Consider the following 55,227-nt stretch of genomic DNA (forward strand, 5'->3'; position numbering starts at 1 on the left):
GCCGATGGTACTGCAGGGGGGACCCTGTGGGAGAGTAGGACGCCGCCGAACAATCATTGGAGAAGAGCCCCGTACCAGGGAACTGGTACGGGGCTTTTCTGCGTTTACAGGCATGTGTGGGGTGGAAACTCAGGTGAGGGCTGGTTGCCGGCTCGTTAGGATCCCGGGGTATGAACGAGTTCCTGATACGTCCTGTACGGGCTGATGAGTGGGCCGAGGTGAAGGAGCTGCGGCTCGCGGCCCTGCGGGATCCGGCCGCGCCGGTCGCCTTCCTGGAAACCCTTGAGCAGGGCGAGGGGAGGAGCGACGAGCACTGGCAGGAGCGGGCTGCGGGGGCCGCTGCGGGGCGGAAGGTTCGGCAGTTCATCGCCGAGGGGCCCGATGGGGAGTGGGTCGGGTCGGTGAGCGTGCTCGTCGAGGCGGCCGGCACGACGGACATCTTCGACGGGGAGATCGAGCAGGCCCAGGCGCACTTCGTGGGTGTGTTCGTCCGGCCGGCTCAGCGGGGGATCGGCCTGACCGAGGCGCTGTTCGGTGCCGCGCTGGAGTGGGCCTGGGGGCTGGAGGAGCCGGTGCTGGACCGCGTACGGCTCTTCGTGCACGAGGAGAACGCGCGGGCCGGGGCGTTCTACCGGCGGTTCGGGTTCGTGCCCAGCGGGAAGGTCGTGCCGATGCCGACCGACCCGTCCGCGAAGGAGCTGGAGTACGTGTTCCCGCGGCCCGCTTAGCGGGCGGCTACGGGGAGGTCCGCTTCCGGCCAGCGGGAGCGGGCCTGCTCGCGGCTGCGGCACAGGGCGAGGAGCGGGAGCGTCGTGTCCTGGAGGAGCTGCGGCAGTTGGGGGATCGGGGCCACGGCGGCGACGTCCTCGAAGACCAGGGTCAGTGGTGGGTCGAGCCGACCGTCGGATGACCGTGCGGCCATGCGGCGGCCGTGCTCGACCACGCTGGAGGCGAGTGCGGTCAGCAGCGGCATCGCACCCGGGTGGGCCCGGGGGTCTTCCAGGGGTTCGCCCACCACGTAGAGGGTGCCCCCTTCGGAGACGAACGATGCGAGGGCGAGGGAATCGGTTCGGTTCGGGGTGCAGGATTCCCGGATGTGGATCGAGGACAGGGCCGTCAGGGCGCGGGCCGTGAGGTGCTGGGCCTGCTCGCGGCGGTCCGGGTGTGCGGTGAGGGCGCTCTCGAGCTCGCCGGCCGCGCCGGGGGCGGCGGTTGCCGCCTGGGGATGGGTGCGCAGGATGCGGACCGGTTCCTGGGCGTTGGTGCCCTGGGCCCAGCGGTGCAGCTGCTTGAAGGGGCGGTTGTCGAGGGCGGCGGCCTGGAGCCAGCTGCGCAGGAGCGTTTCGGCGGTGTCCGCGATGGCCGAGTCCATACGGGCCTGGGGGCGGACCGGAGCGAGCAGCGCGATGGCGCGGTCGGCGGCGGTGGCGCGGTCCGCGCAGCCCTCCGTGGGGCTCCAGTGGACGCGGGCCGGGGTGTCGCAGAGGTGGGAGGGGTCGTAGAGGAGGACGGGGCCCAGCTTGGAGCGGGCGTCCTTCGTTTCCGACCAGAGGGTGGGGGAGGACGTGATCACGAGGATCGCGCCCGGGGCGGTCGCGATGGCCTCTGCGGCTGCGGCGGTGCGAGCTTCGGGTGGGGCGTAGGCCAGGCGGTGGCCTTGGGGCGGGATTCCGGCCGGGGCGGGTGCCGGTGCGGGTGCGGGTGCCGGGGCGTAGCCGAAGCCGTAGCGGTACGCCTCGTCGGTGGGTGCGGCGCCGTTGCCGGGGGCTCTGCCCCCGGGGCCCTGCGCCTCAAATGCCGGGGAGGCTGGGATCGGCGAGGCCGCCGGGTGGGACTTGGTGGGGATGGGGACTGTGGACGGGTGCGGGGCCGTTGCCGGGGGCCAGCCCCCGGACCCCCGCTCCTCAAACGCCGGAGGGGCTGGATTTGGCGTAGAGGCTGAGTAGGCCGGCGACGCCGGTGGGGATGGTGGGGGCTGTGCCGATGAAGAGGCTGGGATGGGGTAACTCTGCGGGGGAGTTGGGGCTTGCTGGCTCGGCTGGCTCGGCTGGCTCGGCTGGCCCGGCTGGCCCGGCTGGCCCGCCGCTTGACGCGCCAGGCGGCGGCGGGATTTTGTGCGGGCGACGATGCCCAGGGTGAAGATGGCCAGGACCAGGAGGATCAGGAGCTGACTGATGAACAGGCCCCAGAAGAGGCCCCAGTTGGAGAGGGCCTCGGGGGGTGTGTCCGGCCAGGCGGCCGGGATGTTCTGGGGTTGAGCTATCAGCGAGCGGACCGCGGTCGGAGTGCGGGTGAAGGTGACCTTGTCCGGCCAGGCGCCCTTCGTGAAGAGGGCTGCCAGGCCGGTGGACGTCCAGGTGAGGACGGCCAGGCCCAGGAGGAAGGCCAGGAGGCCCACCAGGAGGCCGTCCGGGATGCCGCCCTGGGGGCGGGGGGCCGGGTGGTCCGTGCGGTCGGGCATGTCAGGCCACCGTGGTGGCCGAGCCGCCGGCGTTGCGGTGGCGTTCCATCAGGAGGGCCCGCTCCTCTGTCTCGAGTTCGGCGGCGAGGAGGTCGTCGGGCAGGCGGTGCTGTACCGAGGATTCGGTCATGGCGCGGTCGGTGAAGACCAGGGGGCGTTCGGCTTCGGTGATCAGGTGTTTGACGACCTGGACGTTGCCGTTCACGTCCCAGACCGCGATGCCGGGGGTCAGGGTCGGGATGATTTCCACCGCCCAGCGGGGGAGGCCCAGGACACGGCCCGTGGCGCGGGCCTCGTCCGCCTTCTGGGCGTAGATGGTGCGGGTCGAGGCCATTTTGAGGATGGCTGCCGCTTCTCGGGCCGCCGCGCCGTCCACCACGTCCGAGAGGTGGTGGACGACGGCCACGAAGGACAGGCCGAGGCGCCGGCCGAACTTCAGGAGGCGCTGGAAGAGCTGGGCGACGAAGGGGCTGTTGATGATGTGCCAGGCCTCTTCGACCAGGAAGATGCGCTTCTTGCGGTCCGGGCGGATCCAGGTGTGTTCCAGCCATACGCCGACGATCGCCATCAGGATCGGCATGGCGATGGAGTTGCGGTCGATGTGGGAGAGGTCGAAGACGATGAGGGGGGCGTCGAGGTCGATGCCCACCGTGGTCGGGCCGTCGAACATGCCGCGGAGGTCGCCGTCGACCAGGCGGTCGATGACGAGCGCCACGTCCAGGCCCCAGGCGCGGACGTCGTCTATGGCCACGTTCATGGACTGGGCCGATTCGGGTTCCGGGTGGCGGAGCTGTTCGACGATGTCCATCAGGACCGGCTGGCGGTCCGTGATGGTTTCCACCACGTAGGCGTGCGCGACCTTGAGGGCGAAGCCGGAGCGTTCGTCCAGGCCGTGGCCCATGGCGACTTCGATGATGGTGCGGAGCAGCGCGAGCTGACCCGTCGCGGTGATCGCCGGGTCGAGGGGGTTGAGGCGGATCCCGTCGTCGTTCGCGGCGATGGGGTCCAGGCGGATGGGGGTTATTCCCAGCTGCTGGGCGATGAGGTTCCACTCGCCGACGCCGTCCTCGCCCTGGGCGTCCAGGACGACGACCTGGCGGTCCCGGAAGCGGAGCTGGCGTAGGACGTAGGTCTTTTCGAGGGCGGATTTGCCGTTGCCGGATTCGCCCAGGACCAGCCAGTGGGGCGCCGGGAGTTGCTGGCCGTACAGCTGGAAGGGGTCGTAGATGTAGCCCTTGCCGCTGTAGACCTCACGGCCGATGATGACGCCGGAGTCGCCGAGTCCGGGCGCGGCGGTGGGGAGGTAGACCGCTTGTGCCTGGCCCGTGGACGTGCGGACGGGCAGGCGCGTGGTTTCTACCTTGCCGAACAGGAAGCTGGTGAAGGCGTCCGTCAGGGCGGACATGGGATCTCGCATGGGCGGCCATTCCCTCCAGCTAGCGTCGGATGCCGGTGGCGAACGGCAGGGTGTTGACGAAGGCGCGGTGGTGCTCGCGGTCACACCATTCGAGCTTCAGGTAGGACTTGCCCGCCGAGGCGCGGATGGTGCGCTTGTCGCGGGCGAGGGCTTCGGGGGAGCGGGAGGACACCGTGATGTACCCGACCAGGTTGACACCGGCGGCGCCGCTCGCGAGGTCTTCGCCGCGCTGGTCGAGCCGGCCGTGGGCGGCGATGTCGCGGGGGTCGACGGTGCGGTTCATCTTGGCGGCGCGGCTGGCGTCGGCCTCGTCGTTCGTCTTCTCCGTGAGCATGCGCTCGATGGCGATCTCGGTGGGTTCCAGGTCCATGGTGACGGCGACCGTGCGGATGACGTCGGGGGTGTGGACGAGGAGCGGGGCGAGGAAGTTCACGCCGACCGGGGTCATCGGCCATTCCTTCACCCAGGCCGTGGCGTGGCACCAGGGGGCGCGGGTGGAGGACTCGCGGGTCTTGGCCTGGAGGTAGGTCGGTTCGACGGCGTCCAGTTCGGCGGGCCAGGCGTTGCGCTTGGTCATGGCCTGGATGTGGTCGATGGGGTGGTCCGGGTCGTACATGGAGTGCACGAGGGAGGAGAGGCGGCCCTGGCCCAGCGGCTGGCGGACGCGGATGTCCGCCTCGGCGAGGCGGGCGCAGATGTCGGTGAGCTCGCGGGCCATGACGATGGCGAGGCCGGCGTCGCGGTCGACCTTGCGGCCCTTGTGGGGGGTCGCGGCGCGGGCGATGGTGTGGGCCTCGGCGGCGAGCTCGCGGGTGAAGTGGATGCAGGCGACGAGGTACGCGCGGTGCTGCTCCGAGGAGGTCGACACCATCGACTGGAGCTGGTCGTACGAATCGCGCAGCCAGACGGGGGCGTGGGTGTCGCCGCGGGCGGCGACGTCCTTGTCGTGGGCCTCCGGGTCGGCGGGCAGGGTGCGTACGAGCATCTGGAGGCGGGTGACGAAGCCGTCGCCGTTGGCCACGTGCTTGAGGAGGGTGCCGAAGCGGTCCACGAGGGCCTCTTGGTCCTCGCTGTCGCGCAGGCCCACGCCGGGGCCCTCGATCTCGATGGCCGCGGTGACGGTTCTGCGGTCCGCGTGGAGCAGGACGGCGATCTCGTCGGGGCCGAAGGGGGCGGCGAGCCAGTTGATGCGGCCGATGCCGGGGGGCGGGCCGACCTCGACCTCGCGGCCGTCGCCGGCGCGGATGCCGGCTTCCATGGCGCCGGAGCGGAACGTCGTGCCGCGGCGCAGGGTGCGCTTGAAGCTGCGGTTGATCTCGAACCAGCGGTAGAAGGTGCGGCCGCGGTAGGGGACGTAGACGGCGGCGAGGGCGAGCATCGGGAAGCCGGCGAGGGACACGATGCGCAGGGTGAGGGAGGGGACGAGCAGTCCGCTCATCATGCCGAGGAACGCGCCGGCGATGATCAGGGCGATCTCGCCGGTCTCGCGGTTCTTGCCGACGATCGCGTTCGGCCGGGCCCGGCCGATGAGATACGTGCGGCGGGGCGTGACCGGGTGGAGCTGGTGGGACTGGGTCGTCACCGCCCGTCACCTCCTGTGTTCCTCGTGCTGGAGCCCGTACGGGGCGGGGGCGTGGCGGACGGGCCGCCGCTGTTCCCGCCGCCGGAGCGTCGGCTGCTGTGTGCGGCCATGCCTCCGGAGATCTGGTTGTCGCCGCCGGCGCGGTGGGCGCCGCCGCCGCTGTTTCCGCCTCCGCTGCCGCCGCCGCGGCTGCTGTGGGTCTTGATGCCCTGGGAGACGAGGGAGGCCGGGGAGCTGATGACGGCGGCCGCCTGGGCGCCGTCGGTGGCCTTGCTGCGGTTGGTGCGGGCGGAGGCGATCTCGTCGCCGAAGCCGGGGACGAAGCGGTAGATCATCGCGGAGGCGAAGATCGCCAGGAGGATGATCGCGAGGCCCGAGACGACGGCGGAGAAGGCGTTCGGGCCCTTGTCGCCCGCCAGGGCGCCGGCGAGGCCGAGGACGATGACGATGACCGGCTTCACGAGGATGACGGCGATCATGATGCCCGCCCAGCGGCGGACGTGGCCCCAGAGGTTGCGGTCGACGAGGCCGGCGTAGACGACGGTGCCGAGCAGGGCGCCGACGTAGAGGAGCGCGGCGCGGATCACGAGCTCCAGGCAGAGGATGCCGGCGGCGAGGACGGTGACGAGGGCGACGACGATCAGCATGATCGGGCCGCCGCCGATGTCGTCGCCCTTCTTGAGGGCTTCGGCGAAGGAGCCGAAGAAGACGTCGGTCTGGCCGCCGGTCGCGGAGGCGATGACCTCGGTGACGCCGTCGGTGGCGGAGACGACGGTGTAGAGGATGAGGGGGGTGAAGGCGGAGGCGAGGACGGTGAGCCAGAGGAAGCCGATGGCTTCGGACATGGCGGTGGTGAAGGGGACGCCGCGGATGGCTCGTTTGGCGACGGCGAAGAGCCAGAGGATGAGCGTGAGGATGGTGGAGGCGGCGAAGACGATGGCGTACTGCTTGAGGAAGGCGCCGTTGGTGAAGTCGACGTTGGCGGTGCCGTTGACCGCCTTGCTGAGTTCGCCGACGATCCAGGCTGCGGCGTCGGCGCAGCCCTTTGCCAGGGAGGAGAGCGGGTTGAGGGCGTCTGCCGGATCGCTGGGTGCGAGGCCTGTGCCGGGGCCGTTGGGGGCGGTGCCTTCGCGGTTGCAGTACTGCTTCGCAGGTCCGATCAGCAGGTCGCAGGGGTCATCGCTGGGTAGCCGAGACGGGGTTGGTGTGGGGCTCGGGGCGGCGTAGGCACGGGTCGCCAGGCCTGCGATGGCCAACTGGGCGCCGGTGACCATGCCGACCCGGAGCCGGAGGCTAGCGGGCATAGGTGAAGCCTCCGAACTCCTTGACGGCCTTGCTGATGTCCTCGGAAGGTGACGCGACCGCATCGCCGGGAACCGGTGCGGGGCCGTCCTGCTGGGAGTCGGAGAGGACCTTCCAGTCTCCGCCCGTCCAGACCAGTTCGAACGTCCAGGTCTTCCACGTCGTGCGTACCGGGTCGGTGGACTTCGCTCCGGACATGCCGATGAGGCCCGTGTACCAGACGGAGACCTTCGCGTTCGTCGGTGTGTAGCTGTCGGTTCGGGTGCCGACGGGGACGGCGCGGGTGACGAACGTGCTGCCCTGCGGAGGGTTGCCGTTCGCGTCGAGTCCGAGTTTGGCGAGGAATGCGGCCGAGTACGCCTCGTCCTGAGGGCCTCTCAGTTTGGCAGCGGCGTCCGGTGTGTAGATCCCGTCTACGAGCGTGTGCCGGGTGTTCTTTCTGAACATGCCGTCAGAGCCCAGTGCCACCGCGTAGTTCGCCGCTGCCGACTGGGCGCCCTGTTCGGTCTGGGCGAAGCCCTTGGGGATGCCCGCGGACTTGCCGTCCACCGGGGCGATGCCCGTGGCTGCCGTTGGGTTGGTTGCCGTGGGGGCCTTGTCCGTCGGCGGGGGGGTTTCGGGGGTGCGGGACTGGTTGGCGAAGGCGATGGCTGCGATGAGGAGGACCACCACGCCGACGACGGTGATCAGGCCTCGGGGGGTGCGGCGGGGTGGGGCGTACGGGTCCGAGGGCTCCGGGAAGCGGGTACGGGTCTGGCCGGTGCCGCCGACCTCGCCGCCACCGTATTGGTCGTCGGTGCTCATTCGGTGTTCGCCCCCTCCGCGTCGTACGACGGTAGCGCTGGTATCCGCGCAGGCGCGGTGTGGTGAGTCCTCATCAGGGCTCGGGCTAGACGGCCATTCCGTAGACGATCGTGAAGAGGGTGCCCAGTGAGCCGATGATGAAGACGCCCGTCAGGCCGGCCACGATGAGGCCCTTGCCCTGTTCCGCGCTGAAGGTGTCGCGCAGTGCGGTCGCGCCGATGCGTTGCTTGGCAGCGCCCCAGATGGCGATGCCCAGGCAGAGCAGGATCGCCACGGCCATGACCACCTCGATCATGATCTTCGCTTCGTTGCCGAGACTGCCGAACGGCCCCCAGTTCGGAGCGATTCCGCCGATGATGGTGGTGATGTCGCCCTTTTCGGCTGCCAGGATCATGTAACTCACCGCCCCAGTATGGGTAGTTCCGGTAGCCCGTGCCCGGACGGCAAGGGTCACGCCCTATCTTCCCTGATGAAACCGCCGTCGGATGTCGACTTGACTGCTCTCTTTACCCGATCTGTCGCCCCGGGTGTCGGCCGTATGTCCTGACCTGGGGTCGGGCGGCGTGTGGGGGAAAGAACGTATGGTCACTCTGTGTATCACGAGGTGTGACTGCGGGCAATGATTGCCGTCTCGGTGCGGTGGTGGCTCGGATCGGGCCGCGCCGTTTGGCGCAACGGGGGCCGCGCCCGGGGGGTGGGCCGGGCGTGGCGCCGGTGGGGTGTGTGGGCGTGTGGGGGGTTTGGGCTACGGGGCGAGGATGTTCGAGGTGAACGGGGCGTAGCGGGTTTCGCCGGAGTGGATGACGCCGATGACCTCGCCGGTGCACCAGCGGCCGCTGGTGATGAAGACGGGGCTGTCGGTGTGGTTCGTGACCGCGGCGGGGCCGTCGTGCAGGACGCAGCCCGACGGGTCGTGGATCGGGTGGCCGTTGATGACCAGTTCGCCCGAGGACGCGTGCGCGGAGCCGCCGAGGCCGAGGGTGAGGAGGGTGGCGGCCGTGAGGGTGCCGAGCGTACGGAGGGTGCCGAGCGTGCGGGGGGTGTCGAGGGTGCGGGGGGTGCTGGGGGTGTCGAGGGGCGTGGTTGGGCTTCGCATGGGGGGAGCCTTCGGTGGGGTGGGGGCGGAGTCGGCTCGGATGGGCTTCTTCCGGTTGTGTGGCTCACCGTAGGGGGTTCGTTTCGGGGGGTGGCGTCCGTGGAGGGGCGTGTGGATGCGCCGGGGGCGCACGGGTGGGTGGTGTGCGCCGCCGTCCCTGTCGGGGTGGGCCCGGACCAGCGCCTACGGGAGCCAGTGCGCGGGGCGGGTGAGGGAGGGCGGGATGCGGGTCGCGGGGTTGCCCCGGGCCGCGTTCAGCTGGGGCTGGGTGAGGAAGAGGGCGCCGGTGAGGTCGGCGTCGCGCAGGTCGGTGTCGCGGAAGTCCGCGCCGATCAGGTCGGCCGTGCGCAGGTCGGCGCCCTTGAGGTCGGCGGCGATCAGGTAGGCGCCGCGGAGGTTGGCGCCGCGCAGGTTCGCGCCGGGGAGGCGGGCGCCCATCAGGTCGGCGCCGCGGTGGTTCTTCTTGCGGCCCGCCACCCCGGCCCGTACGAGCTCGCTGGTCTGGAGGAGGAGGGTGTTCGCCTCCTGGCGCAGCGGGGCGATGTCGAACTCCGCGAGGGTCTGCGGGGTGGCCCCGGTCCACCGGGTGGTGTCGGCCAGGGCGGTGCGCAGCTGCGCGGGGAGGGGGTGCGCGGCGGGGAGGGGGAGGGCCTCGGTGCGGGTGAGGGCCTCGGCGAGGTAGAAGAGGAGCTCGTGCAGGTTCCGCATCACCGGGAAGACCGTGAACATCGTGGCCGCGGTGCCGGGGCGGGAGCGCCAGTCCCGGCCGCCGAAGGTGACCTGGGAGACCTGCTGGCCGGCACCGAAGCAGTCGAAGACGGTGCAGCCCGGGAAGCCCTTGTCGCGCAGCCCGGTGTGGATGCCGCAGCCGAAGTCCTGCCGGAGGTTCTCGCAGGGGGTGCCGGCGGGCTTGTTCACGGCGAAGTCGGTGGACTTGGAGAAGGGCAGGGCCACGCAGCAGAGCGCGAAGCAGTCGGCGCAGTCCGCTCGCAGGAGGGGGAGCGGGGCGGGGAGCGGGGCGGGGAGCGCGGCGGGCGCGCCGGGGCGGGCGGGGCCGGAGGGCTGGGGCTTGGGCACGTCCCCATTGTCTCCCCGTGGGGGAGTTGGGTGGTGCTCGCGTGGGTGGGGGAAGGCGGAAAGGCCTTGATCGTCGTGGGTGGGTCCGGCGAGCATCGCCGTATGACCGAAGTGATCGCAGTAGCCGTCATCACCTTCCTCGCCGTCATCAGTCCCGGCGCCGATTTCGCCATGGTCGTCCGCAACAGCTACCTCTACGGGCGCCCCACCGGCCTGTTCGCGGCCGCGGGGGTCGCGGCCGGGGTGCTGGTCCACGTCTCCTACACGATGCTCGGGGTCGGTCTGCTGATCGCCTCCTCCGCCGAACTGTTCACGGTGATCAAGCTCGCGGGCGCCGCGTACCTGGTGTGGATCGGGATACGGACCTTCCGGGCGCGGACCGAGGTGGCCGTGGACCTGGAGGAGAAGGGCGGGCTGACGCCGTTCGGGGCGCTCCGGAGCGGCTTCCTGACCAACGTGCTCAATCCGAAGACCACGCTGTTCGTCGTGTCCACCTTCACGCAGGTGGTCGGGCCGGGGACCCCGGTGTGGCAGCAGGCCGGGTACGGGCTGTTCATGTCGGCGGCGCACCTGGGCTGGTTCGGCGCGGTCGCGCTGTTCTTCTCCGACTCCCGGCTGCGCGACCGGATGCTGAAGGCGCAGAAGGCGCTGAACCGGGCCATCGGCTCGGTCCTGGTGGGGCTCGGGGTGGGGCTGGGCTTCGCCCGCTGAGTCGGGGTATCGGGCCCCTGCGAGGCCGGGAGGGAATCCGCGATATCCCCAAACGGCGGACTGTTGCCCACATGGTTGGATACGCTCCCTTTCGTGGGTGCGAGAACCAAGCGCGCACGGTGTGCTGATCGAGAACCAAGACAGCACAAGCGGTACAAGCCTTGCCGTACCAAACCGGGCTGGTTCCAACCCGGCTGGTGTTGATCGTGGAAGACCTGTCGGGTCGCTGACCTACAGGCGGCGTGAGCCAGGAATCTCCCTGCGCAAGCTGGGAGAGGGTTCAACTACGAGATCCTGCGCCACAGGCCGATCGGCCCGTTGGAGCTATCCACTAGCTGCTGCGGGCCGGCCGGGGCACCGAGGTGGTCGAGGCCGCGCTCGCGCCCGCCGGGGCCGCGCCCGTGATGCTGGCGCGGGCGCTGCGGATCCGGGTGGCGGAGGACTCCGTACCGTCCGTGGTGCCCGCGCCGGAGCTGCCGCCGCCCGGCGAGGTGGGGCCGGCGCCGTTCTTTCCGGTGCCGTGGGAGAAGGGCTACCACTCGGCGATGGAGACCCGCTTCGCGCGGGGCGCGTTCGTCGAACCGGGTCCCGGGACCTGCTGGATGCGGATGGGGGTGCCGCTCGTCGCCGGGGAGGAGCCGCGGCCCCTGGACCGGGTGCTGGTCGCGGCGGACTCCGGCAGCGGCATCAGTGCCGTCGTGGACTTCGGCCGGTACCTCTTCGTCAACGGCGACCTCACCGTGCACCTGCACCGCCATCCGGCCGGTGAATGGGTGTGCGTGGAGGCCCGTACGAGCGTGGACGCGGCGGGCATCGGGCTGGCGGACGCGCGGCTGTACGACGAGAAGGGCCCGATCGGGCGGAGCGCGCAGAGCCTGTTCGTCGCCCCGAGGGGGTAGGGAGGGGGAGCGGGGCCGAATACTTCGTATCGTCCTATGAGTTCACCCGTCCGCCGGGGTGTGTGCTCCAAGTGCCCCGGTTGCGTTGGTTCCTGTGCCGCATCCTCGGCGGGATGATTCGACACGGGGTGGCGGGAGCGCCGGGAAAAGCCGTTCGATGGGGGAAGGTTGGCGGGTGCGCAGACTCTGGGTGGTCGGTGGAATCAGCTTCGGGGCGTGCCTGTGCTTTCTCGCCCTGCTCGTGATCGGTACGTACTCGGCGGCCGCGGGCATCGCGACCGGCGCCGGCGGGCGGGCTTCCGGGCTCGCGAAGGGGGCCGTGCCGGGGAAGTACCAGTCCCTCGTGCAGAAGTGGGGCAACCTCTGCCCGACGCTCACCCCGGCCCTGCTGGCCGCCCAGCTCTACTCGGAGAGCGGCTGGAACCCGGGCGCCGTGAGCCCGGCCGACGCGCGGGGCATCGCGCAGTTCATCCCGGGCACGTGGGCGACGCACGGCGTCGACGGCGACGGCGACGGGGACCGTGACATCTGGGACCCGAACGACGCGATCCCGTCGGCGGCTTCGTACGACTGCGAGCTGGCGCGGTACGTGTCCAAGGTGCCCGGGGACGCGGTGAAGAACATGCTGGCCGCCTACAACGCGGGTCCCGGCGCGGTGAAGCAGTACGGGGGCGTCCCGCCGTACCGGGAGACCCAGGGGTACGTGAAGACGATCACGACCCTCGCCAAGAGCTTCGAGGCCCCCGTCGGGCGGGTCGCGCCCTCGCAGCAGGCCGCCGGGGCGATCTACTTCGCGCAGAAGCAGCTGGGGACCCCGTACTTGTGGGGCGGGAACGGGACGCCCGAGCAGGGCGGGCGGTTCGACTGCTCGGGTCTGACCAAGGCCGCGTACGAGTCGGTGGGGGTCGATCTGCCGCGTGTGGCGAACGACCAGTACAACGCCGGTCCGCATCCCTCGCGCGCGGAACTGCTGCCGGGGGACCTGGTGTTCTTCTCCGATGATCTGACGAACTCCCGGGAGATCCGGCACGTCGGGCTCTACGTGGGCGGCGGGTACATGATCAACGCCCCGTTCACCGGAGCCGTGATCCGCTTCGACAAGATCGACACGCCCGACTACTTCGGCGCGACGCGGGTGACGAAGGACGGGGCGGAGGCCCTGCCCCGGCGCGAGGGCGTCGGCAACACAGTGTGAAGCAAAGGCCCTGAGCTGCAACGATGAGTCACTCTTCGATAACGTTGGGGTGATCATTCGGTGGAGAGCGGAACGTAGCCGCCAGAACGGGCGTTCCATGGTCACTGGGGGCAGGACGAGTGCAAGGGCCGGGTTGATCACCGGGGGGCGAAGGGCCGCACACAGGCGTGCGGCCGTACGGGTACCAAGGCAAGGGCAAGGGGCCGCATCACCATGGCTGGACTCACAACAGGTGGGCCGAACGTGGATGTAAGCCTGCTGTACGAGATCAACGGACTCGCGCGCCACGCCCCCGGCCGGCTGGACCGGACGGTCGCGGTCCTCGGGGAGTACGGGATCCTGCTGGCCCTCGTGCTCCTGGTGCTGTGGTGCTGGCGCGGAGCGCGCCGGCAGGACGAGCCCGCCGCCGTCGAGACCTTCACCGCGCTCGTGTGGGCCCCGCTCGCCGCCTCGGCAGCGCTGCTCCTCAACATCCCGCTGCGCGAGTTCGTGGGACGGCCGCGGCCGGCCGCGCAGCACGGCGGTGTCGAGGTGCTGGAATCCGGCGCCGGGATCGGCCACAGCGCCTTCTCGTTCGTCAGCGACCACGCGACGCTCGCGATGGCCCTCGCCGTCGGCCTGTTCGTCGCCCACCGCAAGCTCGGCTTCATCGGGATCGGGCTGGCCCTGCTGGAGGGCTTCACCCGGGTCTACACGGGCCAGCACTATCCGACCGACGTCATCGGCGGGCTCGCCCTGGGCACCGCGGTGGTGCTGCTGCTCGCGCCGCTCGCGATGGCGCTGCTGACCCCGGTGGTACGCGCCGTGGCCCGGTCCCCGCGCCTGGGCGTACTGGTCCGGGCACGCGAGCGGGTGGTGCCCCGCCCGGTGGACCTCGCGGCGACCGAGCCCGCGGGGCGCGGGCACGAGAGCGACCTCGCCGCCTGACGCGGTGCGGGTGCCCGGGCGGCGCTCGGGCGGCGCCCGGGGCGTCAGCCGATGCGGTACGAGTCCCAGACGCTCAGCACCACGGCCGCCAGCAGGCACAGCGCCGCCGCCCCGAAGCAGACGCGGACCGCGGCCGGGCGGGAGCGCGGGGGCGGGGTCACCGATCGCCGCCGTGGTCCGTAGCGTCCGCCTCCGCGTCGGAACGCCGGTAGCGGGAGCGCAGCCACAGGCCGGTGCCGGTGGCCGCGGCGGTGGTGACGCCGATGGCCAGGGCGACGTCGCCCGGCCCGTCGGCCGTGCCCACGGGGCTGGCCCGGGCCGGTGCGGCGGGGGCGAACGCGATCATCAGGGCCCACAGGAGGGCGGCGAGTCGGGGCGCGGGTCCGGGCATGAGTCAAGGGCAACCGCTCCCGGGCGCGTCGGCCATCCGGGCCGTCCGATCGGGCGACCCGCTACTCCGGGGCGTGGGCGGCGGCGTCCTTGCGGGCCAGGTCGCGGGAGCGGCGGGCCGGGCCGCGCCAGCCGCACGTACAGGCGGCCAGGCTGAACGAGCCCCGCTCGGAGGTGCTCGTGGCGTGAGCGGCGTGGTCGGCGTGATCGGTGGAGGGTGCCGGCGCCGGGCCCGAGGGGTCGCGGGTCAGCGGCACTGCGGCAAGCGGAGGGACGAGAGTCGCTTCGGTGTGCGGTTCCACTCCACCAAGGTACCGGGCCGGGGGCGGGTGGGGCACCGGCCCGGGGCGGGGAGGCCGCAGCCGTGACGGGAGGCCCGGGACCTCGTTAAGCGGAGCGGGTGGGGCCTCGGGCAAAAAGCGGTCACGCGTTGGGGGTTGGCAGGCGATGGTGGTGCACCAGCACAGGCGAGGGCGCGCGGGCAGGGCTGCGGTCGCGGTCGGCCTGGCCCTGACGGTGGCGGCGTTGAGCGGGTGCGGCGGCGATGCCGTCGCGGGCGACGACGGCCGGCCGGCGGCCGATGACGGCCGGGCCTCCGGCGATCCGGGGGCTACGGTCCGCGCGGCCGCCGACGCGCTGGCCAGGACCGGGAGCGCGCAGGCCCGTACGGCCATGGAGATGGCCACGGGCGGCACCCGGGTCACGATCCGGGGCGAGGGCGGGGTCGACTTCAAGAACCGGATGGGGCAGCTGCTCGTCATGCTCCCCGACGACGCCAAGGGACAGGCCGAGCACCGGCCGATCACCGAGCTGCTGGTGCCCGGCGCGCTCTACATGAAGAACCGGGGCGCGGGCGTCCCCGCCGACAAGTGGGTCCGCATCGACACGACGGCCCTGGCCGACGGGAACCTCGTCACCGGCGGGGCCACCGACCCGATGGCCGCCGCGGAGCTGCTGCGCGGGGCGCAGGAGGTGACGTACGTGGGCGAGACCGAGGTGGGCGGGACCAAGGTGCGGCACTACCGGGGTACGACCGACATCGCGCGGGCCGCGGCGCAGGCCTCACCGGCGGTGAAGGGGGCGCTGGAGGCGGCGGCGAAAGGGTTCGGCAAGGACGCGGTGCCGTTCGACGCCTACCTCGACGCCGAGGGACTGCTGCGGAAGGTCCGCCACCGCTTCACCTACGTCAACGCCGGCGTGATCGATGTGTCTTCCACCACGCTGCTCTACGGCTTCGGGACCCCGGTCACCGTCGTATTGCCGGCCGAAGGGGACATTTACGCCGGGAAGATCGCCGATTAGCCGGCCGGAGCCCCCGGGGGCGGCGCGATCGGGCCATGGCCGGGTAGCCGGAAATGGTCCATCCGTGTCATGCGCGCCGCGCCGCGCGCTCCCTACGCTGAGAAGCCGAGCGCCGGCGACCGGACGACGGCAGATTGAGGTGACACGCGTGACTCCCGCAGGCGGTTCGACGGTGCAGGACCTCGTGGCTCTCGCCGAGATCGAGCTGTGCGGAGAGTTGATCATCGCGGCGTCGGCGGTGGCCGAGGAGAGGCTCAGCCAGGACCGGATCGACGAGGTGCTGATGGGCGTGTGGTCCGGCTGACCCCCGTTCCCCGGGCCGGGGCCGTCCCTCCGGCGCACCGGTCAGGTGCGCAGCAGCCGGGCGATCGCCTTCGTCGCTTCCTCGACCTTGGCGTCGATCTCTCCTCCGCCCTTGAGGGCCGCGTCGGCGACGCAGTGCCGCAGGTGCTCCTCCAGTAGCTGGAGCGCGAAGGACTGGAGCGCCTTCGTGCTCGCCGAGACCTGGGTGAGTATGTCGATGCAGTAGACGTCCTCGTCGACGAGGCGCTGGAGCCCGCGGATCTGGCCCTCGATCCGGCGCAGGCGCTTGAGGTGCTCGTCCTTCTGGTGGTGGTAGCCGTGCACCGGGACGGCCGCCGTCTCGGCAGCCGTGTCCGTGGTGGCTCCGGAGCCCTCCGCCTGGATGGCAGTCATGCGTCCTCCCGTGTCCGGAATGGGGGACCTATACCCCTCATGGGTATAGGGTACCGGCCCCCGGCCGCAGGGGCAGGGGCCCGTCGTCCTCACTCTGCCTGATGGAGGACACTGGGGAACTGCCGGTTAGCCGTGGCCGGGGGATGCGCCTAGCATCAGCCTGACCGAATCCAATGCACCCCGAGGACCTCACGTGCGATTTCGTCTGACCCCCAGGGAGACGAGCTTCTACGACATGTTCGCCGCATCCGCGGACAACATCGTCACGGGCTCGAAGCTCCTGATGGAACTGCTCGGAGCGGACATGTCCGCCCGAGCCGAGATCGCGGAGCGGATGCGGGCAGCGGAGCACGCGGGAGACGACGCGACCCACGCGATCTTCCACCAGCTCAACTCCTCCTTCATTACGCCGTTCGACCGCGAGGACATCTACAACCTGGCGTCCTGCCTCGACGACATCATGGACTTCATGGAAGAGGCGGTCGACCTGGTCGTCCTCTACAACGTGGAGGAGCTCCCCAAGGGCGTCGAGCAGCAGATCGAGGTACTGGCGCGCGCGGCCGAGCTGACCGCCGAGGCCATGCCCCACCTGCGCACGATGGAGAACCTGACCGAGTACTGGATCGAGGTCAACCGTCTGGAGAACCAGGCCGACCAGATCCACCGCAAGTTGCTCGCCCAGCTCTTCAACGGCAAGTACGACGCCATCGAGGTGCTGAAGCTCAAGCAGATCGTCGACGTGCTCGAAGAGGCGGCCGACGCGTTCGAGCACGTCGCGAACACGGTGGAGACCATCGCGGTCAAGGAGTCCTGAACCTCGTGGACACCTTCGCTCTGGTCGTGACCATCGGTGTCGCGCTCGGCTTTACGTATACGAATGGTTTTCACGACTCCGCGAACGCGATCGCGACCTCGGTCTCGACCCGTGCGCTGACCCCGCGCGCCGCGCTGGCGATGGCCGCGGTCATGAACCTCGCCGGTGCCTTCCTCGGCAGCGGGGTCGCCAAGACGGTGAGCGAGGGCCTGATCGAGACGCCCCACGGCAACCGGGGCATGTGGATCCTCTTCGCGGCGCTCGTCGGCGCGATCGTGTGGAACCTGATCACCTGGTACTTCGGCCTGCCCTCGTCCTCCTCGCACGCGCTGTTCGGCGGCATGGTGGGCGCGGCGCTGGCGGGCGGTACGGAGGTGCTCTGGTCGGGAGTGGTCGACAAGGTCGTCATCCCGATGTTCATCTCGCCGGTCGTCGGCCTCGTGGTCGGCTACCTGGTGATGGTCGCCATCATGTGGATGTTCCGCCGCGCCAACCCGCACAAGGCCAAGCGCGGTTTCCGCATCGCGCAGACGGTCTCTGCGGCCGGCATGGCCCTCGGCCACGGTCTGCAGGACGCGCAGAAGACCATGGGCATCGTGATGATGGCCCTGGTCATCGCCGACGTGCAGAACGCGGGCGACTCGATCCCGGTCTGGGTCAAGATCGCCTGTGCCGTGATGCTCTCGCTGGGTACGTACGCGGGCGGCTGGCGCATCATGCGCACCCTCGGCCGCAAGATCATCGAGCTGGACCCGCCGCAGGGCTTCGCGGCGGAGACCACCGGTGCCTCGATCATGTTCGGCTCGGCGTTCCTCTTCCACGCGCCGATCTCCACCACCCACGTGATCACCTCGGCGATCATGGGTGTGGGTGCGACCAAGCGGGTGAACGCGGTCCGCTGGGGCGTCGCCAAGAACATCATCCTGGGCTGGTTCATCACCATGCCGGCCGCGGCGCTGGTCGCGGCGCTCAGCTTCTGGGTGGTCAACCTCGCCTTCGTGTGAACGAGTGCGACCGAAGCCCAGTGCGCCCCGCCGGATCGGCTGATCCGGCGGGGCGCACTGGCGTGTGGGGCGGGCGGCTCGGTCAGCCGGCGGTCAGCCAGCGGTCAGCCAGCGGTCAGCCAGCCGAAGTAGGCGCGGCGGGCGGGGCCGCCGAGGTCGGTCAGGTTGAAGCTGGTGGCGCCGGTTCCGGTGACACCGCCGGCGTCGGTCTTCAGCTTCCAGACCCGGCCCGCGTAGCCGTCCTCGCCGTAGCCGCCGACGTACACCTCGGGCTTGCCGTCCTTGTCCGTGTCGATCACGCTGAGCGCGGACCCGAAGTGGTCCTCCTTCTCGGAGGTGCTGGGGACGCCCGCCGAGTCCTGGGTGAGCGTCTTGGCGCCGGTGGTGGTGACGCCGGTCGCGCTGCCGCGCAGGACGGTGACGGCGCCGGCCCGGAACGTGGCCTCGGGGTCCGTGCCCGTCTCGCTGCTGGCGCCGATGAGGAGGTCGCCGTACCCGTCCTGGTCCGTGTCGCCGATCGCGACGGCGTTCCCGAAGAAGTCGCCCACCTCGGCCGTGCCGGGGACGCCGGCGGTGTCCTGGTTGTAGTAACGGACGGGGAGCGTGGTGCTGATGCCCGTGGAACTGCCGTACGTCACGGTGAACCCGCCGCCGTCGCCCCTGGTGTGCATCCCCGAGTCGCTGCAGGCGAAGTCCTGGTAGCCGTCCTTGTTGAGGTCGCCGAAGGCCCGGTCGTCGCAGGAGCCGAGGACGGAGCCGGCCGGGACGAGCCCGCCGGGGGTGCCCTTGAGGAGGACGCCCTTGTCGTAGCTGGAGGCGACGATGTCGGCGATGCCGTCCCCCGTCATGTCACCGACGTGCAGGTTCGAGCCGTAGATGCCGTCCAGGGTCTGCGTGTCGCGGTACAGCACCTTGGCCGGTTCGTTGGTGGCCGGGTCGAGGGGGCCCTGCAGGACGGCGATCCCCTGCTTTCCCCCGTCGTTGGACTGGGTGACGATGTCGGCGATCCCGTCGCCGGTGACGTCGCCGACCTGCGGCTTGTACGGGACGACGCTGGTCCCGCCGGACGTGTAGGCGCCGTAGCTCAGCACACCGGTGTACCGGCCGGTGATGCCGTCCTCGCTCCCGCGCAGCACCAGGATTCCGGTGCTCCGGTTCTCGGCGTCCGAGCCGCCCTCGACCAGCAGGTCGGTGTAGCCGTCGCCGTCCACGTCGCCGTGGCTGGAGGGGGTGCCGAACCGCCCGTAGGTGGCCGGGAGTCCGGGCACGCCGGGGGTGTCCTTGGTGATCACTACGGGCTTCTGCAGGCCGGTGGGCGAGCCGTACTGGATGGAGAGCGCGCCGGCCCGCTCCCGGCCCGCGACGGTGACGGCGTTGGCCGAGACGGCCAGGTCCGGGTAACCGTCGCCGTTGAAGTCGGCCGAGCCGGCCGGGGCGGCGGTGGGGGCGGCCGTGGCGGCTACCGGGGTGGTGAGGCCGATGACGGTGGCCGCGCACAGGGCGGCGAGGGTCAGGCTCTGCTTGCGCATGGGTGAGGTCTCCAGCCTCCGGTGAGGAGGGGCCCGGTGAGGGCGGGGGCCGGTCAGCCCGCGAAGCGGTAGCCGAAGTTGGAGGCTCCGGCGGTGCCGCCGAGGGTGGTCAGGCCGAAGCTGGTGGCCCCGGTGCCGGTGAGGCCGGTGCCGGGCGCGGTGGTGAGGTTCCAGACGTGGCCGGTGTAGCCGTCCTCGCCGTTGCCGCCGACGTAGACCTCGGGCCTGCCGTTCTTGTCCGAGTCGATCGTGGCGATCGCGGAACCGAAGTGGTCGTCCTTCTCGGAGGCGCTGGGGACGCCCACGGTGTTCTGGGTGACGGTCTTCGCGCCGGTGGTGGTGATGCCGGTCTTGCTGCCGCGCAGCACGGTGAGGGCGCCGGCCCCGGCGGTGGTGGCCGCGTCGTCACCGGTCTCGTACGAGGCGCCGATCAGCAGGTCCGCGAAACCGTCGCCGTCGGTGTCGGTGATGTCCAGGGTGCTGCCCCAGCGGTCGCCGATCTCGGACACGCCGGGGACGCCGGCGGAGGACTGGGAGAGGAGCAGGGCGGGCTTGGTGGTGTTGAGGCCCGTCGGGCCGCCGTAGTTCACGCTGACGGCATCCCGCACGACGTCGGTGCGCGCCGGGCTGTAGCCGAGGCCGACGGCCAGGTCCAGGTATCCGTCACCGTTGAGGTCGCCGAAGGCGGAGCCGTAGATGTTCGAGTAGTCCGCGTGCTCCTTGAAGGTGCCGCTGCCCTTGACCAGGCCGGTGCGGCTGCCCTTGAGGACGGTGCTCGCGGGCTTGTAGTCGCGGTGGCCGACGACGGTGACGTCCGCGAGTCCGTCGCCGGTGATGTCTCCGACGAAGAGGCCGTCGCCGCGCAGGCCGATGCCGTCCTCCTTCCAGATGTCGCGGACGACGGTGGACGCGGCTTTGCCCGTGGTGCGGTTGATCGGCCCGGACAGGACGGCGAAGGTGAAGCCGAGGCGGCCGCCGTGGGCGCGGATCACGATGTCGTCGGTGCCGTCGCCGTTGATGTCGCCGGCGCCGAGTCCGGCGCCGAGGAGCCCGGGGTCGGTGGACGTGGAGGTGCCCGGCGGGAGGGTGGTGGAGGCGCCCGTGATGCCGCTCTCGGAGCCCCACAGGATGATGTTCTTCGAGACCCACTGGACGTACAGGTCGTCGTAGCCGTCGCCGTCGAAGTCGCCGTGGGCCTTGACCTCGCGCCACTTGCCGTCCTCGACCGCGTCACCGCCGACGCCGGGGGTGGCCTGGCTGATGACGGCGGCCGTCTCGTACTTCAGGCCGGTGGCCGAGCCGTAGGCGATGGTGACGGCGCCGGCCCGCTTGATGCCGTTGACGGTGGCGGTGTGGGCGCCGATGGCGAGGTCGGGGTAGCCGTCGCCGTTGAAGTCGGCGGTGGGGGCCTTTGCGGGCGTGGTGGCCGCGGTGGCCGGGGTCAGGGTGGTGAGGCCGAGGACGGCGGCCGTGCAGGCGGCCGTGACGAGCAGCGTGCGGGTGCGCATGGGCTGGGTTCCCCCCGGAACTGGTGGGTGATGGGGTGGGGCCGGCCCCTCGGCAGCAGGGGCCGGCCGGAGGTGGCGCCTAGTTGCTGAACCAGGCGCCGAAGTGGGCGCCGCCGTAGCCGGCGCCCAGGTTGAAGGACGTGGCGCCGGTGCCGGTGAGGCCGGTGGCGCCGTTCTGGAGCTGCCAGACGCGGCCGACGAAGCTGTCCTCGCCGTTGCCGCCGACGTACAGCTCGGGCTTGCCGTCCTTGTTCGCGTCGAGGAGGGTGACCGACTCGCCGAAGTGGTCGGACTTCTCCGAAGTGCTGGGGACGCCCGCGGAGTTCTGGGTGAAGAGCTGGGAGCCGGTGCCGGTCAGGCCGGTCTTGGAGCCGCGCAGCACGGTGATCGCGCCGGCCACCTGGGTGGTGGCCTCCGTGCCCGACTCCCAGGAGGCGCCGACGACGAGGTCGGCGTAGCCGTCCTTGTCGATGTCGCCGAGGGTGACGTCGTTGCCCCAGCGGTCGCCCTTCTCGTTGACGCCCGGGACGCCGGTGCTGTTCTGGTCGTAGAAGCGGGAGGGCAGGGTCGTGCTGACGCCCTTGGGGCCGCCGTAGGTGACGGTGATGCTGCCGGTCAGGTTCGCGTCGTAGCCCGCGGGGTTGCTGACGAAGTCGCGGTAGCCGTCCCCGTTGATGTCCCCGAAGGAACCGCGGTAGCGCGCGTTGATCTCGCCGCCCTGGACCAGACCGGTGGGGGTGCCCTTGAGGACCTGGGCACCTGCACCACCCTGGGTGCTCGTGCCCATGGCCACGATGTCGGCGATGCCGTCGCCGGTCATGTCGCCCACGTCGACCGAGCTGGTGGAAACCCTGTCCTTGGCCTCGGTGTCGCGGAACTGGGCGGAGGCGGGCTTTCCGGTGGCGCGGGCGAAGGGGCCGAACCGCGTGGCCGTGCCCCAGACCGCGTTGGTGGTGGGCCCGACCTGGGCGGGCAGGACGAGGTCGTCCTTGCCGTCGCCGTTGACGTCCCCGATCGCCAGGGAGTTCGTCTGGATACGGGGCGACTGGGCGGTGCCGGCGCCCGCCGGGAGTTGGGTGCCGCCCGAGATGCCAGTCGGGCTGCCCCACAGGACCAGGATCTGCCCGCCGGTGATGACCGCCAGATCGTCGTAGCCGTCGGCGTTCAGGTCGCCGTGGGCGGACGAGAAGCCCCACCCGGTCTCGGTGGCGGTCGGCTCGCCCGGGATGCCGGCGGTGGCCCGGCTGACCATCTGCTGCTTGTCGAAGCGCAGGCCGGTGGGGGAGCCGTAGGCGAAGGAGACGAGGCCGGCTCCCTTGAGCCCCTCGACGGTGGCGCGCGGGGCGCCGACGGCCAGGTCCGCGTAACCGTCGCCGTTGAAGTCCGCGGCGTCCTCAGTGAGGGGCTGCGCCGGGGCCGTCACGGCGGCGGGTGCGGCGCTGGCGGGGGACAGGCCGGTGACGGCCAGGACGGCCGCGGTGCATGCGGCCGCCGTCAGGTACTTGGTACTGCGCAAAGGGTCCCCCCGGGGTCCGGTGACGGCTTCAAGGGCCGCTTCCGGTACGTAACTTGTCGCTGGCGTACGTATGACCAACGGGTCCGGGGCAGGGTTGTTGTGATCCAGGTCACGGTCCGGGGGTGCTGTGCCGGGTGCTGCGCGGGGTGGTGTGCGGGGTGGTGTGCGGGGCCGGGAAAGAGAAGCGGGCCGGCTCCCCCCACCCAGGGGGAACCGGCCCTTTTCTTTCTTTCGCCTTGCGGTGGCACCGCCATGCAGCACCGCAGGACGCTCAATCACATCTCGGTTTAGCCGAAGCGGCCCGAGATGTAGTCCTCGGTCGCCTGCACGGACGGGTTCGAGAAGATCCGGTCCGTGTCGTCGAGCTCGATCAGCTTGCCGGGCTGGCCCACCGCGGAGAGGTTGAAGAAGGCCGTGCGGTCGGAGACGCGCGCCGCCTGCTGCATGTTGTGCGTCACGATGACGATCGTGAAGCGCTCCTTGAGCTCGCCGATCAGGTCCTCGATGGCGAGGGTGGAGATCGGGTCGAGGGCCGAGCAGGGCTCGTCCATCAGGAGGACCTGGGGCTCGACCGCGATGGCGCGGGCGATGCACAGGCGCTGCTGCTGGCCGCCGGAGAGGCCGGAGCCGGGCTTGTTCAGGCGGTCCTTGACCTCGTTCCAGAGGTTGGCGCCCTGGAGGGACTTCTCCACGATGTCCGAGAGCTCGGACTTCTTGAAGGAGCCGTTGAGGCGCAGGCCCGCCGCCACGTTGTCGAAGATCGACATGGTGGGGAAGGGGTTCGGGCGCTGGAAGACCATGCCGACCGTGCGGCGGACCGCGACCGGGTCCACGCCGGGGCCGTACAGGTTCTCGTCGTCCAGCAGCACCTTGCCCTCGACGCGGCCGCCGGGGGTGACCTCGTGCATGCGGTTCAGGGTGCGCAGGAAGGTCGACTTGCCGCAGCCGGAGGGGCCGATGAAGGCCGTCACGGAGCGGGGCTCCACGGTCATCGAGATGTCGTCGATGGCCTTGTGGGTTCCGTAGAAGGCGGACAGTCCGCTGACGTCGATTCGCTTTGCCATGGTGGTCACTTCGCTTTCATTGATCGCGTCAGCGACCGGTCTTGGGGGCCTTCCAGCGGGCGATGCCGCGAGCCACCAGATTGAGGATCATGACGAAGGCGATCAGGACGAGCGCTGCGCCCCAGGCCCGGTCGTAGGAGGCTTCACTGCCGACCTTGTACTGCTCCCAGATGTACAGGGGGAGCGAGGACTGGGCACCTTCGAAGGGGTTGTTGTTGATCAGCTGGGTACCGAACACCAGCAGCATGATCGGGGCGGTCTCACCCGCGATGCGGGCCACGGCCAGCATCACGCCGGTGGCGATGCCGCCGATGGCCGTGGGGATCACGACCTTGAGGATCACGCGCCACTTCGGCACACCGAGGGCCAGGGCGGCCTCGCGCAGCTCGTTCGGGACGAGCTTGAGCATCTCCTCGGTGGAGCGGACCACGACGGGCATCATCAGGATCGACAGGGCCAGGGATCCGGCGAAGCCGGAGGGGCCGAAGCCGAGCATCAGGGTCCACGTCGTCAGGATGAACAGACCCGCGACGATGGAGGGGATGCCGGTCATGACGTCGACGAAGAAGGTGACGGCCTTGGCGAGCGAGCCCTTGCCGTACTCCACCAGGTAGATGGCGGTCAGCAGGCCGATGGGGGCCGAGATCGCGGTGGCCAGGGCGACCTGCTCGATGGTGCCGAGGAGGGCGTGGTACACGCCGCCGCCGGGCTCGAAGGAGGTCACGCCGTTCATCGAGTGGCTGAGGAAGTCCCCGTCGAGGACCTTCATGCCGCGGCTGATCGTCGTCCACAGCAGCGAGAGCAGCGGGACGAGGGCGAGGACGAAGCAGACCCAGACGACGGAGGTCGCGACCCGGTCCTTGGCCTGGCGGCGGTTCTCGACGATCGAGCTGGCCGTGTACGTGATGACCACGAAGAGGATGGCCGCGATCAGACCCCACTGGATCTTGCTGTGGAGGCCGGAGGCGGAGCCGATGCCGGAGCCGAGGGCGACCGAGGCGGCTGCGATGCCGGCCGGGGCCCAGCGGGGCAGGTGGCCCTGCTTCAGGCTGCTGGGGGCGGCGGACTTGGTGGCCCGGGAGGGGCGCTGGTCCTGGAGTGCGTGGCTCATCAGGCGTTCGCCCCCGAGAAGTCCTTGCGACGGGCGATGATCATCCGGGCGGCGCCGTTGACCAGCAGGGTGAGCAGGAAGAGCACGAGACCGGAGGCGATCAGGGCGTCGCGGCCGAACTCGTTGGCCTCGTCGAACTTCGCGGCGATGTTCTGCGCGAACGTGCCGCCGCCCGGGTCCAGGATGTGGCCGGAGATCAGGAAGCTCGGGGAGAGGACGGTCGCGACGGCCATCGTCTCGCCGAGCGCGCGGCCGAGGCCGAGCATCGAGGCGGAGATGACTCCGGAGCGGCCGAAGGGCAGCACCGACATGCGGATGACTTCCCAGCGGGTCGCGCCGAGGGCCAGTGCGGCTTCCTCGTTCATGCGCGGGACCTGCAGGAAGACCTCGCGGCTGACGCTGGTCACGATCGGCAGGATCATGATCGCGAGCAGGATGCCGACGGTGAAGAGCGAGCGGGCGACGCCGACCTGGGTCTTGTCGAAGACGTAGGTCCAGCCCATGTACTCGTCGAGCCACAGGTTCAGCCCCGCGAGCTGCGGGACGAGGAAGAGGGCGCCCCAGATGCCGTAGATGATCGACGGCACGGCGGCCAGCAGGTCGACCACGTAGGCGAGGGGGGCGGCCAGCTTGCGCGGCGCGTAGTGCGAGATGAACAGGGCGATGCCGACAGCGATCGGAACCGCGATGGCCATCGCGATGATCGAGCTGACGACGGTGCCGAAGAGCAGGACGGCGATGCCGAAGACGGGAGGGTTGGCCGACGCGTTCCAGTCGAACGTGGTGAGGAAGTTGCCCTCGTTGTCGGCCAGCGCGATGGAGGCGCGGTAGGTGAGGAAGATGGCGATCGACGCCATGATCACCAGGAGCAGGATGCCGGAGCCCTTGGAGAGGCCCGCGAAGATCTTGTCACCGGCGCGGCCGGTGGACCTTCCGCTCTTGGAGACGGGCGGAGCCGTGTCTATCTGGGTGGGTGTGGTGGAAACCATGATCTTTCCGGTCTGGATGGGGGGCAAGCCCCCTGGCGGCGGTGCACCGGATCCCCTGGGTGGAGGGGAGGGTCCCCGGGCCGGTCCGCCCCCCGGACGGGGGGAGCGGACCGGTGGTCCCGGGGGTCTGGATCAGGCGAGCTTCGCGATGACTTCGCGGACCTTGGCGTTGATCTCGGCCGGGATCGGCGCGTAGCCGTTCTCGGTCAGGACCTTCTGGCCCGCGTCGGACGCGGTGTAGTTCAGGAAGGACTTCACGGTCGGGAGAGTCTCGGCCTTGTTGCCCTTGTCGCAGACGACCTCGTAGGTCACCAGGACGATCGGGTAGGCGCCGTCGGCCTTGGTGGCGTAGTCGAGCTTAAGCGCCAGGTCGTTGCCGGTGCCGGAGATCTTGGCGGCGGCGATGGCCTTGGAGGCGTTCTCGCCGGTGGCCTTGACCGGGGCAGCGGCGCCGGTGGCGACGTCCACGGTCTTGATGCTCTGCGAGGAGGCGTACGAGAGCTCGAAGTAGCCGATCGCGCCGTCGACGGCCTTGACCTGCGAGGCGACACCGGAGGAGCCGGAGGCGGCCTGGCCACCCGGGGCCGGCCACTTCTTCGCGGCCTCGTACGTCCAGGCCTCGGGAGCGGCGGCCTTGAGGTACTTGCCGAGGTTCTCGGTGGTGCCCGAGTCCTCGGAGCGGTGGAACGCCTGGATCGCGGTGGCGGGCAGCGTGACGCCGGGGTTCAGCTTCTTGATCGCCTCGTCGTCCCACTTCTTGATCTTGTCGTTGAAGATCGCGGCGAGGGTGGGGGCGTCCAGCGTCAGCTTGTCCACGCCGGCGACGTTGAAGCCGATGGCGATGGGGCCGCCGACCATGGGCAGGTCGATGCCCTGGCCGCCGGTGCAGATCTTCTTCGACTCTTCGACGGCCTCGGGCTTCAGCGCCGAGTCCGAACCGGCGAAGCCGACGGTGCCCTGGTTGAAGGCGACGATGCCCTCACCGGAGGAGGAGGACTTGTAGTTCACCTCGACGCCGGGGCAGGCGGCCATGTACGCCTTCACCCAGAGGTCGATCGCGTTCTTCTGCGCGGAGGAGCCCGAGGCGAGGAGCTTGCCCTTGGCGCCGTCGCACTTGATGTCGCCCACGGCGGCGGAAGGCTTGCCCGAGGCGCCGGCGTCGGTCTTGGTGTTGTCGTCCGAGCCGCACGCCGTGAGGACCAGGGCGCCGGACACGACGAGCGCCCCGAGGGCGGAGGCACGAAGCATGTTCTTGCGCTGAAGCTTCACTTTCGGGTGTTTCCTTCCAGAAGCCGCCGGCCGCTTTCTGAATCGGGGCGGCGTGCGAAGAGGACTACGTCGGTTGCCCGGAGAAATCGTCCGCCTTCGCGGCGACTCGCTCCCTGCACCTCCGAAGTTAGGCAGATCAGGTGAAGCGGCCGACCGGGGTAAGTGAACGGATGGTGAACCGTGGCGGACGGGGTGGTGCGTTTGGGCGGCGCCACAGCCCGGCGTCATCTTCTGTTACCCCGCCGTTATCGCGGCGTGACCGGGGGGTGGCCGGGTCGGTCGTGGAGCCGTGGGTGCGTGCGGCGCCGTTGCCGGCGGCCGGCCCCTGGCCCCCGGCCCCCGTGCCTCAAGCGCCGGCGGGGCTGGACGTGCCCCGGCGGCGTGGGGCGTGGGGTCAGGCGGGCGCGTGGCTGGAACTGGCCGGTTGCCAGATGTGCTGGAAGGTGGCGCGGGACGCTTCGACCTCGTGTCGCTGGTCCGCGTGCAGGACGCCCAGGGCGTACGCCGTGGCCGGGGTGATGCGGGGGGTGCGGGCGGCCGTGGCCGAGGCGGCGGCCGCTTCGGCGGCGTCGCGGTGGCGGGTCAGGGCCTGGCCCGCCACCGTCAGGCGGGCCACGTCGCCGCCCAGGGCCTCCTGGGCGTAGCGGTGGACGCGCAGCAGGCGGCGCACCTCGTTCCACGCGCTGTCGTGGTCCGCGTCGTACGGGTGCGAGGGCGAGGGGTCCGGCAGGGTGTGCACTGCCGTGGACAGGCGGGAATGAGCCACCTCGGCCAGGGGTACCAGGACCTCGTCCACCCGCCCCCGGGCCGCTACGGGGTCCAGCGGGACCTCGGAGGCCAGCACCGCCACCGCGTCCGCGACCGCGTGGAAGCGGGAGGAGCCCAGCGCCTGCAGGGTCGCGGAGTGGGCCCGGGTCCGGGCCAGGGTCAGCTGGCGCTCCAGCAGGGCGCCCGCGCGGGCCGAGCCCACGGTCAGCGAGCCCGCCGTACCCCGGGGCGCCGGTACCTCGGGGCTTCCCGACAGCCGCTGCAGGGCGTCCATCAGGCGTAGCAGCCGGGCCGCGTACGCGTGCTCGTCGGCCAGCGTCGCCGAGAGCCAGACCAGCTCGGTGCGCAGCGAATCCGCCCAGGAGGAGTCGGCCACCGCCCTGAACGTGGACAGGGAGCAGGAGATCCGGCGCGCGGCCCCCCGCAGGCCGCGCGCCGCCTCACTGCCGTCGGCGCCCCCGTTCGCCGCGCCCTCCTCGTGCAGGCGCAGGCCCCGCAGGAACGCGGTGGCCTGCGCACGCAGGTACGTACCCAGTACGGTGCCTGCCGTCGTCGCGGTCAGGTCATGATTTGGCTGAGCCACGCCGGCGCCTCCGGGCGTCAATGAGCATCTCCTGAACGTGCCGCAGCGGCTGGCCCTCGCTGTCCGTGCTGTGCCGGGTCCATTCGCCGTCCGGGCCCAGGTGCCAGGAGGTGGTGGCGTCGGACATCCCGGTTTCCAGCAGCCGGTCCAGTGCCGCGCGGTGGGCCGGGTCGGCGACCCGGACCAGTGCCTCGATACGGCGGTCGAGGTTGCGGTGCATCATGTCGGCGCTGCCTATGTACACCTCGGGTTCGCCGCCGTTGCCGAAGGCGAAGACCCGGGAGTGCTCCAGGAAGCGTCCGAGGATCGAGCGGACCCGGATGTTGTCCGAGAGCCCGGGGACACCGGGGCGGATCGCGCAGATGCCGCGGACCCAGATGTCGATGGGCACGCCCGCCTGCGAGGCCCGGTAGAGGGAGTCGATCAGTGCCTCGTCGACGATCGAGTTCATCTTGAGGCGGACGTACGCGGGGCGGCCCGCCTTGTGGTGCGCCGCCTCCTTGTCGATCCGGGAGATCAGGCCGTCGCGCAGCGAGCGCGGGGCCACCAGCAGCCGGCGGTAGGTCTCGCGGCGCGAGTAGCCGGACAGCCGGTTGAACAGGTCGGAGAGGTCGGCGCCGACCTGCGGGTCCGCGGTGAGCAGGCCGAGGTCCTCGTAGAGCCGTGCCGTCTTGGGGTGGTAGTTGCCGGTGCCGACGTGGGAGTAGCGGCGCAGTGTGTCGCCCTCCTGGCGGACGACGAGCGACAGCTTGCAGTGGGTCTTGAGGCCGACGAGGCCGTAGACGACGTGGCAGCCGGACTCTTCGAGCTTGCGGGCCCACTTGATGTTGGCCTGCTCGTCGAAGCGGGCCTTGATCTCGACGAGTACGAGGACCTGCTTGCCGGCCTCGGCGGCGTCGATCAGGGCGTCCACGATCGGGGAGTCGCCGGAGGTCCGGTACAGCGTCTGCTTGATCGCGAGGACGTCCGGGTCGGCGGCCGCCTGCTCCAGGAAGGCCTGCACGGAGGTGGAGAAGGAGTCGTACGGGTGGTGGAGCAGTACGTCGCGTTCGCGCAGCGCGGCGAAGATGTCGGGCGCGGACGCGGACTCGACCTCCGCGAGGTCGCGGTGCGTGCCGGCGACGAACTTCTTGAACTTCAGCTCCGGGCGGTCCAGGGAGGCGATCCCGAAGAGGGCCGTGAGGTCGAGGGGCCCGGGGAGCGGGTACACCTCGGACGGGTTGACCTTGAGCTCCTGTACGAGCAGGTCCAGGACCCCGGGATCGATGGACTCCTCGACCTCCAGGCGCACCGGCGGGCCGAAGCGGCGCCGCATCAGTTCCTTCTCGAGGGCCTGGAGGAGGTTCTCCGCGTCGTCCTCCTCCACTTCGAGGTCCTCGTTGCGGGTCACGCGGAACATGTGGTGCGCGAGCACCTCCATGCCCGGGAACAGCTCCTCCAGGTGCGCGGCGATGACGTCCTCGAGCGGGACGTAGCGCTGCGGGGAGGCCTCCAGGAAGCGGGAGAGGAGCGGCGGGACCTTGACGCGGGCGAAGTGGCGGTGGCCGCTGACGGGATTGCGTACGACCACGGCCAGGTTCAGGGAGAGGCCGGAGATGTACGGGAACGGGTGCGCGGGGTCCACGGCCAGCGGGGTGAGCACCGGGAAGATCTGGTTGCGGAACAGGGTGAAGAGGCGCGCCTGCTCCTTCTCGGTGAGGTCGGGCCACCGGATGAGGTGGACGCCCTCCTCGGCGAGCTGGGGGGAGATGTCCTGCTGGAAGCAGGCGGCGTGGCGGGCCATGAGCTCGCGCGAGCGGGTCCAGATCTGGTCCAGCACCTCACGGGGCTGGAGGCCTGAGGCCGAACGGGTGGCGACGCCGGTCGCGATGCGGCGCTTGAGGCCGGCGACGCGGACCATGAAGAACTCGTCGAGGTTGCTCGCGAAGATCGCCAGGAAGTTCGCGCGCTCCAGGAGGGGCGTCGTGGGGTCCTCGGCGAGCTCCAGGACGCGCTCGTTGAAGGCGAGCCAGCTGCGCTCCCGGTCGAGGAAGCGGCCCGGGGGCAGCTCACCGGTGTCCTTGTCGTCGTAGGCGTCCAGGTCCGCGTCGAGATCCGGTTCCAGATCGACGTGCGGGCGGTGGGCGGCTATGGACCCCAGGCGCGCGTGGGCGCCGGTGGCCGCGCGCGCGGCGACCGCCTCGGGCGTGGCGGCCGCGGCGGCCACGGAGGCGGAGATATCGGCGGCCGACGGCGCGGACGGGGACGCGAACTTGTTCGGCGGCTGCTGGGTGGGGACCTCGGTGGGGGCTGCGCTGGGCTTCTGGCTCATGACTCCATTCTTCCGCGTACGCGGAAGGACAGGCGCGTCGGACGGGTCTGCCGTCAGTCGGAGTCGGGGTTGCATGCCGTCAGCTTCACGACCGCGCATTAATGCCCGGTTAATGGCGTATGGCTTCCAGGGTCCGGGCGGGGGTCGTCTGGTGGCGACGGGGAGCGGGGGAGCCGTGGCTGCGCCTGGGAAGCGGGGCCGCCCGCCGCCGTCCGTGCCGGGCCCGGTGGGGTTGCCGACGGGTGCGGCGGGGCCGGGCCGGGTCCACGACGCCTGGGCTGCGGCCCGCGCCGGCGCCGTGGGAGGGGCCTGCGGGTGCGTGGGGGCGGGGGGTGTTCTAGCGTCGGTAGGAGGGAGGGATGTCCGGCCGAGCCGGTCCGGTACGGGGACCGGGCCCGGGGCCGTACGCCGGCCGCGTGCGCTCGGCGCCGTTTCCGCGGGCAGGTCCATGCCCCGGCGCCCCGGCCGCGCGGTGATGCCCGAGAGCAGGTACCTCCCATGCGCACGTCGACCCGTATCACCGGTGTTCTCGCCGGTCTGACCCTCGCCCTCGGTGGCGCGTCCCTGGCGGCTCCGGCCGTGTACGCGGCTCCCGCCGACGTCTCGGCCTGCATCAACCAGGTGGAGCGGGAGCTGAAGGGCGGCGAAGCTCCCGCTTCCGTCCGTGCGTCCTGCTACATCGCGCTGAGCGGCGCCCAGGACGAGTGCGTGTCCGGTCTGACCGAGGGCGCCGGTGTGACCAAGGGGACCGCGGAGACCGCCTGCGAGCTGGGCGCCAAGTAGCCGAGTAGCCAAGTAGCCGAGTGCCCGAGTAGCCGAGTCGCGGAGCAAGGGCGCTCCCGGGCGGCACCCGGCCGCCCGGGTGCCGGTCAGCTCTCCGTGCGGTACATCAGGTCCACCTCGTGGGTGGAGAACCCGAGGCCCTCGTACACGGCCAGGGCCGCCGGGTTGTCGGCGTCCACGTAGAGCATCGCCGTGGGCAGGCCCGCCGCGGCCAGGTGGCGCAGCCCGATCGCGGTGAGGGCCTTGCCGAGGCCGCCGCCCTGCGCGCCGGGGCGTACGCCGAGGACGTAGACCTCGCCCAGCTGCTGCTCGGCGTGCACCTTCGTCCAGTGGAAGCCGATCAGTTCGCCGTCCCGTTCCGCGAGGAAGAAGCCCCGGGCGTCGAACCAGGGCTGCGCGATGCGGTCGTTGAGGTCCCGCTGCGTGAGGGAGCCCTGCTCGGGGTGGTGGGCGAAGGCCGCCGCGTTGACGGCCAGCCAGGCGGCGTCGTCGGCGCCGGGCACGAAGGTGCGAACGGTCACGCCGGCGGGCAGGACCGCCTCCGGCAGGGGGGCTGTGCCGGCGTACTCGCCGAGCGGGCGGCGGAGCTGGCGCAGTTCGCGGAACAGGGTCAGGCCGAGCACCTGCGCGAGGTGCCGGGCCGCCGACTTGCCGCCGTGCGCCCACACCCGGATCCGCTTGCCCGAGGCGGCCAGCAGGGCGGTGCCCAGCGCCCGCCCGTGCCCGCGCCCGCGGAGTGCGGGGTGGACGACGAGCTCGGCGGCGGGGGCCTCCACCGGGTCGGTGTCCTCCAGTTGCCCGTAAGCGGTGAGCCGCCCCTCGGCGGTGAGGAGGAAGTGGCGGATCCCCTCCCTGGCTCCGCCGCGCAGCTGGAGCCGGCCCTGCTCGGACACGGCGGTGGTGCCGTCGGTGCGGGCCGCGTCCTCGATCAGGGCGAGAACGGCGTCGGCCTGTTCGTCCGTCAGTTCGTCGAGGGTCTGGATCTGCCGTCCCGGCTCCAGGACCACTGCTGCGTCGTCAGTCATGGAACCGAGCCTACGACCACGCCGGGGGCTCGGCGGGGTGCGGCCCGGGCGGGTGGCGGGACTGCCGCGCTGTCTGTCCCGCGAACGGCCTGCCGACGGCTCCCCGTCGGTCGCGTGTAACCAGCTCGATACCCGGTACCCCCTGTCGCGCTACGCGCGTTGACTCTAGGCTTCGGCAGACCTCCCGAGATGTATCGCTGTCCACAAAGGGGAACAAATGTCAGCGACGCCACAACGGCACCGCCGAACCCGCCGGTTGGCCCTCACCGCCCTCGCCGTGGCCACGGCCGGCGGTGCGATGATCGCCGCCGCCCTTCCGGCCGGAGCCGCGAGTGGTGACGGATACGGCCGTGACCACGGCCGCACCGTCGACGTGCAGATGCTGTCGTTCAACGACCTCCACGGCACGCTGGAGCCCCCGCAGGGCTCCTCGGGCACCGTGACCGAGCGTCAGGCCGACGGCACCACCAAGGCCATACCCGCGGGCGGTGTCGAGTACCTCGCCACCAGCCTGCGCGAGGCCCGCAAGGGCCACCGCTACTCCGTCACCGCCGCGGCCGGCGACATGATCGGCGCCAGCCCGATGGTGTCGGGCCTCTTCCACGACGAGCCGGCGATCGAGGCGCTCAACGACCTCGACCTGGACGTGAGCGGCGTCGGGAACCACGAGTTCGACGAGGGCAAGGCCGAGCTGCGCCGCATGCAGTACGGCGGCTGCCACCCGGTCGAGGGCTGCTTCGAGTACGGCAAGGAGTTCGGCGGCGCCGACTTCAAGTACCTCGCCGCGAACGTGGTGGACGAGAAGACCAAGCGTCCGATGCTGAACCCCACCTTCATCTGGAAGAAGGGGGACGTGAAGATCGGCTTCATCGGCGTCACCCTGGAGGGCACCCCCGACATCGTGACCGCCGACGGGGTCAAGGGCCTCAAGTTCGGCGACGAGGTCGAGACGGTCAACAAGTACGCCGAGGAGCTGAACCGCCAGGGCGTGAAGTCGATCGTGGCGCTGATCCACGAGGGCGGCCTGCCCGCGAGCGGCGCGTACAACTACGACTGTGACGTGCCGGGCGCCGGCGCCGGCATCTCCGGGGCCATCGTCGACATCGCGAAGAACATCTCGCCGAAGGTCGACGCCCTGGTCACCGGCCACACGCACCAGGCGTACGCGTGCAACATCCCCGACCCGGCGGGCAACCCGCGCACGGTCACCTCGGCCGCCTCCTACGGCCGGCTGTTCACGGACACCACGCTGACGTACGACCGCGCGACCAAGGACATCGTCCGTACGCCGGTCGCCTCGCCGCTGGTGGTCCAGAAGGTCGTCAACCGGGACCAGCCCAAGGCCCCGGACCTGACCGCGCTCATCCAGCGCTGGAACGCGCTGGCCGCGCCGATCGCGAACCGTCCGATGGGCTACATCTCGGCCGACATCGCGGGCCGCGGCTCGGCGGAGTACGAGAAGCCGCTCGGTGACGTGATCGCCGACGCACAGCTCGAGGCCCTGGCCCCGGCGGCCAAGGGCGGTGCGCAGCTCGCCATCATGAACCCGGGCGGCATCCGCGCGGACCTGGCCTACAAGGCCGCCGGCGCCGAGGGCGACGGGGTGGTGACGTACGGGGAGTCGTACACGGTCCAGCCCTTCACCAACATGATGACGGTCGTCGACCTGACCGGTGCCCAGCTGATCACCGCGCTCCAGCAGCAGGTCACCGGCCCGGTCAACGGGGTGAACCCGAAGATCCTGCAGGTCTCCAAGGGCTTCTCCTACACCCTGGACACCACCAAGGCGGGCGCGGACCGCATCGTGGTGGACTCGGTGAAGCTGAACGGCGAGGCCATCGACCCCGCCCGGACCTACCGGGTCGCGATGAACGAGTTCCTCGCGGGCGGCGGTGACGGCTTCGGCGTCCTGAAGGAGCACAAGAACAAGCTGGTCGGCGCGTCCGACCTGGACGTCTTCAACGCCTACCTGAGCGCGCACTCCTCGGCGGCCGCGCCGCTGGCCCCGCCGGCGGCGGACCGGATCACGGTCATCAAGTAGCACCTGCCTCTTGAGGGGCGGTGGGCCATCGGCCCGCCGCCCCTTCGGCGTTCCCGGGCGGCTCACACCGTCTCCAGGAAGCCGCGCACGGCCTCCGCGAGGCCCTTCGGGTCCTGGAAGGGCACGAAGTGCTCGGTGTCGAGGCCGACGTACGAGGTGCCGGGGCGCCGGGCGACCATCGCGTCGGCCAGTTCCCGGGAGAGCACGTCGCTGCGCAGCCCGTGGACGATCAGCGCCGGGCAGGTGCTGGCGAGCCAGACGTCCCAGCGCGGGCCCTCGTCCCCGGCGAGGGTGGCCAGGGTCGCCGCGGGGTCGAACGGCAGCCGCCAGCCGGAGTCTCCCGGCAGCGGGCGCAGGAACGGCCCGGTCCCCTCGGCGAGCGGGCCGAGGGCTTCGAGGAGTTCCTCGCGGGTCGGCGCGGTGTACGGGAGGACGTGCAGGAAGTCCCAGAAGGACGGGCCGTCCCGGCGCGGGCTCTCCACCGGGGTGTCGACGTTGATCAGGGCGGACACCAGGTCGGGCCGGGCGGCGGCCAGCTGGTAGGCGTTGACCCCGCCGAGGGAGAAGCCGAGGACGGGCACCGGGCCGCCGGGGGCGAGGTGTTCCAGCAGGGCGGCGGCGTCGGCGGCGTAGCCCGCGCGGCCGTACTCGGAGGCGAGCTCGGAGTCGCCGTGCCCGCGCTGGTCCGGGGCGATGACCCGCCACCGCTCGCCGAGGTCGGCGGCGAGGGCGGTGAAGTGGGCGCCCTCGGAGAGCCCGCCGTGGAGGGCGAGCAGCGGGCGGCCGGGGCCGCCGAAGTCCAGGTAGGACAGGGTGCGGCCGTCGATCTTCAGCTCGTGGCGGATGGCGTTGGCCGGCGTGGCGTTGGTCGGCATGGCGTTGCTCTCCCCGTGTGTGCTGGTCGGGTGTGCTGGTCGGTGGGCCCGGGACCCGGTCTCCGCCCCGGGAGCCAGGCTGCCAGGATTTGGGCAACCGCGCAATACGGTTGTATAGCGCGCCTGCCCAAAAACCTGCCGCGGATACGATCCGGACATGGGAAATCGCGAGGACCTGCTGGCCGGAGCCCGGCGCTGCCTGGAGGAGAAGGGCTACCTCCGGACGACCGTGCGCGATATCGCTTCGGCGGCGCAGGTGAGCATGGCCGCGATCGGCTACCACTTCGGCACCCGCGAGGTGCTGCTCAACCAGGCGCTGTTCGCGGCCATGGACGAGTGGGCCGCGGGCTCGGGCCGGCTCACCGGGCAGGGCGACACCGCGCGGGAGCGCTACGCCGACACCTGGGACCGCAAGATCCGGGACTTCGGCGAGATGCGCTGGCTCTGGACCGCCTCCGTCGAGGCCTTCGCGCACGCGCAGTCCTCGCCGGAGCTCCTCGCGGTCCTGGCGGAGGGGCAGCGGCAGAACCGGCGCATGGTGGCCGCGCAGTTGCGCGGGGTCCCCGTCGAGGAGGTCGAGGAGGAGGACGTACGGAGCCTCGGATCGGTGCACATCGCGCTGCTGACCGGGGTCATGGTGCAGGTCCTGACCGACCCGGAGCACGCGCCGGACGGCCGGTCCCTCGCCCAAGGCCTGCGCCTGATGGCGGAGTTGCTCGAAAGCTGACGCTACCCGTGGGTAGTAATGCATGGCTCCGCACGCCATAATCCGGGCCACCACTGGGTCGGCAAAGGGGCGGGCATGGGCGTGGACGCGGGCGTAGGCACGGATGCGGGCGCGGGCGCGGGTGCAGGTGCAGGCACGGGTGCGGGCGCGGGCACGCCTACGGGGCTGCGCCGGCGCAGCTTCCTGGCGGGGGCCGCCGCCCTGGGCGCCGCGGGCGCCGTAGCCGGGCTCGGCGCGGCGCCGGCCGCCGCCGCCTCGGCACTCTCCACCCAGGACTGGATGAGCGGACTCGGGGACGCCACCCCCCTCCAGCGGATGACCATCCCCGGCACCCACGACTCGGGCGCCACCCGGGGCGGGCTCTACGTCGCCTGCCAGAACACCTCGATCGCCGACCAGCTCGGCTCCGGGATCCGCTTCCTCGACGTCCGCTGCCGGGTGACCGGCGGATCGTTCGCGATCCACCACGGCGCGTACTACCAGAACCTGATGTTCGGCGACGTCCTCGCCGCCTGCTGGAACTTCCTCGCGGCGCACCCCTCCGAGACCGTGCTGATGCGGCTCAAGCAGGAGTATTCCGAGGAGAGCGACGCCACCTTCCGCGCCGTCTACGACGACTACCTGAACAACCGGGGCTGGAGCCCGCTGTTCAAGGTCGCGGACTCGCTGCCCACCCTGGGCCAGATCCGCGGCAAGGTGCTGCTGCTCCCCGACAACGGAGGCCTGCCCGGCGGCCTGCGCTACGGCGACGGCAACGTCTTCGACATCCAGGACGACTACATGGCCGAGCCCTTCGCCAAGCGCGGCAAGATCGAGAACCACTTCCGCAAGGCGGTCCAGCAGCCCGGCAGGTTCTTCATGAACTACACCAGCACGGCCGCGGCCCTGCCGCCCCGCTGGAACTCCGACCGGCTCAACCCGCAGGTGCACGCCTTCGTCGACGGCTCCGAGCTCACCGGCCGGACCGGGCTCGGGATCGTCCCGATGGACTTCCCCAACACCCGCTCCGGCCTGGTCGCCTCACTGATCCGGCACAACTGACACCTGCGCCGGCGGCGGAGTCGGGGCGCCCGGGATGCTGAGGACCGCCTCCGTGCCCCGGCCGCCGTCCGCCGGGGCGCGCAGGGCGGCCGTACCGCCCGCGCGCTGCACCGTACGGGCCACGATGGACAGGCCGAGGCCGCTGCCGGGCAGGGCCCGGGCGGACGGGGAGCGCCAGAAGCGCTCGAAGACGTGCGGGAGGTCGTCGGCCGGGATGCCGGGGCCGCGGTCCCGTACGGTCAGTTCGCCGGCGCGCAGCGACACGGTGACCGTGCTGCCCGGCGGGCTGAACTTCACCGCGTTGTCCAGGACGTTGACCACCGCCCGCTCCAGGGCCGCCGCCTCGCCGCGTACGTACCAGGGCGCCAGGTCCGAGTCGAACTCCAGCTCCGGGCCGCGCAGTCGGGCCCGGGACAGCGCCGTGCCCGCGATCTCGTGCAGGGCCACCACGCCGAGCGGGCCGGGAGTGGCCGCGTCCGGACGGGACAGCTCCTGCAAGTCGCCGATAAGCGAGGCCAGTTCCGTCATCTGCGCCTTGACTGAGGCCAGCAGTTCCTTGCGGTCCTCCGGCGGGATGGCCCGGCCGGTCTCCTCGCTGCGCGCCAGCAGTTCGATGTTGGTACGGAGCGAGGTGAGCGGGGTGCGCAGCTCGTGCCCGGCGTCCGCGATCAGCTGGGCCTGGCGTTCCTGGGAGGAGGCGAGGGCGGCCGTCATCGAGTTGAAGGACCGCGACAGGCGGGCGATCTCGTCGTCGCCCTCGTCGGGGATCCGGACGGTGAGGTCCTCGGTGCGGGCGATGTGCTCGACGGCGCCGGTCAGCTCGTCGACCGGGCGCAGGCCCGTACGGGCGACCCAGAGGCCGGCGACGCCCGCGCCGAGGATGCCGACGGCGGAGACGAAGAGGAGGACCCAGGCCAGGGTGGACAGGGGTTCGGTGACGTCCGAGAGGGGCTTGGCCACCGAGATGGCGGCGATGGAGTTCTGCGCGCCCGGCCCGCCGGACAGCTCCACGGGCTGGGTGTAGACGCGTACCGGGGTGCCGTCCGTGGTCTTGCCGTCGTACAGGGTCGCGCCGCGCACCCCCTTGGCCACATCGAGGTCGTAGTCGGTGACCGGGAGGGTGTTCTTCCCGTCCACCCAGCAGCGGCCGCCCTCGGGCAGCACGATCTGGACCTGCGCGCTCAGGTTGTTCTCGAAGGGGCCGGGCACCTTGTCCTGGCAGCCGAGCCGGTTCAGCGTCTGGCTCGCCTGGGCCCGGGCGTTGGTGGACCGCAGGGAACTGTTCAGCTGGTCGTTCAGCTGCGTGCGGACCATGAACCAGCTCACGCAGGCCACCGCCGCGACGGCGAGCGCCACCGCGACGGTGACCAGCAGCGCGAGCCGGGACCGCAGCGGCAGCCCGCGGAATCTGGCGGCGGGGCTCACTCCGGACCGCCGGGGTGGTCGCCGGCCCCGGCCGCGCGCAGGACGTAGCCCACCCCGCGCACGGTGTGGACCAGGCGGGGTTCGCCCCCGGCCTCGGTCTTGCGGCGCAGGTACATCACGTACACGTCGAGGGAGTTGGAGCTGGGCTCGAAGTCGAAGCCCCATACGGTCTTGAGGATCTGCTCGCGGGTCAGGACCTGGCGCGGGTGCGCGAGGAACATCTCCAGCAGGGTGAACTCGGTACGGGTCAGCTCCACCGGGCGGCCGCCGCGGGTGACCTCGCGGGTGGCGAGGTCCATGCGCAGGTCGCCGAAGGTCAGCGCGTCTTCGGCCTCGCCGCCCCCGGGGGAGGGCGCGGCGTAGGAGCTGCGGCGCAGCAGGGCGCGGACCCGGGCGAAGAGCTCGTCCAGCTCGAACGGCTTGACCAGGTAGTCGTCGGCGCCCGCGTCGAGGCCGGTGACCCGGTCGCCGACCGTGTCGCGGGCGGTCAGCATCAGGACCGGCGTGGTGCTGCCGGCGGCGCGCAGCCGGCGGGCGGCCGTCAGCCCGTCCATCCGCGGCATCTGGATGTCCAGGATGATCAGGTCGGGGGCGTACGCGTCCACCTGGTCGAGGGCGTCGAGCCCGTCGACGGCGGTCTGCGTGCCGTACCCCTCGAAGGCCAGGCTGCGGCGCAGGGCCTCGCGTACGGCCGGTTCGTCGTCGACGACGAGGATGCGCTGCTGGTCGCCTTCGGCGCTCATACGGGGTCCCCCCAGGTGGTGGTCGGTCTCCTACCAGGCTCGCACGGGCGGGCTGGTAAGTCGGGCTAGAAGGAGGTCCCGAAACCGTTCGCGGTGGTGCCGTTGTTGTTGCCGTTGCCGTCGCTGTTGCTTCCGTCGCCGCCGGGGCCGCCCTCGCGGAGCGAGGGGAGGTCGGCCTTGATGGTGTTGACGGGGATGGCGAAGCCGAGGCCGACGCTGCCGGCGGAGCCGCTGCCGCTGGAGGGGGAGTAGATCGCGGAGGGCATGCCCACGATGTCGCCGTTCATGTTGACCAGGGCGCCGCCGGAGTTGCCCGGGTTGAGGGAGGCGTCCGTCTGGATGGCCTTGTACGAGGTGGTGTCCGTGCCGGTGTCCCCGTTGAACTGCTGCCCGCCGTAGGAGAAGGGGAAGCCGTCCTCGGGGGACCGCTGCTTCTGCTCCGACGTGGGGACGTTCACCTCGCGGTTCAGCGCGGAGACGATGCCGCTGGTGACGGTGCCGGTGAGGCGGTCGGGGGAGCCGATGGCGACGACCTCGTCGCCGACCTTGATGTTGTCGGAGTTGCCGAGGTTCGCGGGCTTGAGGCCGCTCGCGCCCTCCAGCTTGATGAGGGCGAGGTCCTTGTCCGGGTCCGTGCCGACGATCTTCGCGCTGTACTTCTTGCCGTCGCTCATCGTCACCTGGATCTGGCTCGCGCCGTCGATCACGTGGTTGTTGGTGACGATCTCGCCGTCGGCGGTGATCACGATGCCGGAGCCGGTGCCCTGGCCGGAGCCGGTGCGGGTGTCGATGCGGACGACGGAGGGGCTGACGTTCTCGGCGACGCCGGAGACGGTGCCGTTGCTCGACTGGGAGATGGTGCTGCCGTTGACGCCGGTGCCGGTGCCGTTGGTCTTGTTCAGCATCTGCTGGACGGCGGCGGCCGTTCCGCCGCCGACCACGGCGGCCGCGAGGGCCACGGCGGCGAGGAGGGCGACCGGGCGCTTGGCCCGGGCGTGGCCCTGGCCCTGGCCCTGCGGGGCGGGGGCCGCGGGGGCGGCCTCGCCCCAGGTGGCCCAGCCGCCGTCGCCGCTCCCGCCGCCCCGGGGGACGGTCTCGCCCTGGATGACCGGGGCGGCGTGCGCCTCGTGCCAGCCGGGGGCGGGGGTCGCCGGGGGGTAGGCGGGCGGAGGCGGGTAGGCGGCGTCCTGTGCGAGCCGGTCACGACCGCGCTGCCGGTCCTCGCCCCAGGGGGCGGGCTGCTCGGGGCGGTTTTCCTGGGGGTACTCGCCTTCGCGGCGGAGGTTCTCGGTCATGGGTATGACTCTGTCCGCGGATCATGAGAGCTTCCTGAGTCCCGGCTGAGAAGCCCGACAGAACCGTGTATGCCCGATATAAGGCCGGGCTCCGCCCCGGATCCCTTGGGGCTCAAACGCCGGCGAAAATCCAGCCCCTCCGGCGTTTGAGGAGCGGGGGTCCGGGGGCCTGGCCCCCGGGTACGGCGCCGCACGCGGTTACGGCGGGGAGCACGCTCCGGGGTGCCGGGTTCCCTCAGCGGCCAGCTGTTAGCGGCAGCCGCAGGAGCGGCGGATGACCAGGGCCGAGGGGAACTGCTTCAGGCGTTCGCGGCGGGAGCCCGCCACCCGCAGGGCGTCGTCCAGGACGAGGTCCACCGCCGCGCGGGCCATCGCCGGGCGGTCCGAGGCGACCGTGGTGAGGGGCGGGTCCGTCAGGGCCGCCTCCTTGACGTCGTCGAAGCCGGCCACGGCCAGCTCCCCGGGCACGTCGATGCGCAGCTCCCGCGCCGCGCGCAGGACGCCGATCGCCTGGTCGTCCGTAGCGCAGAAGATCGCCGGCGGGCGGTCCGGTCCGGCGAGGAGCTCCAGGGCCACCTTGTACGCGTCGTAGCGGTTGTACGGCGCCTGGAAGAGCCGGCCCTCCACCGAGCGGCCGGATTCGAGCATGGCCCGCCGCCAGCCCTCGACGTGGTCGGCCACCGGGTCGCCGACCTCGGGGGTGTTCTCGACGCCGCCCAGGCAGGCCACGTAGGGGTGCCCGTGTTCGAGGAGGTGCCGGGTGGCGAGCTGCGCGCCGCCGATGTCGTCCGTGACGACGGCGACGTCGTCGATGGCCTCGGGGCGCTCGTGGAGGAGGACCACGCGGGCGTCCCACGCCTCGATCTCCGAGGCGGCCTGCTCGCTCATGCCCTGGCTGACCAGGATCAGGCCGGAGACCCGCATCCCGAGGAAGGCCCGCAGATAGTGGACCTCGCGCTCGGTGCGGTAGTCGGAGTTGCCGACCAGCACCATCTTTCCGCGCTCGGCGGCGGCCTGTTCGACCGCGTGCGCCATCTCCGCGAAGAAGGGCTGGCGGGCATCGGGGACGATCATGCCTATGAGGTCGGTGCGGCGTGAGGCCATCGCCTGGGCGACCCGGTCCGGGCGGTAGCCCAGTTCCTTGATCGCGGCGAGGACACGCTCGCGCGTGGCCGGGGCAACCGGCCTGGGTCCGTTGTTGATGACGTAGCTCACGACGGCGGTAGAAGTACCCGCTAGTCGTGCCACGTCATCCCGCGTCACCTTGGCCACGCGCGGAAGTCTACGCGGGGTGACCTACCTCTGGGCAGGGCGTCCGGAGGAGGTCATTCCCACAGCTTCTTCACCCAACCCCTAGTCCATCCGGGTGAGTGCCGCCGCGGCCCGCGCGGAGGCCTCGGCCGCCGCCTTCGTGGCCGCCTGCGCGGCCGCTTCCGCCGCCGCCCGTTCCACCTTCTCCGGGGTGACGAAGCGGTACCCGACGTTGCGGACGGTGCCGATCAGCGACTCGTGCTCGGGCCCGAGTTTCGCGCGCAGGCGCCGTACGTGCACGTCGACGGTGCGGGTGCCGCCGAAGTAGTCGTAGCCCCACACCTCCTGGAGGAGCTGCGCGCGCGTGAAGACCCGGCCCGGGTGCTGGGCGAGGTACTTCAGGAGCTCGAACTCCTTGAAGGTCAGGTCCAGGACCCGGCCCTTCAGCTTCGCCGAGTACGTCGCCTCGTCGACCGACAGGTCACCGTTGCGGATCTCCATCGGGGAGTCGTCCGAGCCGAGCTGCTGGCGGCCGGTGGCGAGGCGCAGCCGCGCCTCGACCTCGGCCGGTCCGGCGGTGTCGAGGAGGACGTCGTCGATGCCCCAGTCGGCGGTGACGGCCGCGAGGCCGCCCTCGGTGACGACGAGGATCAGCGGGCAGCCGGGCCCCGTGGAGCGGAGCAGCTGGCACAGCGACCGCACCTGGGGCAGGTCGCGGCGGCCGTCGATCAGGATCACGTCGGCGCCCGGGGTGTCGACGAGGGCGGGGCCCTCGGCCGGCGCCACCCGGACGCTGTGGAGCAGCAGGCCGAGGGCCGGCAGGACCTCGGTCGAGGGCTGTAGGGCGTTGGTCAGGAGCAGGAGTGAGCTCATGCCCCACCACCTGCCCGGGTCGGGCGGAAGTACTGCTGGTGTGCGTGCGCAGGTGCGTGAGCCGGTACCTCTGCCCGCACCTGCACTTGCACGACGGTTCGCTGGTCCATCACGTCGGTTCCTCCTCGGTCCCGTCGAGGACTTTCGCGGCACTGCTTCGTACGACTTGCCGGTGTCCGCCCGGTCCCCGCGCCCTGAGGCCCGGATGGACACCACTGTTCTCGGTCCGTTCAACGTGCTGAAAGCACAAAAGGACCCGGGGGCTACGTTGCCCGGATCCTCTCGGCAGCAGAATAGCCCACCCGCACCGGCGGGGCCGAGGCTTCTGCGCCTTCCACTTCTGTGGTTCCCGCCACCCCGGAACCCGCATATGCGCCGGTTTCACCGGATCGGTGGACCGGGTGCGGGCCGCCCGGGCGCAGGCGGGGCGCGCGGAGGCACGCCGGGATCGGGGGCGCGAGGGGTCATGATGGAGGCCGACGGCAGAGCGCCGACGAGAGGAGCGTGCAGTGGCAACCGGAACCATCCGCTACTGGGCGGCGGCTAAGGCCGCGGCCAAGACGGCGGAGGAGCCGTACTCGGCGCGGACACTGGCCGAGGCGCTCGACGCCGTGCGGGAACGCCACTCCGGGGAGCTGACCCGGGTCCTGCTGCGCTGCTCCTTCCTCGTGAACGAAGAACCCGTGGGCAAGCGCCCGCACGATTCCGTCGAGCTGACCGAGGGGGGCACCGTCGAGGTGCTCCCGCCGTTCGCGGGCGGGTGAGCGGACCCCGATGACTACACCGAGCACGCCCGAGGAACATCAGCGGCAGCAGCAGCACCTGCAGCAGCAGCGCCTGCAGCAGGAACAGCAGCAGCACCTGCAACGGCAGCAGCAAGAGCAGCCCGACGCGTACGGGACCCAGACCTGGCAGTCTCCGACGTGGGACACCTCGTACCAGCCGGTCGTGGCCCCGCTGGACGGCGTACCGGCGCAGTACCCGGTCGCCCCCGAGGGCTGGTTCCGCGAGGAGCCGCAGGAGCCGCAGGGCCCGCAGGTGCAGCAGCAGCCGCAGGCCCAGGCGCCCGTCTCCGGCCAGGAGTGGGGGCAGCAGCAGGCGTACGCGGATCCGTACGCGGATTCCTACGCGGCGCCGGCCTACCCGCAGCAGCCGTGGGGGGAGACCGCCTACCCGGCGTCCTACCCCGGCCCGTCCGACCCGTTCCAGCCGGAGGCGCAGGCGCAGGCCCAGGCCCAGGCCCAGGCCCAGGCTCCCGCCCCCGCTCCGGCGTGGGCCGCGGAGCACGTCCAGAACCAGGTCGAGGCCCAGATCCAGGCCCAGGCCCCGTACCTCCCGCAGCAGGCGGCCGAGGTCCCGGGCGGGGTTCCCGCCGCGGACCCGGTGGCCGGCGGGACGACGGCCGAGGAGGAGCCCGCCTGGTCGCCGCCCACCCTCGCGGGCAACACGCTGCGCGCCGTGGACCCGGCCCAGGCCCGCGCAGAAGGCCGCTCGCCGATCATCGATCCCGGTCCGCAGGCGGCCATACTGACGGCCGCCCTCGGGCTGGTCATCGCGGGCGCCGCCGCGCTGAGCGAGTACGCGCTGCTCGCTCCGCTGATCGCCCTCCAGGGCCTCACCGCGGCGGGCTGGTTCCGCCTCAACGGCATGTGGCCGGCCCGTCAGGGCATCGCCCTGGCCTTCGCCGGGGCGGTCGTCGCCGATGCGGCCGTGCTCGCGGTGGAGGAACCGTACGGCCCCGGCGCGATCGTCGGCACCCTCGGTGCCTGGGTGGTGCTGACGCTGGTGCTCCAGCTGCGCAGCCGCGCCGAGCCGGACGAGCGGATGTACGGGCTGATGGCCTCGGTGGCCTCGGCCGCGCTGGCCATCGTCTGCGCCGGCTACCTCGCCGCCGACTCCGCCGCCGCGAGCGTGGGCGCCGCCGCCGTGGCGGTGGCCGTCTTCGCCCGGGCGCTCCCGCTGCCCACCGCGCCCTCGGTCGGCGTCTCGCTGGCCGCCGCGGCCGGTGCGGGCATCGCCGTGGGCGGGCTGACGTCCGTGGGCGCGGGCGGCGCGCTGATCGGCCTGGCGGCCGGGGCGTGCGCGCTGATCGGGCTGCGCGTGGCGGCGTACGACTACCCGTCGAAGTTCGTCCACATGACGGCCGGTGTCGCGCTGCCGCTGGCCGCGGCGGCCCCGGCGGTCTACCTGATCGGCAGGGTGGTGGGCTGACGGGGCGGAGGCCTCCGCCTCCTCCCTCCCCCCTCCACGGCGCCCGCCCCGCTCACCCGGGGCGGGCGTCGTCACACCGCGGCACGCTCCACCTCACACCCCGTCATCTCACAGCGCCCTCACGGCCGGACATGGTCCACTGGCCCGACGTACCAATCGTCTGGGGGGTGGGCACGTGCGTGTCCTGCGTGTCGTTGTGATCATCGGAGTGGTCCTCGGCGGCCTGTGCGTCGGGCTGGACCGCTGGGCGGCGGGCTACGCCGAGGACCGCATGGCGGAGCGGATCTCGGCCCGGCAGGGCCTGTCCGGGGTGGAGGTGGACATCCAGGGGTTCCCGTTCCTGACCCAGGCGCTCTCCCGCGACCTCGACCAGGTCGACCTGAAGGTGGCCGGCGCCGCCGTGGCGACCTCGGACGGCCGTACGACGCACCTGTCCCGGCTGCGGGTCGCCTTCCGCGGGGTGGAGCTGAACGGCGACTACAGCGGCGGCACCGCCCGCTCCGCCACGGGCTCGGCCCTCGTCACGTACGCCGACCTGACCGCGGCCGCCCAGCCCGGGGTGACGGTCGCCTACGGCGGGGCGCCCGGCAAGCTGAAGGTCACCGCGAGCGTGGAGTTCCTCGGCCGCACCCTCAGCCGCAGCGTGGTCTCGACGGTCTCCCTGGTCGGCGGCGGCGAGGGGAAGGACGGGAGCACCGTCCGGGTCCGCGCCGACGAGGTGCCGGGCGAGGGCCTCCCCGGCATCGAGGCCGTGGTGCGCAGGAAGACCGACTTCGACCGGCGGATCGACGGGGGTCTGCCGTCGGGGGTCCGGCTGACGACGCTGACCGCGGACGAGGCCGGTGTGGTGCTCACCCTAGGCGGTACGAATCTGGCACTGGCCGGATAGTGAGACGAGTGGGTCCGATGCGCAGATGGGAGGGCCGTACGGAGCCCCGCGCGGCCCGTTCCGGAAGATCGGGAAGGTCTCTCATCCCAGTATTCGGACGATCCTGTCTCGAAATATGACACGGCGGTGACAGGGCGGCCGATTCGTCCCTACGATCCATGGCTATGAAGCATCAGCAGGCGGATCTCACGAAGCGACGGGCAGTAGACCTGTGTCGCGTCGCCGCCATGCTCTGTCGATCCATGTGACGTGTGAGCGCATCCCGCTCCATAGCCGGACGACGGCCTTCCGCTTTCCCGTGTGACCACCTCTGCCTCCCGCCCTCCTGAAGCCTCCCCGCATCAGGACCGCTGGGCGCACCCGGACGCACGCACCCCGCACCACCAGCACCACCCCGCCGCACACTGCCCCGGAGGAGAACACCATGAGCCGCAGCGACGTCCTCGTAGACGCCGACTGGGTCGAGGCCCACCTGAACGACGCGAACGTCGTCATCGTCGAGGTGGACGAGGACACGTCCGCGTACGACAAGAACCACATCACCAACGCCGTCCGGATCGACTGGAAGAGCGACCTCCAGGACCCGGTCCGCCGTGACTTCGTGGACCAGGAGGGCTTCGAGAAGCTCCTCTCCGCCAAGGGCATCTCCAACGACGACACCGTCGTCCTCTACGGCGGCAACAACAACTGGTTCGCGTCCTACGCCTACTGGTACTTCAAGCTCTACGGCCACCAGGACGTCCGCCTGCTCGACGGCGGCCGCAAGAAGTGGGAGCTCGACTCCCGCGACCTGGTCGACGGCACCGAGGTCCCCAGCCGCCCGGCCACCGAGTACAAGGCCAAGGCCCAGGACACCTCGATCCGCGCCTTCCGTGACGACGCGGTCGCCGCGATCGGCACCAAGAACCTGGTCGACGTCCGCTCGCCCGACGAGTTCTCGGGCAAGCTGCTCGCGCCGGCGCACCTCCCGCAGGAGCAGTCGCAGCGTCCGGGTCACATCCCGAGCGCCCGCAACATCCCGTGGTCGAAGAACGCCAACGACGACGGAACCTTCAAGTCCGACGAGGAGCTCACCGCCCTCTACCAGGCCGAGCAGGTCGACCTGGCGAAGGACACCATCGCCTACTGCCGCATCGGTGAGCGCTCCGCGCTCACCTGGTTCGTGCTGCACGAGCTCCTGGGCCAGGAGAACGTCAAGAACTACGACGGTTCGTGGACCGAGTACGGCTCGCTGGTCGGCGTGCCGATCGAGCTCGGCGCCAACAAGTAGTTCCAGACACCCAGCGTTCGTTCCGGGCATGCGACGCCCGTAGTCATACCTCTCTAGGACAGGACAGAGAACATGTGTGGAGCACAGATCGGCGGGCCCGACCTCTCGACGCTCAAGCCCGGTGAGACGGCCATCCAGGGCCAGGTCACCAAGGACGGCGAGCCCATCAGCGGTTACGTCCGCCTGCTGGACTCGACCGGCGAGTTCACCGCCGAGGTTCCGACCTCGGCCACCGGCCAGTTCCGCTTCTACGCGGCCGAGGGCTCCTGGACGCTGCGCGCCCTCGTGCCCGGCGGCGCACAGGCGGACCGCGCCGTGGTCGTCGTCGAGTCCGGCGGCGTCACGGACGTGGCGATCGCGGTCTGAGCACCGCACTTGTGTGACCGCATGACCGGCCGAAGGGCCGCACCCCCGGGGGTTGGACGCCACTGGTTCGGGTGCGGCCCTTCGTGTCGTTCCGGGCCGCTCGGGCCGCTACGGGCCGGTCCGGACCGTAGCGGGCCTCCCCGGGAGCGCGGGGCGGCCCTACCCTGGAGGCATGTACGCCCGGCGCCGGCGCGCCTATTTCCTGCTCATGGGCGGATGCCTGTTCCTCTTCGTCTCCGCCTGGTCCTTCGTGCGCCTGTGGTCGGTCGAGGCCGCCGTGGCGCTGTGCGTGGTCGCCATGGTCATTCCCCCGGTCGCCGCGATGGTCGCGAACCGGCGCGGTCCGGACGACCGCTGGTGGGACGACCCCTCGGGTGACGCGAAGTCCGACGAGTGGTGGGACGAACTGGACGGAAAGCGGCGCCATGAGGATTGAAACTCGTTGAGATAAAAATGTAATAAGCATGATCGCGGCATCTCCCCACGCGAGGGTGTTTTCTGTGTACGCGGGCGAACGATCCGCGACTCCAGTCCTGTGGGGGGACCTCTTTTGGAACACGAACAGACCATCCCTGAGCAGCGGAAAGAGGGGGAGACCGTCCCGGAATCGGGCACTCCGGACGTGATTGCGGGCGCAATCACGACCTCCTCCCCCCGCCGCCGCAGCCGTACGCTCCTCCTGATCGCGGGCGCCGTCGTCCTCGGCGTCCTGGCGGGCACGGTCACCGGTTACGCGATCCAGTACGACCGCGAACCGACCCCGCTGGCCCCGCTGGCGCAGGCGGACCTGGTGCACCCGAAGGCGCTCGCGCCCGACGACGCGACCACGCACAAGACGATCAACGCGCAGCGCTGGCACAAGACGGACGACGACCTCGCGAAGCTGCTGATCGAGGCGCCGGCCGGGTCGAAGCAGGAGGGTTCGGGCTACGAGCCCATCGAGTACTTCGCGACCTTCTTCAAGGAGCCCGACGGCCAGCTGCGCTACCTCGCCGAGCAGAACATCCGGCGGATCGCGTCGGTGAGCTGGGCGGTGAACGACACGACCTTCGTCAACGTGCGGCTGATCCAGTTCAACGACCGCTCCGGGGCCGACAGCTACCAGATCAATCAGTCGAGGTACATGCCCACGAAGGAGTACGCGGGCAACGACGGCGTGGCGATCCCGGGTCTCCCCTCGGAGCTCGGGCACGTCTGGGTGGACTCCGAGGCCGAGGAGAAGGCGGGGTACCTGCCGATGCGCGACGCCCGCGCCCTCGCCCGCCGGGGCGACATCGTGCTCGACATCAACTACGTGAACAACCGCGGCAAGGTCAGCGAAAGCGATGTCGTGGACCTGGCCAAGCGACAGCTGGAGCGACTGTGACCGAGCCGCAGAACGACGTGACTCCGGCCGCGGCGGAGCTTCCGGCCGCTGCGGAGCCCGTGGCCGCGGATCCGACGTCCGGCGCGGAGCCCGGCGCGGAGCCCGGCGCGGAGCCCGGCGCGACCCAGGCCCCGCCCGCGAAGCCCGCGCGCAAGGTCAGCCGCAAGACGGTCGCCCTGATCGCCGGCGGCGTGGCCGCCGCGGTGCTCGTGGGCGGTGGCGTCTGGGCGTCCTCCGCGATCGCGGACGCCGACCGGGACGCGCCCACCGCCTACTGGATCCCCATCGGTGCGGAGCCCGCGAAGCGCGAGGCGCCCGGCTCCGTGCCGACGCACGCCCTCTCGGGCAAACTGCTGCCGCTTCCGCCCGGGTTCCTGCTGGGTCCGGACCTGGAGGAGGACGGCAACAACTTCTTCGTCTCCGGCGAGAAGGCGATCGAGGGCCTCAAGGAGACCCGCGCCGGCCTCACCAGCTCGGAGCGCAAGGACCGCGACAAGATGCTGGCCGGGCTGAAGCTCAAGGGGCTGGCCGGGCGCAGCTACGTGAACGAGCGGACCAGCTGGTACGCCGAGGTCCGCATCATGCAGGCCGACCCGAAGGCCCTGGGCGCGTTCTCGGCGGTCGGCAAGAAGTTCCTCGACTTCACGGGTGACGGCCGCAAGGCGCCGAAGGTGGACGGGTTCCCGGACGCCAAGTGCTCGCTGGAAGCGGTCGGCGAGAAGAAGAAGGAAAAGATCGACTCGATCGACTGCGTGGCCGTCGAGGGCGACGTGATGGTCACCTTCCGCGCGTACGGGCCCAAGCCCTTCGCCACCGCCAACGCCGTCGCGCTCTTCCAGAACCAGATGAACCACCTGAAGTCCCCCGGGGAGTCCGCGTGACCGAGCAGCACACCACCGGACCCGTGTCGGCGCTCCCCGAGGACGCCGCACCGCGGCCCGCCGAGGACGCCGTACCGCGGCCGGCCGTGGACGCTGTCCCGCAGCCCGCCGAGGACGCCGTCCCGCAGCCGGCCGTGGACGAGCAGGGGGCCGCCCGGGCCGCCGCGTTCGCCGCGGACCCGCTCGCGGCCAACCCCTTCGCCGCCCCGCAGGCCCCGGAGGTCCCGGCCGCGCCCAAGGACCGCCGCAAGCTGTTCGCCGCGCTGCGCTGGACCGCCGCCGTACTCGTCTTCGCAGCCGTCGGCACGGGTGTCGCGTACCAGGTCACCCAGCCCGAGCGCACGGACATCCCGGGCCTGTCCACCAAGGCCGACGGTCGCTTGGACTACCCGGCGCTGGAGAGGCCGGCGCTGCCGGCCGGCGCCGCGCTGCCGTTCGCCGAGGACAACCCGCTCGGCATCCACTACGCGGGGCTCACCCAGCTGCTCCTGCCGCCGCCCACCGGCTCCAAGCCCGACTCCACGCTGAAGCTGGAGAAGGACGAGGTGGTGACGGTCGACACCTTCCTGGCGGAGTACGTCGACACCTTCCGCGGGAAGATGAAGGCGGAGCTCGCGAACGAGGGTCTGCGCCAGATCGTCGCCCGCGGCTGGACCACCCCGGACGGCACGCGCACCCGTGTCTACCTGCTGCGCTTCCATTCGCCCGAGTTCGTGAGCGCCTTCAAGGGCTGCGAGGTCTCCATGGGCCTGAACGGAGCCCTCGTGCTGGAGGCCGACCCGGTCTGGAGGGGGGTCAGGTCCTCCCAGCGCAGCGAACTGCAGTCCCACGGGAACGGTCCGATCACGCAGGGCAGCACCAGCGCGGTCACCCTCTACCAGGAGGCCAAGCCCACGGGCGACGACCAGACCAAGCTCGCGTGCATCCAGTCCGGCGACATCCAGGCCCTCGTCCTGCAGACCCGCAAGGGCGAGGTGGCGAGCGTGCCCTTCCACCAGACGGTGATCCTCCAGCACCAGCTGCTCGGCTAGCGCACGGCCGCCGCGGGAGCCCCGTACGGGCCACCTCACACCGTGCCCCGGTCCCCAGGCCAGTAGGCTTGGGGACCGGCCCCGTAACGCCACCCTTAACACTCCGAGGAGCACCCCGTGCTTGAGGCAGTCTTCACCTCCCTGCTGGTCCTGGTCTGCGTCGGCGTCCTCGCCTTCTCCGTCCTGGCCGTGAAGAAGCTGTACCAGGGCCAGCGCTGATCCCTCCGGATCTGCAGCCGACCGCCCCGGATACCGGAACCCCTCCCACAGATCGCCTGAGCTGAGCAGCCACCCATGATCCAGATCCCGTCCGACCTGAACCCGGGTCTCGTCCCCCTCGCCTTCCTCCTCGGCAACTGGGAGGGCGCAGGCGTCTTCGACTTCCCCGGTGAGGAGAAGTGCAACTTCGGCCAGGAAGTCGTCTTCAGCCACGACGGCCGGGACTTCCTGGAGTACACCTCCCACACCTGGGTGCTCGACGCCGAGGGCAACAAGGTGCGGCCGCTGGAGTCCGAGTCGGGCTACTGGCGCATCGACAAGGACCGCAAGGTCGAGATCGTCATGGTCCGCGACCAGGGCGTCGTCGAGGTCTGGTACGGCGAGCTCGCCGACAAGAAGCCGCAGATCGACGTGGTCACCGACGCGGTCGCCCGCACCGCGGCCTCCGGCCCGTACAGCGGTGGCAAGCGGCTCTACGGCTACGTGAAGAGCGACCTGATGTGGGTCGGCGAGAAGGCCACCCCCGAGGTGGAGCTGCGCCCCTACATGTCGGCCCAGCTGAAGAAGGTCGTGACGCCCGAGGAGGTCGCGGAGATGGCGCGCAACCTTCCGGACATGCCGGACGACGGCATCGCCTTCTTCCGCTAGACCGCCGCCAGACCGCGCCAGGCCGCCGCCAGGCCGCCGCCCGCGCGAGTCGGCCGGTACGCGAGCGTTCACAGGAGCCCCGGCCGCCCCGGCCGCCGGGGGCTCCCGCATGCGCGGCGCCTCCCCGCATGCGCGGCACCTCCCCGCTCCCCCTCCCGCGGGCCCGAGGCCTACACTGGCCGGGTGGTGACCACCGACAGCACCGAAAGCACCGAGAGCCTCGCCGCCGCAGAAGGCGGCGACTGGAAGAGCGACCTGCGCCAGCGCGGATACCGCCTGACCCCGCAGCGCCAGCTCGTGCTGGAAGCGGTGGACGCCCTGGAGCACGCCACCCCGGACGAAATCCTCGCCGAGGTGCGCAAGACGGCCTCCGGGGTCAACATCTCCACGGTCTACCGCACGCTGGAGCTCCTGGAGGAGCTGAAGCTGGTCTCCCACGCCCACCTCGGGCACGGGGCTCCCACCTACCACCTCGCCGACCGGCACCACCACATCCACCTGGTCTGCCGCGACTGCACCGAGGTCATCGAGGCGGACGTGGACATCGCCGCCGAGTTCATCTCCAAGCTCCGCGACACCTTCGGCTTCGAGACCGACATGAAGCACTTCGCCATCTTCGGCCGCTGCAAGAACTGCGCCGCCAAGCACCACTAGCACCCGGCCGGGGCGTGCCCTAGGTCACCCCGGGGCAGGGTCGTAGGCTGGTGGCATGACCAGCAGCCCCTTGCTCCATCTCCCCGGCGCCGTGCAGGCCGAAGGCCGCGACGAGGGCGTCGCCGCCCACTACGGCGAGCTCTACGGAGAACAGCGCGCACTCGCCGACGGCCGCGGCTTCGTGGACCTCTCCCACCGCGGGGTGGTCACCGTCACCGGCCCGGACCGGCTGAGCTGGCTGCACCTGCTGATCACTCAGCACGTCACCGCGCTCCCGGCAGGCGAGGCCACCGAGGCGCTGATCCTCTCCGCGAACGGCCACATCGAGCACGCGCTCTACCTCGTCGACGACGGCGAGACGATGTGGATGCACGTCGAGCCCGGCACCCAGGAGGCGCTGATCGCCTACCTGGAGTCGATGATCTTCTTCTACCGCGTGGAAGTCGCCGACCGGACCGCCGAGTTCGCCGTCGTGCACCTGCCGGCCGGCTCCATCGCCGAGGTCGCCAAGGAACTTGCCGTACGGGAGACCCCGTACGGCCGCGACGTGTTCCTGCCCCGCGCCGGCCTGGAGGCCTTCGCCGCCTCGCACGGCCCGGTCGCCGGCCTGCTCGCGTACGAGGCCCTGCGCGTCGAGGCGCACCGGCCGCGGCTCGGCCTGGAGACCGACCACCGCACCATCCCGCACGAGCTCGGCTGGATCGGCACCGCCGTGCACCTGCAGAAGGGCTGCTACCGCGGCCAGGAGACGGTGGCCCGCGTCCACAACCTGGGGAAGCCGCCGCGCCGGCTGGTCTTCCTGCACCTGGACGGCTCCGAGGTGCTGCTCCCCGCGCACGGCGCGCCCGTACGGCTGGCCGCGGACGGCGAGGAGGGCCGCCAGCTGGGCTTCGTGACCACCTCGGTCCGCCACCACGAGCTCGGCCCCATCGCGCTCGCGCTGGTCAAGCGGAACGTCCCGGTGGACGCCCCGCTGCTGGTGGGCGGGACGGCCGCCGCCCAAGAGGTCGTCGTGGCGCCGTGACGGCGCCTTGACCGGCGCGCTAGATGTCGATGACGATGGTGAACGGGCCGTGGTTGGTCAGCGAGACCCGCATGTCGGCCCCGAACCGGCCCGTCTCCACCGTCGCGCCCAGCGCCCGCAGTTGCGCCACGACCTCGTCCACGAGCGGCTCGGCGAAAGCGCCGCCCGCGGCCGCGTTCCAGGTGGGGCGCCGGCCCTTGCGGGCGTCTCCGTAGAGGGTGAACTGGGAGATCACCAGCAGCGGCGCGTTCACGTCGCTGCAGGACTTCTCGGCCTCCAGGATCCGCACCGACCAGAGCTTGCGCGCCAGCAGCTCCGCCTTCTCCGGGGTGTCGTCATGGGTCACCCCCACCAGGACGCACAGCCCCTCCCCGACGATCTCCCCGACGGTCTCGCCGGCCACCACGACGCTCGCGCCGTCCACCCTCTGCACCACTGCTCGCATAACACCTGTGTACCAGGCTTGCACCCGTCCGGGGCCGATCGGGTGGAGTGGGACTGCGTCGGCACCGTGCGGAGTGGCACGATGCACGCAGGCGGTGCCCCCAGCACCGGTCGAGGGGACGGACACGAACGCATGAATACTTCTGGTACCTCCGCACCTGCATCTGCTCCTGCGCCCATCGGACCCATCGGAACCATCGGACCCATCGGACCCGTGGGATCCGGCGCGACCGTCGCACCCGCGGTGACCGCCGAGACCTCGGCGCCGCGGCCGCCCGCGCAGCGGACCGGGGCCTCGGACGCGCCGACGACGGCGACCACCGCGCTCGGACTGCCGGAGCTGCGCGGACTGCGCCGCGACGCGCAGCGCGACGAGGCCGACCTGAGCTACGTACGCCGGCTGCTCCAGGGCCGCATCGACATCCTGCGCGCCGAGCTCGCGCGGCGTACGGACCCCGAGGCGCCGGTGGTGGACCGGCTCTCGGAGATCCTCGCGGACGCCCCCTCCAGCCGCAGCGCCTCCGCCCGGCACGTCACGCTCGGCACCCCGCACGGGGAGGAATACCGGCTGCTGGCGGCCGAGATGCTCTCCGACGTGGAGCTGTCGGACCTGGGAGCGCGCACGGACGAGGAACTCCACGAGGGCATGGGCAAGTTGGTGCGCTACGAGCAGCAGGTCTCGCGGCGCCGCCAGCAGCTCCAGCGCACGGCCGACGACTGCAGCGGGGAGATCACCCGGCGCTATCGCGAGGGCGAGGCCCAGGTGGACGACCTGCTGGCCTGAGCGGGCCGGCCGGCCGCGGGTGGTGCGCGCGGGAAATCCGCGCGACGGGGGCGGGCCGGGCCGATTAGCGTGGGTGGCTATGAGCGCTGACGTCCGGCCGATCGCCGTATCCGAGCTTCCCGCGTGGCTGCGTGCCCAGCAGACCGGTTTCCTGAACGCCGCGCACCCCACGGCCGCGGACGCCGCCCAGCTGGCCGAGATCCTCGACTTCGCCCGGACGCAGGGCGGTTTCGACGCGGACACCGGACGCTGCGTGGCGACCTTCCGTTCCTTCCCGCAGGAACTGACCGTGCCCGGCGGGGGGTTCGTCCCGTCGAGCGCCGTCACCAACGTGACCGTGGCCCCCACGCACCGCAGGCAGGGCCTGCTGACCCGGATGATGGCCGCCGAGCTGTCCGCCGCCCACGCGCGCGGTGACGTGCTGTCCACGCTGATCGCCGCCGAGTACCCGATCTACGGGCGCTACGGGTACGGGCCCGCCACCTTCGCCGCGGAGTGGGAGATCGACGTACCGCGCACGGGACTCGACCCGCGCGCCGCCGTTCCCCGAGACGGCGGGCGGATCGACCTCGTGGACGAGGCCGAGGTGCGGGAGCTGGGCCCGGCCCTGCACGAGCGGCTGCGGGCGGCGACCCCGGGTGCGGTGAGCCGCGACGCCCGGTGGTGGCGGGTGATGACGGGTGCGGAAGCCATGTCGCACAACCCGTACACGCCGTCCTTCCACGCGGTGTACCGGACCGCGCGGGGCGAGGTGGCCGGCCTGGTCCGGTACACCGCCGACGACAACTGGACTGATGCCAAGGTTCCGCAGAACACCGTGCAGGTGCGGCAGTTGCTCGCCCTCACCCCCGAGGTGGAGCGGGCGCTGTGGCGGTTCCTGTGCTCCATCGACTGGGTGGTGAAGGTCCGCACCGGCTACCGCGCCCCCGACGACCTCGTCGCCGGGCTGCTGCCCGACCCGCGCGCCGCGCGGACGGTGACCTCGGCCGACTGGCTGTGGGTGCGGCTGCTGGACGTCGTACGGGCCCTCGGCGCG

Annotated in this window: 56 protein-coding genes (1 of these 56 only partly in view); 28 read left to right on the forward strand and 28 right to left on the reverse strand. The window is 71.5% G+C overall.

Annotated features, from left to right (window positions below; genetic code table 11):
• Positions 1-170 precede the first annotated feature (170 nt).
• Complete coding sequence (locus ACIQV3_RS28920; RefSeq protein WP_403716923.1) at positions 171-728, forward strand: GNAT family N-acetyltransferase; 558 nt, start codon at positions 171-173, stop codon at positions 726-728.
• Here ACIQV3_RS28920 and ACIQV3_RS28925 read toward each other — a convergent pair.
• The 8 genes from ACIQV3_RS28925 to ACIQV3_RS28960 form a co-directional block, all read right to left on the reverse strand.
• Positions 725-2,461 (reverse strand): type VI secretion protein, encoded by a 1,737-nt coding sequence (locus ACIQV3_RS28925; RefSeq protein WP_403716925.1) that lies wholly within the window; start codon positions 2,459-2,461, stop codon positions 725-727. The two genes, ACIQV3_RS28920 and ACIQV3_RS28925, sit on opposite strands and share 4 nt — an antisense overlap.
• 1 nt (position 2,462) lies before the next feature.
• A complete protein-coding gene (locus ACIQV3_RS28930) occupies positions 2,463-3,878 on the reverse strand; it encodes an ATP-binding protein (protein WP_389442885.1) in 1,416 nt (471 codons plus the stop codon).
• A gap of 19 nt (positions 3,879-3,897) precedes the next feature.
• The gene (locus tag ACIQV3_RS28935; protein WP_403716927.1) at positions 3,898-5,460 is read right to left on the reverse strand and encodes an SCO6880 family protein; all 1,563 of its coding nucleotides are present in this window, start codon (positions 5,458-5,460) and stop codon (positions 3,898-3,900) included.
• The gene (locus tag ACIQV3_RS28940; RefSeq protein ID WP_403716929.1) at positions 5,457-6,764 is read right to left on the reverse strand and encodes a hypothetical protein; all 1,308 of its coding nucleotides are present in this window, start codon (positions 6,762-6,764) and stop codon (positions 5,457-5,459) included. Before ACIQV3_RS28940 ends, ACIQV3_RS28935 begins: the two co-directional genes overlap by 4 nt.
• Complete coding sequence (locus ACIQV3_RS28945) at positions 6,754-7,566, reverse strand: hypothetical protein (protein WP_403716931.1); 813 nt, start codon at positions 7,564-7,566, stop codon at positions 6,754-6,756. The genes ACIQV3_RS28940 and ACIQV3_RS28945 overlap by 11 nt, the downstream gene beginning before the upstream one ends.
• An 85-nt stretch (positions 7,567-7,651) precedes the next feature.
• Complete coding sequence (locus tag ACIQV3_RS28950; protein ID WP_031145169.1) at positions 7,652-7,960, reverse strand: hypothetical protein; 309 nt, start codon at positions 7,958-7,960, stop codon at positions 7,652-7,654.
• Between the two features lie 351 nt (positions 7,961-8,311).
• Complete coding sequence (locus ACIQV3_RS28955; RefSeq protein WP_403716933.1) at positions 8,312-8,662, reverse strand: hypothetical protein; 351 nt, start codon at positions 8,660-8,662, stop codon at positions 8,312-8,314.
• A 183-nt stretch (positions 8,663-8,845) separates the two neighbouring features.
• The gene (locus ACIQV3_RS28960; RefSeq protein ID WP_403716935.1) at positions 8,846-9,739 is read right to left on the reverse strand and encodes a pentapeptide repeat-containing protein; all 894 of its coding nucleotides are present in this window, start codon (positions 9,737-9,739) and stop codon (positions 8,846-8,848) included.
• Positions 9,740-9,841: 102 nt separating this feature from the next.
• On the opposite strand from ACIQV3_RS28960, the gene ACIQV3_RS28965 reads away from it, so the two are divergent.
• From ACIQV3_RS28965 to ACIQV3_RS28980, 4 genes are all read left to right on the forward strand, one after another.
• On the forward strand, positions 9,842-10,450 hold the full coding sequence (locus ACIQV3_RS28965; RefSeq protein ID WP_403716937.1) for a LysE family translocator: 609 nt from the start codon (positions 9,842-9,844) through the stop codon (positions 10,448-10,450).
• Positions 10,451-10,812: 362 nt separating this feature from the next.
• On the forward strand, positions 10,813-11,349 hold the full coding sequence (locus ACIQV3_RS28970) for a thioesterase family protein (protein ID WP_403716939.1): 537 nt from the start codon (positions 10,813-10,815) through the stop codon (positions 11,347-11,349).
• Between the two features lie 175 nt (positions 11,350-11,524).
• Positions 11,525-12,544 carry an NlpC/P60 family protein gene (locus ACIQV3_RS28975; RefSeq protein ID WP_403716941.1) on the forward strand — a complete coding sequence of 340 codons (1,020 nt, stop codon included), beginning with the start codon at positions 11,525-11,527 and terminating at the stop codon, positions 12,542-12,544.
• A 213-nt stretch (positions 12,545-12,757) separates the two neighbouring features.
• A complete protein-coding gene (locus ACIQV3_RS28980; RefSeq protein WP_403716943.1) occupies positions 12,758-13,471 on the forward strand; it encodes a phosphatase PAP2 family protein in 714 nt (237 codons plus the stop codon).
• A gap of 157 nt (positions 13,472-13,628) precedes the next feature.
• Here ACIQV3_RS28980 and ACIQV3_RS28985 read toward each other — a convergent pair whose 3' ends face one another.
• Both ACIQV3_RS28985 and ACIQV3_RS28990 read right to left on the reverse strand, forming a co-directional pair.
• The gene (locus tag ACIQV3_RS28985) at positions 13,629-13,862 is read right to left on the reverse strand and encodes a hypothetical protein (RefSeq protein ID WP_403716945.1); all 234 of its coding nucleotides are present in this window, start codon (positions 13,860-13,862) and stop codon (positions 13,629-13,631) included.
• Between the two features lie 61 nt (positions 13,863-13,923).
• On the reverse strand, positions 13,924-14,163 hold the full coding sequence (locus ACIQV3_RS28990) for a hypothetical protein (RefSeq protein ID WP_403716947.1): 240 nt from the start codon (positions 14,161-14,163) through the stop codon (positions 13,924-13,926).
• 145 nt (positions 14,164-14,308) lie between these two features.
• Between ACIQV3_RS28990 and ACIQV3_RS28995 the strand changes: the two genes are divergently transcribed.
• Together ACIQV3_RS28995 and ACIQV3_RS29000 are read left to right on the forward strand one after the other, a co-directional pair.
• Positions 14,309-15,163, forward strand: coding sequence for a hypothetical protein (locus tag ACIQV3_RS28995; RefSeq protein ID WP_403716949.1), 855 nt, complete (start codon positions 14,309-14,311; stop codon positions 15,161-15,163).
• 148 nt (positions 15,164-15,311) lie between these two features.
• The gene (locus ACIQV3_RS29000; protein WP_250744641.1) at positions 15,312-15,467 is read left to right on the forward strand and encodes a hypothetical protein; all 156 of its coding nucleotides are present in this window, start codon (positions 15,312-15,314) and stop codon (positions 15,465-15,467) included.
• A gap of 41 nt (positions 15,468-15,508) precedes the next feature.
• Here ACIQV3_RS29000 and ACIQV3_RS29005 read toward each other — a convergent pair whose 3' ends face one another.
• A complete protein-coding gene (locus tag ACIQV3_RS29005; protein ID WP_403716951.1) occupies positions 15,509-15,859 on the reverse strand; it encodes a metal-sensitive transcriptional regulator in 351 nt (116 codons plus the stop codon).
• A gap of 193 nt (positions 15,860-16,052) precedes the next feature.
• Between ACIQV3_RS29005 and ACIQV3_RS29010 the strand changes: the two genes are divergently transcribed.
• Complete coding sequence (locus tag ACIQV3_RS29010) at positions 16,053-16,673, forward strand: DUF47 family protein (RefSeq protein WP_355409568.1); 621 nt, start codon at positions 16,053-16,055, stop codon at positions 16,671-16,673.
• A gap of 5 nt (positions 16,674-16,678) precedes the next feature.
• On the forward strand, positions 16,679-17,677 hold the full coding sequence (locus tag ACIQV3_RS29015; RefSeq protein WP_266907254.1) for an inorganic phosphate transporter: 999 nt from the start codon (positions 16,679-16,681) through the stop codon (positions 17,675-17,677).
• Positions 17,678-17,781: 104 nt separating this feature from the next.
• On the opposite strand, the gene ACIQV3_RS29020 is transcribed toward ACIQV3_RS29015, so the two are convergent.
• The 9 genes from ACIQV3_RS29020 to ACIQV3_RS29060 all read right to left on the reverse strand — a co-directional run bounded on the left by ACIQV3_RS29020 (position 17,782) and on the right by ACIQV3_RS29060 (position 30,325).
• Positions 17,782-19,206 carry an integrin alpha pat-2 gene (locus ACIQV3_RS29020; protein ID WP_403716954.1) on the reverse strand — a complete coding sequence of 475 codons (1,425 nt, stop codon included), beginning with the start codon at positions 19,204-19,206 and terminating at the stop codon, positions 17,782-17,784.
• 53 nt (positions 19,207-19,259) lie between these two features.
• On the reverse strand, positions 19,260-20,714 hold the full coding sequence (locus tag ACIQV3_RS29025) for an FG-GAP-like repeat-containing protein (RefSeq protein ID WP_403716956.1): 1,455 nt from the start codon (positions 20,712-20,714) through the stop codon (positions 19,260-19,262).
• Between the two features lie 79 nt (positions 20,715-20,793).
• Entirely contained in the window at positions 20,794-22,230 is a 1,437-nt protein-coding gene (locus ACIQV3_RS29030; RefSeq protein ID WP_403716958.1) for an FG-GAP-like repeat-containing protein, read from the reverse strand.
• Between the two features lie 287 nt (positions 22,231-22,517).
• Positions 22,518-23,294 carry a phosphate ABC transporter ATP-binding protein PstB gene (gene pstB, locus ACIQV3_RS29035; protein ID WP_389442853.1) on the reverse strand — a complete coding sequence of 259 codons (777 nt, stop codon included), beginning with the start codon at positions 23,292-23,294 and terminating at the stop codon, positions 22,518-22,520.
• Positions 23,295-23,322: 28 nt separating this feature from the next.
• Positions 23,323-24,405, reverse strand: a complete 1,083-nt coding sequence (gene pstA, locus ACIQV3_RS29040; RefSeq protein WP_403716960.1) for a phosphate ABC transporter permease PstA — start codon at positions 24,403-24,405, stop codon at positions 23,323-23,325.
• Positions 24,405-25,394, reverse strand: a complete 990-nt coding sequence (pstC, locus tag ACIQV3_RS29045) for a phosphate ABC transporter permease subunit PstC (RefSeq protein WP_403716963.1) — start codon at positions 25,392-25,394, stop codon at positions 24,405-24,407. Before pstC ends, pstA begins: the two co-directional genes overlap by 1 nt.
• A 132-nt stretch (positions 25,395-25,526) precedes the next feature.
• Positions 25,527-26,663, reverse strand: a complete 1,137-nt coding sequence (gene pstS / locus ACIQV3_RS29050; protein ID WP_403716965.1) for a phosphate ABC transporter substrate-binding protein PstS — start codon at positions 26,661-26,663, stop codon at positions 25,527-25,529.
• Between the two features lie 394 nt (positions 26,664-27,057).
• A complete protein-coding gene (locus ACIQV3_RS29055; protein WP_403716969.1) occupies positions 27,058-28,014 on the reverse strand; it encodes a CHAD domain-containing protein in 957 nt (318 codons plus the stop codon).
• Positions 27,995-30,325 (reverse strand): RNA degradosome polyphosphate kinase, encoded by a 2,331-nt coding sequence (locus ACIQV3_RS29060; protein ID WP_403716971.1) that lies wholly within the window; start codon positions 30,323-30,325, stop codon positions 27,995-27,997. Before ACIQV3_RS29060 ends, ACIQV3_RS29055 begins: the two co-directional genes overlap by 20 nt.
• Before the next feature lie 498 nt (positions 30,326-30,823).
• Between ACIQV3_RS29060 and ACIQV3_RS29065 the strand changes: the two genes are divergently transcribed.
• Positions 30,824-31,108 carry a hypothetical protein gene (locus ACIQV3_RS29065; protein WP_403716973.1) on the forward strand — a complete coding sequence of 95 codons (285 nt, stop codon included), beginning with the start codon at positions 30,824-30,826 and terminating at the stop codon, positions 31,106-31,108.
• Positions 31,109-31,194: 86 nt separating this feature from the next.
• On the opposite strand, the gene mshD is transcribed toward ACIQV3_RS29065, so the two are convergent.
• Positions 31,195-32,133 (reverse strand): mycothiol synthase, encoded by a 939-nt coding sequence (gene mshD, locus ACIQV3_RS29070; protein WP_403716975.1) that lies wholly within the window; start codon positions 32,131-32,133, stop codon positions 31,195-31,197.
• A gap of 217 nt (positions 32,134-32,350) precedes the next feature.
• Here mshD and ACIQV3_RS29075 point away from each other — a divergent pair, with 217 nt between their 5' ends.
• Entirely contained in the window at positions 32,351-34,174 is a 1,824-nt protein-coding gene (locus ACIQV3_RS29075; protein ID WP_403716978.1) for a bifunctional metallophosphatase/5'-nucleotidase, read from the forward strand.
• Between the two features lie 62 nt (positions 34,175-34,236).
• Here the strand turns inward: ACIQV3_RS29075 and ACIQV3_RS29080 are convergent, their stop codons facing one another.
• Entirely contained in the window at positions 34,237-35,049 is an 813-nt protein-coding gene (locus ACIQV3_RS29080; RefSeq protein ID WP_403716980.1) for an alpha/beta fold hydrolase, read from the reverse strand.
• Between the two features lie 157 nt (positions 35,050-35,206).
• Between ACIQV3_RS29080 and ACIQV3_RS29085 the strand changes: the two genes are divergently transcribed.
• Both ACIQV3_RS29085 and ACIQV3_RS29090 read left to right on the forward strand, forming a co-directional pair.
• Positions 35,207-35,776, forward strand: coding sequence for a TetR/AcrR family transcriptional regulator (locus ACIQV3_RS29085; protein WP_403716982.1), 570 nt, complete (start codon positions 35,207-35,209; stop codon positions 35,774-35,776).
• A gap of 75 nt (positions 35,777-35,851) precedes the next feature.
• Positions 35,852-36,817, forward strand: coding sequence for a phosphatidylinositol-specific phospholipase C (locus tag ACIQV3_RS29090; RefSeq protein WP_403716983.1), 966 nt, complete (start codon positions 35,852-35,854; stop codon positions 36,815-36,817).
• Here the strand turns inward: ACIQV3_RS29090 and ACIQV3_RS29095 are convergent.
• The 5 genes from ACIQV3_RS29095 to ACIQV3_RS29115 form a co-directional block, all read right to left on the reverse strand.
• A complete protein-coding gene (locus ACIQV3_RS29095) occupies positions 36,797-38,242 on the reverse strand; it encodes a sensor histidine kinase (RefSeq protein WP_403716985.1) in 1,446 nt (481 codons plus the stop codon). The genes ACIQV3_RS29090 and ACIQV3_RS29095 overlap by 21 nt on opposite strands.
• Positions 38,239-38,985 carry a response regulator transcription factor gene (locus ACIQV3_RS29100; RefSeq protein WP_403716988.1) on the reverse strand — a complete coding sequence of 249 codons (747 nt, stop codon included), beginning with the start codon at positions 38,983-38,985 and terminating at the stop codon, positions 38,239-38,241. Before ACIQV3_RS29100 ends, ACIQV3_RS29095 begins: the two co-directional genes overlap by 4 nt.
• 65 nt (positions 38,986-39,050) lie before the next feature.
• Positions 39,051-40,280 carry a S1C family serine protease gene (locus tag ACIQV3_RS29105; RefSeq protein WP_403716990.1) on the reverse strand — a complete coding sequence of 410 codons (1,230 nt, stop codon included), beginning with the start codon at positions 40,278-40,280 and terminating at the stop codon, positions 39,051-39,053.
• A gap of 249 nt (positions 40,281-40,529) precedes the next feature.
• Positions 40,530-41,552, reverse strand: coding sequence for a LacI family DNA-binding transcriptional regulator (locus ACIQV3_RS29110; protein ID WP_403716992.1), 1,023 nt, complete (start codon positions 41,550-41,552; stop codon positions 40,530-40,532).
• An 81-nt stretch (positions 41,553-41,633) separates the two neighbouring features.
• On the reverse strand, positions 41,634-42,404 hold the full coding sequence (locus ACIQV3_RS29115) for a response regulator transcription factor (protein ID WP_385371149.1): 771 nt from the start codon (positions 42,402-42,404) through the stop codon (positions 41,634-41,636).
• Between the two features lie 509 nt (positions 42,405-42,913).
• Between ACIQV3_RS29115 and ACIQV3_RS29120 the strand changes: the two genes are divergently transcribed.
• From ACIQV3_RS29120 to ACIQV3_RS29180, 13 genes are all read left to right on the forward strand, one after another.
• On the forward strand, positions 42,914-43,168 hold the full coding sequence (locus tag ACIQV3_RS29120) for a MoaD/ThiS family protein (protein ID WP_403716996.1): 255 nt from the start codon (positions 42,914-42,916) through the stop codon (positions 43,166-43,168).
• A gap of 10 nt (positions 43,169-43,178) precedes the next feature.
• Positions 43,179-44,615, forward strand: coding sequence for a hypothetical protein (locus ACIQV3_RS29125; protein WP_403716998.1), 1,437 nt, complete (start codon positions 43,179-43,181; stop codon positions 44,613-44,615).
• A 175-nt stretch (positions 44,616-44,790) separates the two neighbouring features.
• Positions 44,791-45,504, forward strand: a complete 714-nt coding sequence (locus ACIQV3_RS29130; protein WP_403717000.1) for a DUF2993 domain-containing protein — start codon at positions 44,791-44,793, stop codon at positions 45,502-45,504.
• A 164-nt stretch (positions 45,505-45,668) separates the two neighbouring features.
• Complete coding sequence (locus tag ACIQV3_RS29135) at positions 45,669-45,752, forward strand: putative leader peptide (protein WP_350206375.1); 84 nt, start codon at positions 45,669-45,671, stop codon at positions 45,750-45,752.
• 176 nt (positions 45,753-45,928) lie between these two features.
• Positions 45,929-46,774 (forward strand): sulfurtransferase, encoded by an 846-nt coding sequence (locus ACIQV3_RS29140; protein WP_112449118.1) that lies wholly within the window; start codon positions 45,929-45,931, stop codon positions 46,772-46,774.
• A 72-nt stretch (positions 46,775-46,846) separates the two neighbouring features.
• A complete protein-coding gene (locus ACIQV3_RS29145) occupies positions 46,847-47,140 on the forward strand; it encodes a DUF1416 domain-containing protein (RefSeq protein ID WP_403717004.1) in 294 nt (97 codons plus the stop codon).
• Positions 47,141-47,312: 172 nt separating this feature from the next.
• Positions 47,313-47,576: a DUF3099 domain-containing protein gene (locus tag ACIQV3_RS29150; protein WP_250744599.1), complete on the forward strand. Its 264-nt coding sequence runs from the start codon at positions 47,313-47,315 to the stop codon at positions 47,574-47,576.
• 186 nt (positions 47,577-47,762) lie between these two features.
• Positions 47,763-48,506 (forward strand): hypothetical protein, encoded by a 744-nt coding sequence (locus ACIQV3_RS29155; RefSeq protein ID WP_403717009.1) that lies wholly within the window; start codon positions 47,763-47,765, stop codon positions 48,504-48,506.
• Complete coding sequence (locus ACIQV3_RS29160; RefSeq protein WP_403717011.1) at positions 48,503-49,387, forward strand: hypothetical protein; 885 nt, start codon at positions 48,503-48,505, stop codon at positions 49,385-49,387. Before ACIQV3_RS29155 ends, ACIQV3_RS29160 begins: the two co-directional genes overlap by 4 nt.
• Positions 49,384-50,418, forward strand: coding sequence for a hypothetical protein (locus tag ACIQV3_RS29165; protein WP_403717013.1), 1,035 nt, complete (start codon positions 49,384-49,386; stop codon positions 50,416-50,418). The genes ACIQV3_RS29160 and ACIQV3_RS29165 overlap by 4 nt, the downstream gene beginning before the upstream one ends.
• Before the next feature lie 294 nt (positions 50,419-50,712).
• Entirely contained in the window at positions 50,713-51,285 is a 573-nt protein-coding gene (locus ACIQV3_RS29170; protein WP_250744595.1) for an FABP family protein, read from the forward strand.
• A 183-nt stretch (positions 51,286-51,468) separates the two neighbouring features.
• Positions 51,469-51,939 (forward strand): Fur family transcriptional regulator, encoded by a 471-nt coding sequence (locus ACIQV3_RS29175; protein ID WP_403717016.1) that lies wholly within the window; start codon positions 51,469-51,471, stop codon positions 51,937-51,939.
• 55 nt (positions 51,940-51,994) lie between these two features.
• Complete coding sequence (locus tag ACIQV3_RS29180; protein WP_403717019.1) at positions 51,995-52,963, forward strand: YgfZ/GcvT domain-containing protein; 969 nt, start codon at positions 51,995-51,997, stop codon at positions 52,961-52,963.
• A 19-nt stretch (positions 52,964-52,982) separates the two neighbouring features.
• Here the strand turns inward: ACIQV3_RS29180 and dtd are convergent, their stop codons facing one another.
• Positions 52,983-53,408, reverse strand: a complete 426-nt coding sequence (gene dtd / locus ACIQV3_RS29185) for a D-aminoacyl-tRNA deacylase (protein ID WP_250744592.1) — start codon at positions 53,406-53,408, stop codon at positions 52,983-52,985.
• A gap of 132 nt (positions 53,409-53,540) precedes the next feature.
• On the opposite strand from dtd, the gene ACIQV3_RS29190 reads away from it, so the two are divergent.
• Together ACIQV3_RS29190 and ACIQV3_RS29195 are read left to right on the forward strand one after the other, a co-directional pair.
• Complete coding sequence (locus ACIQV3_RS29190; RefSeq protein ID WP_403717022.1) at positions 53,541-54,191, forward strand: AmfC protein; 651 nt, start codon at positions 53,541-53,543, stop codon at positions 54,189-54,191.
• 79 nt (positions 54,192-54,270) lie between these two features.
• On the forward strand, positions 54,271-55,227 hold the 5' portion of the coding sequence (locus tag ACIQV3_RS29195) for a GNAT family N-acetyltransferase (RefSeq protein WP_403717024.1). Its footprint extends 288 nt past the window's final position; the window shows 957 of its 1,245 coding nt (coding positions 1-957); it begins with the start codon at positions 54,271-54,273; its stop codon lies off the right edge, out of view.

It is taken from the genome of Streptomyces sp. NPDC099050, from assembly GCF_044759865.1.
In the GTDB taxonomy this organism is placed as follows: Bacteria; Actinomycetota; Actinomycetes; order Streptomycetales; family Streptomycetaceae; genus Streptomyces.

Excerpts from the sequence above, each read along its gene's own strand:
- ACIQV3_RS28920 (WP_403716923.1), top strand. The coding sequence starts at position 171 with ATGAACGAGTTCCTGATACGTCCTGTACGGGCTGATGAGTGGGCCGAG.
- ACIQV3_RS28925 (WP_403716925.1), bottom strand. The coding sequence starts at position 2,461 with ATGCCCGACCGCACGGACCACCCGGCCCCCCGCCCCCAGGGCGGCATC.
- ACIQV3_RS28930 (WP_389442885.1), bottom strand. The coding sequence starts at position 3,878 with ATGCGAGATCCCATGTCCGCCCTGACGGACGCCTTCACCAGCTTCCTG.
- ACIQV3_RS28940 (WP_403716929.1), bottom strand. The coding sequence starts at position 6,764 with ATGCCCGCTAGCCTCCGGCTCCGGGTCGGCATGGTCACCGGCGCCCAG.
- ACIQV3_RS28945 (WP_403716931.1), bottom strand. The coding sequence starts at position 7,566 with ATGAGCACCGACGACCAATACGGTGGCGGCGAGGTCGGCGGCACCGGC.
- ACIQV3_RS28950 (WP_031145169.1), bottom strand. The coding sequence starts at position 7,960 with ATGATCCTGGCAGCCGAAAAGGGCGACATCACCACCATCATCGGCGGA.
- ACIQV3_RS28955 (WP_403716933.1), bottom strand. The coding sequence starts at position 8,662 with ATGCGAAGCCCAACCACGCCCCTCGACACCCCCAGCACCCCCCGCACC.
- ACIQV3_RS28965 (WP_403716937.1), top strand. The coding sequence starts at position 9,842 with ATGACCGAAGTGATCGCAGTAGCCGTCATCACCTTCCTCGCCGTCATC.
- ACIQV3_RS28980 (WP_403716943.1), top strand. The coding sequence starts at position 12,758 with ATGGCTGGACTCACAACAGGTGGGCCGAACGTGGATGTAAGCCTGCTG.
- ACIQV3_RS28985 (WP_403716945.1), bottom strand. The coding sequence starts at position 13,862 with ATGCCCGGACCCGCGCCCCGACTCGCCGCCCTCCTGTGGGCCCTGATG.
- ACIQV3_RS28995 (WP_403716949.1), top strand. The coding sequence starts at position 14,309 with ATGGTGGTGCACCAGCACAGGCGAGGGCGCGCGGGCAGGGCTGCGGTC.
- ACIQV3_RS29005 (WP_403716951.1), bottom strand. The coding sequence starts at position 15,859 with ATGACTGCCATCCAGGCGGAGGGCTCCGGAGCCACCACGGACACGGCT.
- ACIQV3_RS29020 (WP_403716954.1), bottom strand. The coding sequence starts at position 19,206 with ATGCGCAAGCAGAGCCTGACCCTCGCCGCCCTGTGCGCGGCCACCGTC.
- ACIQV3_RS29025 (WP_403716956.1), bottom strand. The coding sequence starts at position 20,714 with ATGCGCACCCGCACGCTGCTCGTCACGGCCGCCTGCACGGCCGCCGTC.
- pstB (WP_389442853.1), bottom strand. The coding sequence starts at position 23,294 with ATGGCAAAGCGAATCGACGTCAGCGGACTGTCCGCCTTCTACGGAACC.
- pstA (WP_403716960.1), bottom strand. The coding sequence starts at position 24,405 with ATGAGCCACGCACTCCAGGACCAGCGCCCCTCCCGGGCCACCAAGTCC.
- pstC (WP_403716963.1), bottom strand. The coding sequence starts at position 25,394 with ATGGTTTCCACCACACCCACCCAGATAGACACGGCTCCGCCCGTCTCC.
- ACIQV3_RS29060 (WP_403716971.1), bottom strand. The coding sequence starts at position 30,325 with ATGAGCCAGAAGCCCAGCGCAGCCCCCACCGAGGTCCCCACCCAGCAG.
- ACIQV3_RS29065 (WP_403716973.1), top strand. The coding sequence starts at position 30,824 with ATGCGCACGTCGACCCGTATCACCGGTGTTCTCGCCGGTCTGACCCTC.
- mshD (WP_403716975.1), bottom strand. The coding sequence starts at position 32,133 with ATGACTGACGACGCAGCAGTGGTCCTGGAGCCGGGACGGCAGATCCAG.
- ACIQV3_RS29075 (WP_403716978.1), top strand. The coding sequence starts at position 32,351 with ATGTCAGCGACGCCACAACGGCACCGCCGAACCCGCCGGTTGGCCCTC.
- ACIQV3_RS29080 (WP_403716980.1), bottom strand. The coding sequence starts at position 35,049 with ATGCCGACCAACGCCACGCCGGCCAACGCCATCCGCCACGAGCTGAAG.
- ACIQV3_RS29085 (WP_403716982.1), top strand. The coding sequence starts at position 35,207 with ATGGGAAATCGCGAGGACCTGCTGGCCGGAGCCCGGCGCTGCCTGGAG.
- ACIQV3_RS29090 (WP_403716983.1), top strand. The coding sequence starts at position 35,852 with ATGGGCGTGGACGCGGGCGTAGGCACGGATGCGGGCGCGGGCGCGGGT.
- ACIQV3_RS29100 (WP_403716988.1), bottom strand. The coding sequence starts at position 38,985 with ATGAGCGCCGAAGGCGACCAGCAGCGCATCCTCGTCGTCGACGACGAA.
- ACIQV3_RS29105 (WP_403716990.1), bottom strand. The coding sequence starts at position 40,280 with ATGACCGAGAACCTCCGCCGCGAAGGCGAGTACCCCCAGGAAAACCGC.
- ACIQV3_RS29115 (WP_385371149.1), bottom strand. The coding sequence starts at position 42,404 with ATGAGCTCACTCCTGCTCCTGACCAACGCCCTACAGCCCTCGACCGAG.
- ACIQV3_RS29125 (WP_403716998.1), top strand. The coding sequence starts at position 43,179 with ATGACTACACCGAGCACGCCCGAGGAACATCAGCGGCAGCAGCAGCAC.
- ACIQV3_RS29135 (WP_350206375.1), top strand. The coding sequence starts at position 45,669 with ATGAAGCATCAGCAGGCGGATCTCACGAAGCGACGGGCAGTAGACCTG.
- ACIQV3_RS29140 (WP_112449118.1), top strand. The coding sequence starts at position 45,929 with ATGAGCCGCAGCGACGTCCTCGTAGACGCCGACTGGGTCGAGGCCCAC.
- ACIQV3_RS29145 (WP_403717004.1), top strand. The coding sequence starts at position 46,847 with ATGTGTGGAGCACAGATCGGCGGGCCCGACCTCTCGACGCTCAAGCCC.
- ACIQV3_RS29150 (WP_250744599.1), top strand. The coding sequence starts at position 47,313 with ATGTACGCCCGGCGCCGGCGCGCCTATTTCCTGCTCATGGGCGGATGC.
- ACIQV3_RS29170 (WP_250744595.1), top strand. The coding sequence starts at position 50,713 with ATGATCCAGATCCCGTCCGACCTGAACCCGGGTCTCGTCCCCCTCGCC.
- ACIQV3_RS29180 (WP_403717019.1), top strand. The coding sequence starts at position 51,995 with ATGACCAGCAGCCCCTTGCTCCATCTCCCCGGCGCCGTGCAGGCCGAA.
- dtd (WP_250744592.1), bottom strand. The coding sequence starts at position 53,408 with ATGCGAGCAGTGGTGCAGAGGGTGGACGGCGCGAGCGTCGTGGTGGCC.
- ACIQV3_RS29190 (WP_403717022.1), top strand. The coding sequence starts at position 53,541 with ATGAATACTTCTGGTACCTCCGCACCTGCATCTGCTCCTGCGCCCATC.